The sequence below is a fragment of the Neolewinella lacunae genome, assembly GCF_014349155.1.
GTDB classification, from domain to species: Bacteria; Bacteroidota; Bacteroidia; order Chitinophagales; family Saprospiraceae; genus Neolewinella; species Neolewinella lacunae.
The window spans coordinates 1-54,172 of record NZ_JACSIT010000090.1; the positions used below are offsets into that span (position 1 = coordinate 1).

Annotated in this window: 38 protein-coding genes, 1 tRNA gene and 1 pseudogene; 20 read left to right on the forward strand and 20 right to left on the reverse strand. The window is 58.0% G+C overall.

Annotated features, from left to right (window positions below):
* Positions 1–247, reverse strand: a pseudogene (locus H9S92_RS07725) (transposase); the annotation flags it as partial.
* A 140-nt stretch (positions 248–387) separates the two neighbouring features.
* On the opposite strand from H9S92_RS07725, the gene H9S92_RS07730 reads away from it, so the two are divergent.
* The 9 genes from H9S92_RS07730 (at position 388) to H9S92_RS07770 (ending at position 8,810) form a co-directional block, all read left to right on the forward strand.
* Positions 388–2,139, forward strand: coding sequence for a T9SS type A sorting domain-containing protein (locus H9S92_RS07730; protein ID WP_187466138.1), 1,752 nt, complete (start codon positions 388–390; stop codon positions 2,137–2,139).
* A 12-nt stretch (positions 2,140–2,151) separates the two neighbouring features.
* On the forward strand, positions 2,152–2,784 hold the full coding sequence (locus H9S92_RS07735; RefSeq protein ID WP_187466139.1) for a hypothetical protein: 633 nt from the start codon (positions 2,152–2,154) through the stop codon (positions 2,782–2,784).
* A 230-nt stretch (positions 2,785–3,014) separates the two neighbouring features.
* Entirely contained in the window at positions 3,015–3,692 is a 678-nt protein-coding gene (locus tag H9S92_RS07740; RefSeq protein ID WP_246463731.1) for a class I SAM-dependent methyltransferase, read from the forward strand.
* Positions 3,693–3,930: 238 nt separating this feature from the next.
* Complete coding sequence (locus tag H9S92_RS07745) at positions 3,931–4,266, forward strand: 2Fe-2S iron-sulfur cluster-binding protein (RefSeq protein WP_187466141.1); 336 nt, start codon at positions 3,931–3,933, stop codon at positions 4,264–4,266.
* A 151-nt stretch (positions 4,267–4,417) separates the two neighbouring features.
* On the forward strand, positions 4,418–4,828 hold the full coding sequence (locus tag H9S92_RS07750; protein ID WP_222936021.1) for a group I intron-associated PD-(D/E)XK endonuclease: 411 nt from the start codon (positions 4,418–4,420) through the stop codon (positions 4,826–4,828).
* A gap of 489 nt (positions 4,829–5,317) precedes the next feature.
* On the forward strand, positions 5,318–5,659 hold the full coding sequence (locus H9S92_RS07755; RefSeq protein WP_187466142.1) for a 2Fe-2S iron-sulfur cluster-binding protein: 342 nt from the start codon (positions 5,318–5,320) through the stop codon (positions 5,657–5,659).
* Positions 5,660–5,776: 117 nt separating this feature from the next.
* Positions 5,777–6,022: a Fe-S cluster assembly protein IscX gene (iscX, locus tag H9S92_RS07760; protein WP_187466143.1), complete on the forward strand. Its 246-nt coding sequence runs from the start codon at positions 5,777–5,779 to the stop codon at positions 6,020–6,022.
* 31 nt (positions 6,023–6,053) lie between these two features.
* Positions 6,054–6,593: a KdsC family phosphatase gene (locus H9S92_RS07765; RefSeq protein WP_187466144.1), complete on the forward strand. Its 540-nt coding sequence runs from the start codon at positions 6,054–6,056 to the stop codon at positions 6,591–6,593.
* A 135-nt stretch (positions 6,594–6,728) separates the two neighbouring features.
* A complete protein-coding gene (locus H9S92_RS07770; protein ID WP_187466145.1) occupies positions 6,729–8,810 on the forward strand; it encodes a S9 family peptidase in 2,082 nt (693 codons plus the stop codon).
* 254 nt (positions 8,811–9,064) lie between these two features.
* On the opposite strand, the gene H9S92_RS07775 is transcribed toward H9S92_RS07770, so the two are convergent.
* From H9S92_RS07775 to folD, 3 genes are all read right to left on the reverse strand, one after another.
* Entirely contained in the window at positions 9,065–9,769 is a 705-nt protein-coding gene (locus tag H9S92_RS07775) for a M48 family metalloprotease (protein WP_187466146.1), read from the reverse strand.
* A 143-nt stretch (positions 9,770–9,912) separates the two neighbouring features.
* On the reverse strand, positions 9,913–10,767 hold the full coding sequence (locus H9S92_RS07780) for a hypothetical protein (RefSeq protein WP_187466147.1): 855 nt from the start codon (positions 10,765–10,767) through the stop codon (positions 9,913–9,915).
* A 289-nt stretch (positions 10,768–11,056) separates the two neighbouring features.
* Entirely contained in the window at positions 11,057–11,935 is an 879-nt protein-coding gene (gene folD, locus H9S92_RS07785; protein ID WP_187466148.1) for a bifunctional methylenetetrahydrofolate dehydrogenase/methenyltetrahydrofolate cyclohydrolase FolD, read from the reverse strand.
* Between the two features lie 207 nt (positions 11,936–12,142).
* On the opposite strand from folD, the gene H9S92_RS07790 reads away from it, so the two are divergent.
* The 6 genes from H9S92_RS07790 (at position 12,143) to H9S92_RS07815 (ending at position 25,735) form a co-directional block, all read left to right on the forward strand.
* Positions 12,143–16,882 carry a proprotein convertase P-domain-containing protein gene (locus tag H9S92_RS07790; protein ID WP_187466149.1) on the forward strand — a complete coding sequence of 1,580 codons (4,740 nt, stop codon included), beginning with the start codon at positions 12,143–12,145 and terminating at the stop codon, positions 16,880–16,882.
* Between the two features lie 20 nt (positions 16,883–16,902).
* A complete protein-coding gene (locus H9S92_RS07795; protein WP_187466150.1) occupies positions 16,903–17,997 on the forward strand; it encodes a PorP/SprF family type IX secretion system membrane protein in 1,095 nt (364 codons plus the stop codon).
* 359 nt (positions 17,998–18,356) lie between these two features.
* Positions 18,357–24,053: a choice-of-anchor L domain-containing protein gene (locus H9S92_RS07800; RefSeq protein WP_187466151.1), complete on the forward strand. Its 5,697-nt coding sequence runs from the start codon at positions 18,357–18,359 to the stop codon at positions 24,051–24,053.
* Positions 24,054–24,155: 102 nt separating this feature from the next.
* Positions 24,156–24,767, forward strand: coding sequence for a GyrI-like domain-containing protein (locus H9S92_RS07805; RefSeq protein WP_187466152.1), 612 nt, complete (start codon positions 24,156–24,158; stop codon positions 24,765–24,767).
* Positions 24,764–25,573, forward strand: a complete 810-nt coding sequence (gene pyrF, locus H9S92_RS07810; RefSeq protein ID WP_187466153.1) for an orotidine-5'-phosphate decarboxylase — start codon at positions 24,764–24,766, stop codon at positions 25,571–25,573. The genes H9S92_RS07805 and pyrF overlap by 4 nt, the downstream gene beginning before the upstream one ends.
* Before the next feature lie 86 nt (positions 25,574–25,659).
* Positions 25,660–25,735: transfer RNA gene (locus H9S92_RS07815), tRNA-His, on the forward strand.
* A 98-nt stretch (positions 25,736–25,833) separates the two neighbouring features.
* Here the strand turns inward: H9S92_RS07815 and H9S92_RS07820 are convergent.
* The 4 genes from H9S92_RS07820 to H9S92_RS07835 all read right to left on the reverse strand — a co-directional run bounded on the left by H9S92_RS07820 (position 25,834) and on the right by H9S92_RS07835 (position 29,210).
* Positions 25,834–26,376: a peroxiredoxin-like family protein gene (locus tag H9S92_RS07820; protein ID WP_187466154.1), complete on the reverse strand. Its 543-nt coding sequence runs from the start codon at positions 26,374–26,376 to the stop codon at positions 25,834–25,836.
* Positions 26,377–26,559: 183 nt separating this feature from the next.
* On the reverse strand, positions 26,560–27,351 hold the full coding sequence (locus tag H9S92_RS07825; RefSeq protein WP_187466155.1) for a patatin-like phospholipase family protein: 792 nt from the start codon (positions 27,349–27,351) through the stop codon (positions 26,560–26,562).
* 146 nt (positions 27,352–27,497) lie between these two features.
* Complete coding sequence (locus H9S92_RS07830) at positions 27,498–28,703, reverse strand: saccharopine dehydrogenase family protein (RefSeq protein ID WP_187466156.1); 1,206 nt, start codon at positions 28,701–28,703, stop codon at positions 27,498–27,500.
* A gap of 12 nt (positions 28,704–28,715) precedes the next feature.
* Entirely contained in the window at positions 28,716–29,210 is a 495-nt protein-coding gene (locus H9S92_RS07835) for a hypothetical protein (RefSeq protein WP_187466157.1), read from the reverse strand.
* Positions 29,211–29,285: 75 nt separating this feature from the next.
* On the opposite strand from H9S92_RS07835, the gene H9S92_RS07840 reads away from it, so the two are divergent.
* Complete coding sequence (locus tag H9S92_RS07840) at positions 29,286–29,732, forward strand: DMT family transporter (RefSeq protein ID WP_187466158.1); 447 nt, start codon at positions 29,286–29,288, stop codon at positions 29,730–29,732.
* Between the two features lie 195 nt (positions 29,733–29,927).
* Positions 29,928–30,464: a hypothetical protein gene (locus H9S92_RS07845; protein WP_187466159.1), complete on the forward strand. Its 537-nt coding sequence runs from the start codon at positions 29,928–29,930 to the stop codon at positions 30,462–30,464.
* On the opposite strand, the gene H9S92_RS07850 is transcribed toward H9S92_RS07845, so the two are convergent.
* Positions 30,461–37,450 (reverse strand): T9SS type B sorting domain-containing protein, encoded by a 6,990-nt coding sequence (locus tag H9S92_RS07850; RefSeq protein WP_187466160.1) that lies wholly within the window; start codon positions 37,448–37,450, stop codon positions 30,461–30,463. The two genes, H9S92_RS07845 and H9S92_RS07850, sit on opposite strands and share 4 nt — an antisense overlap.
* Before the next feature lie 613 nt (positions 37,451–38,063).
* Between H9S92_RS07850 and H9S92_RS07855 the strand changes: the two genes are divergently transcribed.
* On the forward strand, positions 38,064–38,972 hold the full coding sequence (locus tag H9S92_RS07855) for a DUF72 domain-containing protein (RefSeq protein ID WP_187466161.1): 909 nt from the start codon (positions 38,064–38,066) through the stop codon (positions 38,970–38,972).
* Positions 38,973–39,074: 102 nt separating this feature from the next.
* Positions 39,075–39,554 carry a YbhB/YbcL family Raf kinase inhibitor-like protein gene (locus H9S92_RS07860; protein WP_187466162.1) on the forward strand — a complete coding sequence of 160 codons (480 nt, stop codon included), beginning with the start codon at positions 39,075–39,077 and terminating at the stop codon, positions 39,552–39,554.
* A 24-nt stretch (positions 39,555–39,578) separates the two neighbouring features.
* Here the strand turns inward: H9S92_RS07860 and H9S92_RS07865 are convergent, their stop codons facing one another.
* The 6 genes from H9S92_RS07865 to H9S92_RS07890 all read right to left on the reverse strand — a co-directional run bounded on the left by H9S92_RS07865 (position 39,579) and on the right by H9S92_RS07890 (position 47,341).
* Positions 39,579–40,463 (reverse strand): sugar phosphate isomerase/epimerase family protein, encoded by an 885-nt coding sequence (locus H9S92_RS07865; RefSeq protein ID WP_187466163.1) that lies wholly within the window; start codon positions 40,461–40,463, stop codon positions 39,579–39,581.
* 43 nt (positions 40,464–40,506) lie between these two features.
* Complete coding sequence (locus H9S92_RS07870) at positions 40,507–41,460, reverse strand: hydroxyacid dehydrogenase (RefSeq protein WP_187466164.1); 954 nt, start codon at positions 41,458–41,460, stop codon at positions 40,507–40,509.
* A gap of 14 nt (positions 41,461–41,474) precedes the next feature.
* Positions 41,475–41,960 (reverse strand): VOC family protein, encoded by a 486-nt coding sequence (locus H9S92_RS07875; RefSeq protein WP_187466165.1) that lies wholly within the window; start codon positions 41,958–41,960, stop codon positions 41,475–41,477.
* A 112-nt stretch (positions 41,961–42,072) separates the two neighbouring features.
* Positions 42,073–43,233 carry a mandelate racemase/muconate lactonizing enzyme family protein gene (locus tag H9S92_RS07880; protein ID WP_187466166.1) on the reverse strand — a complete coding sequence of 387 codons (1,161 nt, stop codon included), beginning with the start codon at positions 43,231–43,233 and terminating at the stop codon, positions 42,073–42,075.
* A 127-nt stretch (positions 43,234–43,360) separates the two neighbouring features.
* The gene (locus H9S92_RS07885) at positions 43,361–44,161 is read right to left on the reverse strand and encodes a hypothetical protein (protein ID WP_187466167.1); all 801 of its coding nucleotides are present in this window, start codon (positions 44,159–44,161) and stop codon (positions 43,361–43,363) included.
* 753 nt (positions 44,162–44,914) lie between these two features.
* Positions 44,915–47,341, reverse strand: a complete 2,427-nt coding sequence (locus H9S92_RS07890) for a zinc-dependent metalloprotease (RefSeq protein WP_187466168.1) — start codon at positions 47,339–47,341, stop codon at positions 44,915–44,917.
* Positions 47,342–48,293: 952 nt separating this feature from the next.
* Between H9S92_RS07890 and prfA the strand changes: the two genes are divergently transcribed.
* Positions 48,294–49,376 (forward strand): peptide chain release factor 1, encoded by a 1,083-nt coding sequence (prfA, locus tag H9S92_RS07895; protein ID WP_187466174.1) that lies wholly within the window; start codon positions 48,294–48,296, stop codon positions 49,374–49,376.
* A 427-nt stretch (positions 49,377–49,803) separates the two neighbouring features.
* Here prfA and H9S92_RS07900 read toward each other — a convergent pair whose 3' ends face one another.
* From H9S92_RS07900 to H9S92_RS07920, 5 genes are all read right to left on the reverse strand, one after another.
* Positions 49,804–50,511: a hypothetical protein gene (locus tag H9S92_RS07900; RefSeq protein ID WP_187466169.1), complete on the reverse strand. Its 708-nt coding sequence runs from the start codon at positions 50,509–50,511 to the stop codon at positions 49,804–49,806.
* Positions 50,512–50,815: 304 nt separating this feature from the next.
* Positions 50,816–51,490, reverse strand: coding sequence for an EF-Tu C-terminal domain-related protein (locus tag H9S92_RS07905; protein WP_187466170.1), 675 nt, complete (start codon positions 51,488–51,490; stop codon positions 50,816–50,818).
* 49 nt (positions 51,491–51,539) lie between these two features.
* On the reverse strand, positions 51,540–52,181 hold the full coding sequence (locus H9S92_RS07910) for a tyrosine-type recombinase/integrase (RefSeq protein ID WP_187466171.1): 642 nt from the start codon (positions 52,179–52,181) through the stop codon (positions 51,540–51,542).
* Between the two features lie 372 nt (positions 52,182–52,553).
* Positions 52,554–52,871, reverse strand: a complete 318-nt coding sequence (locus H9S92_RS07915; RefSeq protein ID WP_187466172.1) for a hypothetical protein — start codon at positions 52,869–52,871, stop codon at positions 52,554–52,556.
* Positions 52,872–53,175: 304 nt separating this feature from the next.
* Entirely contained in the window at positions 53,176–53,937 is a 762-nt protein-coding gene (locus H9S92_RS07920) for a hypothetical protein (protein WP_187466173.1), read from the reverse strand.
* Between the last annotated feature and the right edge of the window lie 235 nt (positions 53,938–54,172).

Consider the following 54,172-nt stretch of genomic DNA (forward strand, 5'->3'; position numbering starts at 1 on the left):
ACTTACCACTTTTAGTGATGTAGCAGGGGTCGAAAGCAATAACCCTGTCTTTACTCAGATGTTGCTTGACTAGGAGCAAGTTGAGTTGAAAAAAATCAAAAGATCTAGCGAAATTGTGCCGAAACGTACTCTCGTCGCGTTCGTCGTAGCGGGCAAGGTGAGTGAAGTTGTAGCGGCCGTGGATACACAGCCACAAGTCGAACAAGTCAAGTAAAAAATCTCGTTGCCAGACGCCAATGTCATCCATTTGCTGTATAATTGTGCGAGCGAGGGCGCGAGTCTTCGTAGGACAAGTCATAGCTTGGTGTGTTTGGTAACTTCCAAGATATGTACTTGTCCGTTTTCATCCAAACTGGCCCATTTTTAGCCTAAAATCACTACGGACCATTGCTAAGAGAAGACGTAACTTTAACTGCGGTGCAAAAATCAAGCCTCATTCAACAACTACTCTATTCCGGTAAACCGCTTCCCAAAGAGCTGGCTTTTGTACCCAACGCCAATAACCCATTCACTGGCCCCGTGCCCTCTGGACCGAAAAATGCTGCTACCTGCCGTTGTAGTATTATTCAGATGGCCCATTCTTACCAACTTACTCGCGACCATATTAGCGACAATGGCAGTAGAAGGTCTATTTACGGGCTTTATGGCTCGAGGGGCACCACCTTTAACCCAAGCGGAGGAAGCGTGAGGGTATGGTCTGGTTGGGGAATGGAAGGCCCCGCCCGCTGGAATGCCCTTACGGGCCAAAGTCAGGACGGCTGCCCACGCGCACCCTTTGGTGCTACCTGGAATGCCGAAGTAGACGACAACATTGTCGCAAACTTCAATCAGGGTTACGAAATTACAATGCCCGCCCCGAACATTGCTTCCATGGTCTTTAATTATTTATGCATTGATCAGGACGACAACCCACTTGAAACGGATTGCGAGTGCGACGAGGACAAAATAGTACGTTTTCAAGCCCAGTACCACTCAATCACCAAGAGTCAAGCCGAGGTCTTCAAAGGAGGTCTCTTTTGTGCAAACGATAAGAACGCCGCAGCTGAAGCCATCGATTTTGCCTTGCTGAGTGTGGGCAACCCTTTGAGTGAAAACTTGAATGATCCGAACAATCCCTACGCTATAGGAGATTACCAAAACATTGCCGTGAGCATCAACGGATCTACTACAGAATGTGGCATTACTTACTCAAGACCATCGGTGGTAGACTTCCTTGAATTGGCCTACTATGCTTACCGGTACATTAAAGCTGGAGACTTGATCAACACTGGAGAACCCGTTGCCGATGATGTTCTTCGGACGGGCTTTGAACAGTACTATTCCAACAATGTCTTTGATAAACTTAGCGAAATTTTCGATTCTCCTTGGCAAACCTATACTGGTCGCTGTGGAGGTGATATAAATGGCCGTTCTGCTGTCTTTCAGTTGTTAGATGACAACAATAATACTTCCCCTACCCAAGGAAATGCTGGTACTGTAAACTTCATTGCTAGATTTAATGTGAACCAACCAGTTGAGGTAATGATCTCGTCTGGAGCCAGTATGCGGGTAGCTGGACAAAGAAGGTGGAAAGCGGATGCCTCCGTTTTATCTTCCTTCAGGCTTGCGAGTGTAGTGCTTGCCACCGCCGAAACAAATGATAATGGAGACCCTGAATTGTGTTGTACACCCGGAATGGCCAGCTATGCCTTATCGGCAATCAGTGGGGATGATCCCAGTTCCGGCATCTCTGAAAACACCTGGCGAGGTCTTACCCAAAGTTTTTTTAATGTTTGGGGATTCAATGATTTTCGTATTCGCCCCGATGATCAAGTTGGCCACTACGTCAGGACAAGCTCAATCTGTGAAAATACTATTTCTGTAGATGACCCAAAAGTACTTCAGAATGATCCCGAGCGTTTTGCTAAGATCACATCGTTCCAATCTCTCCAAGATTTGATGGTAGACGGTTACAGTAGCGAAGTCTCCATATTTGACATTGCGGGCAGGCGAGTCTGGCAGGGCAATGACGGCAATCTTTCAAGCCAAGGTTCTATCCTGAACCTTGGACGCCAACTGCCAGCAGGTATTTACTTGGCAGTAGTACGCACAACAGAGGGTAAAGTCAAAGTGGCCAAATTTGTCCACCAAAATCGCTAAAATCAAGCAGCCATGCCCAATCAATTAATGTTTCTCCGGCACCTCACTTTGGCTTTCCTCTTGCTCATGCTGGCCGGATGCACGGGCTGTGAGCCCATTGATGGAAGCAACCTGAGCGACCCTTGCGAAGGCCGGCAATGCCGGATTGGGTCTACCTGCGAAGGGGGAGAGTGCATTTGCAACGATCCCGCCCTGACCATCGGCCCCAGCTTCTGCATCAACCCACAGTATACGGATTCTTGGGTGACGTATGATGTTACCCCAATTAGCGATACCATGGTGGTGGCGTTGAACGGACAACAATGGCGTGATTTGGATTGGGAAAACTTGCCCGAAAGGGCCATCTCTTTCCGGGGCTGGTCCTATGCCCGGGGTGGTGACCATAGCATCGGGCCGAGCGTAACATTGACACGCTCGCCGTTTAATCCTGACACCTTGGGGATCTATCCAATCACCAGGCAAATGGTTACCTATCACTACATTGAGGGCTGTTGTTCCTGCATTGCCCTATTTAGAGGGCGTTTAGTGAATGAGAATACCATCCAAGGCTACGTTACTACCTCGGGTTGTACCAACCCAGGTGAAAACGGTTTTCCACCCGTGAAATACGAACGCTATCCCATGACTTGGCACCGCTTGAACTAGAGGTCTCCCCGATGGGCTGCGCAGGGTACACCCTGGCGCTTCTTGCGCGAAGATCTTCGTGAGAAGCACCAGGCTGCCCTACAAAAGATGGCCTATCTAAGCATTAGGCCCCCGGCCCCAAAAGGGGGAGCATTTGCGCGGCCGCAGGTGCCAGGTTAGGGACGGGGAGAAAGGCAGGTCAACACCCCGAGTGTGTTACCTTCGCCCCGCCGCCAACCCCACCCCACGTGATGCTCGCCACCCAACGCCGTACTTTTTCGCTCGGGCCCTACACCCTCCAATTGGATACGGTAGCCGACAGCGAAGCCTTGCTCGATGCCCTCATCGCCCGGGGCGCCAGCGACCCCGACTACCAAGACGAGGTGCTCCCCTACTGGGCCGATCTCTGGCACAGCGCCCTGGCCCTTGGCGAATACGTGGCCACGGCCGACCAGGACTGGCCCAACACCCGCGTCATTGAGTTGGGCTGTGGACTGGGCCTGCCCGGCATCGCAGCAGTCCTCCGGGGCGGGAAAGTCACTTTCACTGATTACGTTACGGACGCCCTGGATTTTGCCCGCCACAACCTGGCGCTCAACCAGGCCAATGCCCAGGCAGCATTTCTCCGCCTCGACTGGCGCGACCCACCGCAGGATGTGCAGTACGACCTCGTCTTGGCCGCCGACGTCGCCTACGAAAGCCGCTTTTTTCAACCCCTCTACCACACCATTCACCGTTTGTTGGTCCCAGGTGGAGAATGTTGGCTCACGGAGCCGGGGCGGAAGATTGCCCGGGAGTTCCTGGAAGGCTTCAGCGCCGCTGGTTTTGCAGTGCTTGGTGAAGTCTTTACTACGGTGGCCCTCAATGGTACTGAGCAGCGCGTCCGGTTGGTTCGGCTGCGGAAGCCAGTGGGCGACCTTCCGTCTTAGGGGTCGGGCTGAAGCCGCGACAATACCTTGGACTGCGGTGTTGGGGGTCGGGCTGAAGCCGCGACAGTACCTTGGGCAATCTCTGGGTCGGGCTGAAGCCGCGACAGTACCAGGGGGTCGGGCTGAAGCCGCGACAGTACCGGGGGGTCGGGGCGAGTTGAAGCCCGGCTACCCCTTCATCTTTGTCGGTCCGGGTTTTGCGCTACCTTTGCGCCGCCGCACTAAAAAAGCAAGCCCGATGACTGAAGACGGACTCGTTACCATCACTGTAGTGGATCGCTTCGGCGAAGCCCACGAGCTGGAAGCCCCCACCGACATGAACATGAACCTGATGGAGGTCTGCAAGGCCTACGAACTTCCCGTGAAAGGTACTTGCGGCGGCATGGCCCTGTGCAGTACCTGCCACTGTTACGTGCTTTCGGACACGGAGCTGCCCGCGATGGGTGGCGATGAGGAGGATATGCTCGACCAGGCCTTCTTCGTAGAGAGCAACTCCCGCCTGGGCTGCCAGCTGCGCATTACGCCCGCCCTTGACGGCCTGCGCGTCCAGCTGGCTCCGGAGGCCGAAGAATAAATTTTTCCAAAAGACGCAGAAAACTTTTGCAGTTCCAAAACTGTCTGTATATTTGCAGCCCCTTAACGAAGGGACAACAAAATTAACATCGCGGGGTGGAGCAGTTGGTAGCTCGTCGGGCTCAAGAACTGTTCTATTAAAACCAGTTAGCGTGTTTACTAAACAACGTGGCGACATCGCCGAACAGGCTGTTGTACTTCAATCTCTGCGAAGGGGTTGGGGAGTACTGCGGCCAGTAGGAGATTGGCTCCCTTACGATTTAGTATTGGACGTGAAAGGTAGGTTAGTCAAGGTGCAGGTAAAATTTGCCTGGTTTGATGAAGTTAAAGGCAACTACGTTGTCGATAACCGTCGCACCAAAACAAACCGCCGGGAAATGGTCAGGTCAAATTATTCTCTTGCGGATTTTGACTTTGCCATCGCCTACATCAACGAACTTGATGTATTCTACGTCATGCCTTGTGCAGCGTTTACGGGTTTCGGATCGGAGATACACTTAGTCGAATCCGCAAGCGTCAGCGAAAACCGCGTTCTGCGGAGTTTCGTGAAGCTTGGAACTTAATAGAACAATGGGCTGCCCCAGAGGAAACTCTGGGGTGAATTTCATCAAATTCGGGGAAGCCTTTAGTATGGTAATCCCGAGCCAAGCCCGCTGGAAACAGCAGGAAGGTGTAGAGACTTTATGGTGAACACCGTAGCATTAAGTTGCCGGTGAAGAGAAAGTCCAGACCATCAAATTCGTCACAATCCGGTGACGAGCGTAGCGAAAGCTATAGTGGTAAGCATAACCCGAAGGTCACAGGTTCGAGTCCTGTCCCCGCTACATAGAAAGCCGTTGTCGACAGTGTTCGACGACGGCTTTTCTTTTTGCCCCTGCCCGGGAGCGCAGCAACCATGCTGGCAGCCCGCTTTGCAGGCCTTAGTTGGCGGGGCATTCAACCAATCTCCTTCACCAGGCATTAGAGCAAGTCAGGATATGCCAAGCTCCGGTTTTCAGCGCTTGCGCAACCGGCCCAGGCCCGCTCCTGCTGCTTCAAAAAGATAACCCACCATGGCAACCGTTAAATTCACTTTCGAAGACAAAAGCATTTCCCCCAAGACCGTCGAAAATGTTCCCGCGGACGTCAGTATTCTGGAGGTAACGGAAGAAAACGGCATCCACCTGAACCACAATTGCGGGGAGGTTTGTGCCTGTAGTACCTGCCACATCTACGTACACAGCGGCGGTGAATCCCTGGAAGAGATCAGCGACAAGGAAGAAGATTTTATCGACCGGGCCATCAACCCCCGCATCGAAAGCCGCCTGGGTTGCCAGGCCGTCATCCTGGACGAAGACGCCGTCATTGAGGTAGAGATCCCCGACCAGCGCCAGATCATTGGCCACGAACATTGATGTTTTTCCCCGGCATTCGGCTCCAAGGGAGTTGAGGAGGGCGGCTTTGGGCGGCCCTTCCCGCTCCCACTAATCCCCGCCCACACCCGAATGTTTAACCAAAAATACTAAACACACATGAGTTTTAAAGATTTTGATGACTTTCCTTTCGGCTGGGCCGACCACGAAGACATCGCCATGGCCCTTTACGACCGCTTCGGCGACGAGTTTGGCCAAGACCGCATCTACCGCATTCGCTTCACGGACCTGCTGGAGTGGATTCTGGAAATTCCGAGCTTTACGGGAACCCGCGAAGGCTCTACGGAAGAGCACCTGGAACAAATCCAGGCCCGCTGGGTGTACGAATGGCGGGAAAACCAGTAGCTTTCGCCTGGCCCATTAATCGCTCACGTCGATGAACGAACTGGAAAAATTCGAGACCATCAACACCTTCATCTTTGACGTTGATGGGGTATTGACCAATTCCCAGGTATTGGTCATGGAGGACGGTAAACTGCTGCGGCACATGAGCGTGCGCGACGGCTACGCCATCCGCCGGGCCGTTGACATGGGCTACCGGGTGGCCATCATCACCGGCGGCAAAAGCGAGGGGGTGGTTAGTCGCCTGCGGGATCTGGGCGTGGTCAACATCTACCACAGCATCAGCAACAAACTGGACGCCTACCGCGCCTTTATGGAGCTGTACGACGAAGACATCACTTACGAAAATGTGCTCTACATGGGTGATGACGTACCCGACTACGAAGTGATGCGCCTGGTGGGGCTCCCGGCTTGCCCGCGGGACGCCTGCCCGGAAATCCTCTCCGTGGCCACCTACGTCAGCCACGCCAACGGAGGGGCGGGTGCGGTGCGCGACGTCATTGAACGCACCTTGCGCCTCAACGGGCACTGGATCCCCGACGAAGAAGAAAAGGCCCTGGCCAACGGCGGTTGACCCCGCCGTAACGGACCTCCCCAGCTCTTCCCCTTGGGAGACTGCGCTGGCACCTGCGGCCGCGCCCTGAAGAAGTTTATCTTTGTGCGCTGCCAATGGGTAGCGCCCCTAATTTGCACTCCTTAAGTTTCCAATATGCAGGCCCCGATCGCCAAAAAGCAACCCAAGCTCCTCAGCATCCACGGTCATGACCGAATCGACGATTACTACTGGCTCAACCAGCGGGAAGACCCCGAGGTAATTGCCCATCTGGAAGCTGAAAACGCCTATTTTGCCGCCCAAACCAAGGAGCAGGAGCCCCTCCGCGAGACCCTGTTTCAGGAAATCAAGGGCCGGATCAAGGAAGATGATGCCAGCGTCCCTTACGTTCGGCGCGGCTACCGCTACCAGACGCGTTACGCCATCGGGGAACAGTATCCCAGCTACGTGCGTACCCCGGTAGATGGTTCGAATGAGGAAATGGTGCTGCACATCAACGAGATGGCCGCCCCGTACGATTACTACGAAGTTACGGGGCTGAACGTGAGCGACGACAATCGTTACGTGGCCTACGGCGAGGACACCATCGGCCGCCGGGTGTATACCCTCCACATCAAAGACCTGCTGACGGGGCAGTACCTGCCCGATCAAATCCCCAACACCACTGGCGGATCGGTATGGAGTGCGGATGGTCAATATCTTTTCTACTCCGTCAAAGACGAAGCCCTGCGCCCCTATAAGATCATGCGCCACCGCCTGGGGACGGCCCCGCAAGACGACGTGGTGATCTACGAAGAGTCCGACGACACCTTCCGGGCTTTTGTCTACCGCTCACAGTCCATGAAATACATCATTCTGGGTTCTGCCCAGACCCTGAGCATGGAGTACCACCTGCTGCGGGCGGATGATCCTACCGGCGAACCACGGGTTTTTCAGCCCCGGGAGCGGGAACTCGAGTACAGCATTGAGCACATTGAAGAGCGCTTTTACGTACTGACCAACCTGAATGCGAAGAACTTCCAGCTCATGGTCACGCCCGAAACGCAAACGGGCAAGGCGCACTGGCGCACCGTCATTCCCCACCGCGCGGACGTACTATTGGAGGGCATTGACGTCTTCCGCCACTTCATCGTGCTGAGTGAGCGCAAGGATGGCCTGACGCAGTTGCGGGTGCTGGACCTCCCCACCCCGACGAATCCGGAAGATCTCGCCACTCCCCGGCCGGGAACGAACGAAGACCATTACCTGGAGTTTAAGGACGGGGCCTATATGGCCTACACGACCCAGAACCTGGAATTCGACACGGAGCTGCTCCGTTTCGGCTACCAGAGCATGACGACGCCGCCGAGCACTTACGATTATCACCTGCGCACCCACGAGCGCACCCTGCTGAAGCGGCAACCCGTGCTGGGGGATTTTGACCCGATGTTTTACACCAGCGAAAGGCAATTTGCGGTGGCCAGCGACGGGACCCGTATTCCCCTCAGCATTGTCTACCACCGGGATACGCCGCTGGACGGTACCTCCCCCACCCTCCTCTACGCCTACGGCAGCTACGGACACAGTCTGGATCCTTACTTCAGCATTGCGCGGCTGTCCCTGCTGGACCGGGGCTTTGTGTACGCCATTGCCCACATCCGCGGTGGGGAGGAAATGGGGCGGCACTGGTATGACGACGGTAAGTTGTTGAAGAAGATGAACACCTTTACCGACTTCATCGCGGCTGGCGAGTGGCTCATCACCCGGAAGTACGCAGCTCCGAAGAAACTCTTTGCCATGGGTGGTAGCGCCGGCGGCTTGCTAATGGGTGCGGTGGTTAACCTGCGCCCTGAACTGTGGGCGGGCATCGTCGCGGCCGTCCCGTTCGTGGATGTGGTGACGACCATGCTGGACAATAGCATCCCCCTGACGACGGGCGAATACGACGAATGGGGCAACCCCAACCTCCCGGAATACTACGAATACATTCTCAGCTACAGTCCGTACGATCAGGTGACCGCAAAAGCCTATCCTCCGATGTTGGTGACAACGGGCCTGCACGATAGCCAGGTGCAGTACTGGGAGCCTGCCAAATGGGTGGCCAAACTGCGTGAACTGAAGACCAACGACGCCCAAATCCTGCTCCACACCAATATGGAGGCGGGCCACGGTGGAGCTTCGGGGCGCTTTGATGCCATCCGGGAAATTGCGCGGGATTATGCGTGGTTGATTTACCGGAGTACCCTGGAGGTGGAGTAGGCGGCCAAATTGAGGTAAGGTTGGGAAGTAGTAACGTAAATGACCGCTGATTATCAGACGATTAAGTTTGGTAGTTCTGTAGTTCGGTAGTGAGGACGTAATCCACTACCGAAGTACAAAACTACCGAACTGCCCTCTGACAGCCTTTGAATATCAGTTAGTTGTGGTTATTGCAAGGGCCCAACCTCACGTTATTAACGGCGCTCTTGACAAAATCAGTTGCACGGCAGCAAGCCCAAAGCTTCAACCAGCCCTTACCGCGCGACTACCGTTGCCCCGTACTGGCGGGCGGCGTAGTATTCCAGCAATTGCAGGCGGTCGTAGCCAGCCGGGTGGGTAGCGCTGGCGGGCAGGAGATGCTCGGCACCCGGGCGGGAAAGGATGAAGGCGGCGGCGGCAACGACCTCCGGTGCGGAGTAGCCGGCGCGGACCATCAGATCGAGCGCGTGTTGATCGGCCACCACCTCGGAGCGTTGGCGGTAGGTGAGGATCTGCAGCAGTTCGCGTTCGGCGAGGGTCACGTTGGTGGCATAAACGTTACCCGGACGAAGATCTCCGCCGTGGGCCAGTTCGTGGGCGACGATGAAGGCTAGTGCCACCTCGTGGTTGAGCAGCTCTTGGTAGGCCTTATCGCTTACCCAAATGAGGCGGCTCGAAGAGCACGTCATGGCATTAATCTGTTGGAGGCCACGGCGGTCGCGCATGATCTCCACGGAATAACTTTCGGCAGGGCGGCCGGTACCGGGAGCCAGCTGATCTACCAGGTAGCGCAGGTAGCGGCGGCCGGTGTGGTGGACGAGTTCGAAATTGGTATCGAGGGCACAACTGGCCACCGGCATGGAAACTTCCCCCACTTCAGCGTAGGAGACGGCGGCCTCCGGGCCAGGGGGGGCGAGGGGCCACGAACAGGAAAAGGCCAGCAGCGCCGGGGCAATACGGAATAGGGTGACAGATTTCATCGGGTTATCGGTTTTTGGTTGGATAGCTTAAACACTCCCCCACAAAACCACTTCACCCAACTTAAAAATTGCAAGCTATTTGTTAACCAAAATATAATTACGCCAAGCAGCGTAAGAGCACACAATGTTTTATCAATTTATTGTCAAAAATACCGCGTGCGTACGTAAAATTCGTTATCCCGGACGCCAAAAGCTTTAGCCAGTAGCGGACTGACTACGACAATTACGTTGGGTCCGTAAATCTGTTCGGGGATGCGCCCTACGACGCGGGCGTAGAGTTTCTTGCGGCTGCGCGGGTCATCAATTTCAATCAGGCTGTTGAGCGGTGCGGTGCGGTGGAGGGCCATCCATTTGCTGGTGTCGCCTTTTTTGGTCCAGGCCGCCTTTCCGTTGGTACTGTTGAGTTTTTTGCCGGGGGTGTACTGTTCCCATAGTTCGCGGAGCCCCCGGTTTTGGCGGACGTAGGGATCTTCCAGTTCTCCCTGCCACTCGGGGGGGATGCCGTCGATTTTGCAATAGCCGAGGTTCAGGACGGTGCTGGCAGACAAGGCCTGGGGGTTCAGGCCGGGATTGAGCCGCAGGAGGATGGATTCATCGGCCCAGCCCAGGGTGCGGCGGGCGAGTCCGAACAGCGTTTCGCCGGGCCCCAATTGGTAGCGCACGGGGGCAAACCAGGCCGAGCTGTCGCGGGAAATGTTGGTCCGGATGGCCCGTTTGGGGATGGGTACGCGCACCCGGTCGCCGGGCTTGTAAGCGGTCCGGAGCTGGGGGTTGAGAAGGTAGACATCCTCCAGCCCCAGGCCGTAGAATTTGGCAGTTCCGTAGAGGCTTTGGCCCGTGGAGAGGTAGTGATCGAAGAGGAGTTGGCCGGTACCTGCATCGAAACGCAGATGCAGGGTATCGCGGGGCAATAAAAAGTAGAGGCTATCGCCCGTGCGTTGCGCGAAGCACGCCGCCGTCGTTGCCAGGGACAACAAGGTGAGTAATAAGGATTTCAAGGGGAAGACTATTTGGATCAGTACTTAGGTACCTCCACGCTGGCCAGCGAACCCGAAGTCCATACGCCCGCCGAAGAGGTAAAATGCCCCGGCAAGGTACGGAATTTTGTTGCCGGAAAAAAGAAGGGGCTTGGCAATAGGAGGAGTTGGGGGTGACTGAGAGGAGTTTTTGGTGGTTTTTTGCGGCGACCGGGGTACTTTCGAACATGATCGAATGTTCAGGGGCCAGTCCAACACCGCCTCCAACCTTCCCCGGCACCTGCGGCCGCGCCCTAACCAAACGGCGCCCTTAGGAAAGACGGCCTTTGCTCGCCTTGAGGGTATTCATCAGCAAACTGACGACCGTCATCGGGCCCACCCCACCGGGGACGGGCGTCATCGCACTGACGATCGGCTCCAGGCTGGCGTAATCAACGTCGCCACACAAACGGAAGCCGCGACTGCGCGAAGCGTCTTCGACGCGGTTGATGCCTACGTCAATAACCACCGCGCCGGGTTTTACCAGCTCGGCCGTCACCATTTCGGGGATGCCGATGGCGGCGATGAGGATGTCGGCGCGGCGGGTGTGGGCGGCCATATCCTGGGTGCGGCTGTGGCAGAGCGTAACGGTGGCGTTACCGGGATTGCCCTTGCGGCTCAACAGAATACTCATCGGCGTACCGACGATATTGGAGCGCCCCAGCACCACCACCTCCTTGCCTTCGGTCTCGATGCCGTAGCGCTCGAGCATCGTCATGATGCCATTGGGGGTGGCGGGCAGGTAGGCCGGCAGCCCCAGGGTCATGCGGCCGATGTTGACGGGAGTGAAGCCATCAACGTCTTTTTCCGGACGGATGGCGAGGTTTACGGTGTCCTCATCAATGTGTTTGGGCAGGGGCAACTGGACGATGAAGCCGTCCACGTCGGGGTCATCGTTAAGCCGCCGGACAATCTCCAGGACCTCCTCCTGCGTCGTTTCGCTGCCCCGGCGGATGAGGGTAGACTGGAAGCCGACCTGCTCGCAACTTTGCACTTTATTGCGGACGTACACTTCGGAAGCGGGGTCAGCACCCACCAAAACGGCGGCCAGGTGGGGGATTTTACCCCCCGCCAGGCGGATTTGGTCCACCTCCTGGCGCAATTCTTCCTTAATTGTCTCGGCGAGGGCTTTTCCGTCCAATACTTGCATGGGCAAATTCGTTTTGCGCCAAAGATAGCCGCACAATTCGTTTTTGTCGCAAGGCCGCCTGCGTCATTTCGTTGGCACGGCTACCTTTGCTTTTTTCCAGCGCAACTTTGTTCCGCCCTTTTCGTTCCGTGCGGTGCGGAGCGCTTTATTTTGGCGCTGTCGCAGGTGCAATGGCGGTCGTACCTCCCTCCCCTTAATCTTATCCCGATGCCCCAACTTTACTCGCGTCTTTTTTTGCTTTTGTCGCTGCTCCTGGCCACAGTCGGAGCAATGGATGCCCAAAACATCCGCATTTCCCAGGGTGGCCGGGTAAACGTTTGTGCCGGGACTTTTTTTGACTCCGGTGGCCCCAATGGCAACCACTCCACCAGCGGGCAGTTTCAGGAAATCACGCTTTGTCCGGACGGCAGCGGAGGGACGCACGTGCAACTCGTGTTCAGCCGCTACAGCTCGGTGGGAACGATGACCATTTTTAATGGACCGACCAATGCTTCGCCTGTTTTGGAAGTCATCACCACCGATGAGGTAGGGATGAATGCCATCATCCGGGCTTCGGCGGCCAACGTTTCGGGCTGCCTGACGGTGCGCTTTGAAAGTGCGGGCAACGGCCCGGGCTGGGAGGCGGCCATCAACTGTGTAACTTCCTGCAGCCCGGTCAATGCCGTCCTGGTTTCCACCACCCCGGCGGCAATGCCCGACGCGAGTGGGTACATTGACGTTTGCCCCGGGCAATCGATCACCTTCAGGGCCCGGGGGGATTACCCCGATGCGGGCAACCCCTACCCGCAGTCGGATGCGACATCCACCTTCACCTGGTTTTTTCAGGATGGCACCACTGCTACGGGGCCTACGGTGGCCCACGTGTACGATGAGCCAGGGGGCTACGTCGTTCAACTCTTCATCGATGACGTCAGGGGATGCCGCAGCAGCAACAGCATCAGCCAGCGGGTGCGGGTAGCGCCGCCGCCGATTTTTAACATCCCCACCAACCTGGGGCAAGACCTCTGCGTGGGTGAGGAGATCCCCTTTGTGCTCGGTCGGCCCGCAACGGGCAATGGCCTGGCGATCAACCCCGCTGCCCAGGAGTTTTCGTTTAATACGAGCCAGACGCTCACGGAGCTTACCGCCCTGCCCGACGGCAACGGCACGGAATACAGCAGCCCCCTGTTTTTCACCAACTTCAACCCCGGCCAAACCCTCCAGCAAGGAGCTGATCTCGTCCGCATTTGCGCTACGATGGAGCACAGTTACCTCGGTGACCTCGACATCTGGCTGGAATGCCCCGATGGCAATCGCCTGGATCTTCACCGTTTCGGGGCCAACAACAACGTACGCCGCCAATTGCTGGGCCAGGGCAACGAAAACACGACCACTCCGGACCCGCCGGGGGTATACTGCTGGACAGCCACCGCGCCCCGTACCATGACCCAAACGGTAGACGCACAAAACATCCGCGACGGTGAAACGATGCCAGAAATCGACTACGCTGCCGAGCAGAATTTCAACAACCTCGCGGGCTGCCCCCTCAACGGCAACTGGACATTGAACATTCGCGACAACATCCTGCGCGACAACGGTTACATCTATTCCTGGACCATTGAGTTTGCCTCCGAGGTTTACCCCGACCAGGAAACCTTTCTGGTGCCCATCCAGAGCCTGGCCTTTGCCCCCAACCCGGCTTTCGGCTTTTATTCGGCCGATAGCGTACTCGTTGCCCCGCGTAACCCCGGCCAAACGGGCGTAACCATTATCTCTACCGACGTCTACGGCTGCGTGTACGACACGACCATTGCCGTGGAGTACCTTTCTCCCTTCGATCCAGCGTGTGCGGATTGCGACCGACTGCTGGCCCGCAACCAGGTGGATACGGCCATTTGTATTGGGGGCAGTTTCACTCCGAACGTCGCCGGACCTGCCCCCAACGATACGCTGGTGACCTGGACTTCCTCCGTCCCCTTCCCCTTCGGCAATTCCCTTTATCCGAATGCCAATACGCCCCTTTCCTCGATCATCAATGTCACGTCACAGAACCCGAACCGGATTTTGGACGCGAATGCCGATCTACTTTCGGTGTGCGTGAACCTGGAGAACAACGGACCGCTCAACGAGGTTACTCTTCAGCTGGTGGCCCCCAACGGCCGTACCCTTACGTTGCTGGAAAACTTCGGGGGCAGCGGGCAGGATCTTACTCAGACCTGCTTCAGCCCCACGGCAACGGCCCTGATCAGCAGTGCTGCACCGCCGTACACTGGAACCTTCCGCGCCAGCAATGGGGGCTGGACGGCCTTTAACACCAGCAACGCCAACGGGGTATGGTCGCTGCGGGCCTGGGACCGGGCGGGCAACGACCTGGGCGCCTTCCTGAGTTGGTCGATCACCCTGCGCTACGACCGGGAGATTACCTACCGTTGGACTCCGGCGAATGCTTCCCTGAGCTGTACGGACTGCCCCAATCCCACCATTACGCCCACCGCCGCAGGCACTTATACCCTGACGGTTACAACCGCCGATGGCTGCTCCGAGCAGGCGACGGTAAACGTAACGGCCAACGTGCTGGACCTGATGGTAACGGAAACCCTGACCCAGCCAGCGTGCCCGGGGACGGCAACGGGGGCAATTGACCTGACCATTATGGGTGCGGGGGGCAACACTTTCCTCTGGTCCGACGGTGTAACGACGCAAAACCGGACGGGCCTGAGGGCGGGAACCTACTCCGTGCAAGTCACCGCGCCGAATGGCTGCCGGGATGACTTCAGCTATACGCTGACGGATCCTCCGGCACTGTCACTCAACCTGGAGGCGGTGATGGATGTCCGCTGCAACGGAGGATCCACCGGCGAGATTGAGGTCCGTACGACGGGTGGCACCCCACCCTACTCCTACCTATGGGATGACCCCAATGCGCAGAACGACGAAGACGCGGGAGCCCTGGAGGCGGGGACCTATAACCTGGTGGTAACCGACGCGCGGGGCTGTACCGCCACGTTGGCGGCTACCGTCAACGAGCCTTTGCCCATTACCCTCAGCTTTCGGCCCTACGCCGTCCGTTGTTTGAACGGCGACGATGGCCGGGCAGTGGCCGTTGCTGCCGGTGGCAATGGCGGCTATACCTACGCCTGGCAAACGGGGGCGGTGACCGACAGTGTCTCCAACCTGATGGCGGGCAGTTACGAAGTGACGGTCACCGACCGCCTGGGGTGCCAGACGATGGCCACCGTTGCCATTGCCCAGCCCGCGACGCCCGTTACGGCTACCGTCGGGCAGGATGAACAGGGTTGTTTCGGCACTTCTACCAACCGCGCCACGGTAGTCCCCATGGGGGGCAGCGGCGGCTATACTTACCTCTGGAGCAACGGAGAGACGGCGGCAACCGCCGTGGCCCTGCCCGCCGGCAACCAAACGGTTACGGTGACTGACAACGGTGGCTGTGCCCAGACTTTCTCCGTGGTGCTGACCGATCTACCTGCGGTGACGGCCAACATCATCACCACTCCCCCCAGCTGCAATGACCGTGCGGATGGCCGGCTCGGGGTAATCCCCGGCGGGGGTACGGGACAAACGGAGGCAGATTACACCTACCAGTGGTCCACCGGTGGCACCGGCGTGGTGATTACCAACGTCCCGGGTGGCCGGATCTACGGGGTGACCGTAACGGATGGCCGGGGCTGTACGACCACTGCGGAGCGCTTGCTCCCCGCGCCGCCACCCATCACCTTTTCGGTAGTGGAAGACCCGGTGGATTGTTTCGGCAACGCCACCGGTGGACTTACCCTGACCAACATCAACGGCCCTAACCCGGGGAACTTTGCCATCCAGTGGGGCCCGGCGGCCAACAACAGTACGGCAGCCAGCATCTCCGGGTTGCCGGCGGGCAACAACTACCGTGTGCGGATTACCGATGTGGGCACCTGTACGGTGGATACGGTGCTGCGCATCACGGAGCCAGCGCTTTTAGCACCCAGCATTACCAAGCGCGACGTAGGATGTTTTGGCGAGACCAACGGTTCGATCAGTGTAATGGGCACTGGCGGGGTTGGGGGCTATACCTACCTGTGGAATACGGGGGCAACGCAAAACCAATTGTCTAACCTGGCGGCGGGCACCTACGACCTCACCCTGACGGACGCCAATGCTTGCCAAAGCATTTCCAGCGTAGTGGTCACTGAGCCCGCTCCGGTGGGGATCACTGCCGAAGCCGTGGCTGCGCTCTGCGCCGGTGAGGCTACGGGACGCATTACCCTGACGGGCGCAGGCGGGCGGCCACCGTACGTCTTTGGCCTGGAGAACCGGGGCTTTACCCGCAACAATGTATTTATCGGGTTGCCGGCGGCGGAGTACGTGGCCTTCGTACGCGACAGTGCGGGGTGCAGCATCAGCACTACGGCGATTGTGAACGATGGTCCGGTATTCAGCCTGGATCTGGGTCCGGACCAGGACATCATCTTCGGCGATAGTTTGCGCCTGATGCCTGCCTTGGAAGGTGGCATCGGGATGATTACCTACAATTGGCGCGGGGCCTACCCTGGCACCCTGAGTTGTGAAGACTGCCCCGAGCCTCTGGCCAGCCCGGAATACGAAATCGACTACACCCTGACGGTGATGGACGAAACGGGCTGTGAAGATGAAGACCGGGTGCGGGTGCGCGTACGCAAGATCCGGGAGGTGGCGGTGCCCAGCGGCTTTTCGCCCAACGGGGATACGCGCAATGACCTGTTGCTGGTCCATGGCCGCCCGGGAACGCGGGTACTCAACTTCGCCATTTTTGATCGCTGGGGGAACCTGCTTTTTGAGGATGGGGACTTTGAAGTCAACGACCCCTTGCGCGGCTGGGATGGCACCAAGGGTGGTCAGCCCGTCAACGCTGGTGTTTACCTTTACCGGGTATCGATCCAATACGACGACCTTTCCGAAGAAACCCTGGCGGGCGAGACTTCCCTGATCCGTTAACCTTGTTTACCTCCCCCCGCATGTTTTGCTTCTCTTACCGTTTTTCGCGTATCTTCCTGGTGGCCCTCCTGCTGGGGGGCAGTCTGCTGCTCACCAACGCGGTGCTGGCCCAGGATGCACGCTACGCCAACCTGGCCGCCACGCCACAGCTGACCAACCCGGCCCTGACCGGAGTGATGAACGGCCAAATGCGCTTTACGGCCAACTACCGGGAATTGTACACCGGCCTGCTGGGCTCGGAGGGCTACCGCAGCGTGGGGGCCGGGGTGGAATTGCGACGGCCGGCGGGCAATGGCAACTTCTTCGGGCTAGGCGGGCAGTTGCAGCGCGACGAGGCGGGAGCCAGTGAATTTACCCGCACCCAGGGCCTCCTGGGCCTGAGCTACCAGCAACAAATCGGGGGATCGCGGCGGGGCGGAACCGGACACTTCCTCTCCGGTGGTGCTCAACTGGGCTTTGGACAAAGGGGCTACGACCTCAACAAACTGTGGTTTTCGGAACAATACTTCTTTGACAACAACACCCGTGAGGCTTACCTGGACCGCACCCTGGACACTGGCGAGCCTTTCTCGGGCAACGGTGCGGGGGCTTACTTGGACGTCAATGCCGGTGTGGCCTGGTTTGGCACTTTGGGCGATCGGGCGGGCGCATACTTTGGCATCGCTACGTATCACCTCAACGCACCGAACGTTTCTCCGCTGCCAGGACAGCGGGACGTGCTCGACCAACGCTACGTCGTCCACGGGGGTGGAGAAATCCCGCTGGGGCGCGGCGACATGAGTTTGCTGCCCGCCGCGCGTTTTATGACCCAGGGGCCTGCCTTCGAGGGGTTGTTGGGGGCCAACGTTCGCTACACCGAACGACGGTGGCAGGAAGTGGCCCTGCGCGCCGGGCTGTGGGCGCAACTGAGCAACCAATCCGGGGACCAGCCGGGGCTCAATGCCTACATCATCTCCGTAGGTTTAGAAACCGAACGCCTTCAATTTGGAGTGAACTACGATCTCTCGGCCGGAGCGGTAGGGACCATCACCAACAGCCGGGGGGGCTGGGAACTGAGCATGATTTACGTCCAGAAGGCCAACTACCGGCAACGGGTCAACTGCCCTACTTTCTAGTGGGCAATCCGTTGGGACCTCCCTTGCTCTCCCCCTTCGGGGGTTGGGGGGGCAACAAACTCCCCCCTCCGGGGGGTTGGGGGGGAGCACCTGCGTCCGCGCCCTGAATAAGAAGCTATAACACCTTAACATTTCAGGCAATTCCTAATACGGCTCCGGCTTGGTATCTTTGCCGGGACACTTTGAACATATACGCATTCCGGACGACCGTTGCCCGCCAGGGAAATTGAGCAAATCGGTGATTGGTACCAAGCCATCGGCTGGCCTGCCTACGCCAGCGCCACGCTGAGCAGCAAAAGGATGACTTTTGCGCCTTGGGTACGTCCCCACTGCATTGTCTGCGGACCACGCCCCTGAACATGAAATATTTATTGCTCTTCGCTTCTTTTTGGTCATTGACAGGTGGGCTCGCCGCTCAGTCATTCGTAGTTTCCGTCGGTGAAAAGCCGGTACAGCACGCATTGGAAGTGACGGGGACGCAGGAAATCAAAATCACCCTGGAGGGCGTGGCTGAGGGCGAAACCTACGCGCTGTACATTGCCAATGACCGCGAAGAGCGGCGTTTTTCTTTTGCGGATGTGCCTACGGGAGGGACGCTGCGCGACGGTCATTATATCCTGGGGGTCGGGACGGGTCAGGCGCTGGAAGTTTGTGTGCATGAGCGGCTCCACCAAGCCGGAACCCTTTACCTTTCGGCGCGCAAAAACCGTGGGCGTACGGCGGAAAAACTGATGGCCATGACGGCTATGCCTTCTACGGATGCGGACTTCTTGCTGAATACGGTTTTTCGCAACGAAAGTTGTTTTGAGCTTACGCCCATTCGCCTGTTAAGCGGTGACAATACCATCCAGAACGGACGGCGGGTGACGCAAACCGGCGTTTTCGGCAACGGGACGGCCACGGTAGGCATTGAAGACGGCATTGTGATGACGACGGGCTTCGTCGACGACCTTCCCGGCCCCAACGACGAGTTTTTCCCGGCCGGTGGAAGCTACCCTTCTTCTAACAATACGGATCCCGATGCGGCGGCGCTGGCGGGTGCCTTTGATTACTACGACGTTGCGGTGATTGAATTTGAGTTTGTACCTACCACCACCAGCATCAGTTTTGACTACATTTTCTTTTCTGAGGAGTACTTTGCCTGTCCACCCTTCGCGGGTTTTGGCAACGATGCTTTTGCGTTTTACCTGGAAGGCCCGGGGGTGCCCGGGGGGCGGATGAACATTGCCAGGCTGCCGAACGGCGACAACATTACGGCGGCGACACTGAACTACATTACCACCCCCAGCCTTTACGTGGACAATTACCCGGGGCGCTTTGTGCCTTGTTCCGATACCCCAGTCCCCCCCTCCCGCCTGGCCGGGATTTCTTACGACGGCTTTTCGCAGAAACTAACGGCGACGGCGACGGTGATTCCCTGCGAAACCTACCGCCTGAAGCTGGTGGTGGTGGACGTGGCCGACCCAACGCTCGATTCGGGCGTACTGCTGGAAGCGGGCTCCTTTACGGCTGGCTTGATTGCCGACCCCGAGCCCTCGGTACAGGGCATTCCCGGCCTCGTCACTCCCCTCGAAGGCTGCGACACGGCCTTTCTGACCTTCAACCGCCTGTTTTCTGACGCCGACGACTTGGCCCTGCCCCTGGAAGTCAACTATAACCTGATTACGACGGGAACGGGACTGAACCTGGCCGACTTAGGCCTCGATTTTGAATTGCCCCCACCACCCTTCATCATTCCAGCTGGAGATACCAGCGCAGTGCTGAAAATCCCCATCCTGGCCGACGCTGATGGCGGGGAGGGCGTCGAAGCTTTCATCCTAAAATACGACGGTACCTGCAACTGTGCCGAAAACCGGGATACCTTCTACATTCAGGATGCCGTTGCGATGCTGGTCGACATCGTCACGCCAGACCAAGGGCTTTGCGCCGGGCAGGCCATTCAACTCCAAAGCAGCGTCTCCGGAGGCGACAATAACTTCAGCTACCTATGGCCCGACGGGCAAACGAGCGATAACGTCAGTTACGTGGCTACTGGCCGGGACACTACCATTTGGCTTACCGTATCCGACGGCTGCGGCAGAACCGGACGGGATTCTGTCCGCATCAGCGCTTCGGCCATCTCCGCCACGGTAGGGGGGGATTACTCCCTGTGCAGCACTCCAGTGGTGTCCGTGCCGGTAGATGTGGAAGGCGGCTTAAGCTACGTCATTACCCTGCGGGTAGACTCCAATGGCGTGGTAACGGAAACGGACTATACCATTACCCAGGATACCAGTTTCACTTTTGACCGGGCGGCCAGCATCCGGGTGACTGCCGTGCGCGATGGCAATGGCTGCGGGGGCAGCACGAGCGGGGTAGCGATTGTGCGGGACGCTGACGTGCAGGTTACCCCCACCCTGGGGCAACCCGACTGTGGCGGTTCCAACGGTACGATCGACTTGCAGGTAGCGGGCGGCAATGCCAACTTTTCGTTTAACTGGCTCGACGACGGCAGCATTACCGGAGGCAGCCGCAGCAACCTTCCGCCCGCCAGCTACACGGTGGAAATTGCCCGCCTGAGCGACCCAGCCTGCCCACTGACCTTCAATTATACCCTGACGGGTCCACCACCGCTGGTTCTTGATTCCGTAGCCTACCTGCGCCCTGCCTGTGCGGGCGAGACGATCCTGCTGGCTCCCGTCGTTTCGGGAGGTACCCCACCCTACTCGTTTAATTGGCCCGATTCGGTGCGCACCGATAGCCTACTGGCCATCCGTACCCAGAATGGCAGCCACAGTTACCAGGTCTTTGTGACTGACGCCTGCGGAGAGGAGGTAACGGGTACGGTCAGTTTCACCCTGCCCGCCTTCAGCGTGTCGCTTGCCGGGCGTTACTCACTTTGCAACGCCAGTCCCGCCCTCGTTCCCATTACCTTAACGGGACCGGCGGGCGATTACGCGGTAACACTTCAGATCGACTCGGCGGGCACCATTTTTACGCGCAGGCTGTTGCTTTCGCCCGGGGTTACTGACCTGACTTTTTCTGCCGCTGCCGTGCTTACCGTGCTTTCCCTGACGAACGAACAGGGTTGTGTGGGCGATATCCTCAGTTCCGGGGCGGAAATTGTCGATCCCCAACTCCGTTTCACCCCTACCCTCGTCCACCCCATTTGCCGGGGGGATGCTACGGGAAGCATCCGCCTAACGGATGCAGGCCGGGTTCCGCTGCAGTACACCTGGTCGGACGCGGGTCCCGGTACGCCCACCCGCACGGGCCTGCGGGCTGGCACCTACGGCGTTCGTATTGCTGATGCAGCAGACCCCGGTTGTTTTCGGGACACCACCTTCGTACTGACCGAGCCCGCAGCATTTGTTGTCAACGCCGTGGCGGAGATGGCCAACTGCCCGGGCGAAACGATTACTTTAGCCGCCGCGCACCAGGGAGGGACCCCGCCTTATACTTACAATTGGGCCAACGGATTGGGTACGGATAGCCTCTTCACCGTGACTACCCTGGCGGGCAACAATAACTACCCGCTGGAGATTACTGATGCTTGTGGGCAGGTGCTGCGGGATACCGTGGAAATAGTTTTGCCGGACGTCACCGCGATGGTCAGTGGCAATTTCTCAGTTTGTACGCCCCCGTTCAACGCGGACGTACCCATCCGGCTGGCGGGGAGTACGGTGGGGTACACTTTCACGGTGCGGGAAAATGGCGTAGACCGCACCTTATTCGCCACGGGGGATACCCTGTTGAACTACACCCTGGCTACAATGGTACAGCTTATTTCCGTAGTGGCAGGCACTGCTGGCTGCCCGGGGATGGCTGGCGGCATTGCCAACGTCCGCAACGGCAATTGGGAAGTGGAGGCGACCGTTACCCCGGTGCTTTGTGCGGGAGAAAACAGCGGGAGCATCAGCCTGAACGTCAACAACAACCCAAGCGCTTACACTTACCAGTGGAGCCCCGCTACGCTGAGTGGTCCTAACGTAAGCAACCTGGCGGCGGGCACCTACCGCGTTACGGTAACCGAGCAGACCCCCGAAGCCTGTCAGTGGGATACCCTCATCACCCTTCTTGCGCCTGCCTCGGCCATTACTTTCCAAGGGGACAGCGCCCGCGCCGAAAGCTGTCTCGAACTGGCCTACGCCAGCGCCACCTTTACCGGCGGGACGCCACCGTTGACTTACTCGTGGAGCAATGGCGCAAGCGGAGCGGTTTTGGGCGACGTACCAGCCGGCAGCTATACCCTGACGGTCAGCGACGCCAACGGTTGTGAAGTGGTAAGAAATTTCAGTCTTCCCGACTTACGCCAGGACGTACTGGCCCTCATCCTCTCCTCCGGAACGGAGCTTACCTGTAGCCAACCCTCCCAAAACCTGAGCGCCGCGCAGGGCATTCAGGCGGTTAGCTACCAGTGGACAGGGCCGGGCGGCACCGACCTGGGGACCAGCCGCACCATCAGCGTTGCCGTGCCAGGCGATTACGTACTCAACGTCCTCAACCCCGCCACGGGCTGTACCGCAGCGGATACCCTGACCATTACCGAAGTACCCAATGGGTTGGAACTGGAACTGGATTCCCTTTACGCCATCACTTGCAGCACGCCCGCAGTTGATCTGACGGTGCGCCGCCTGGACCAAAGCGGTGTGGCAAATTTCGAATGGCGCTTCAATGGAACCATCGTTGGCCGGGCCGCTACCTTGCCCAACGTCACTGCCCCCGGTGTGTATACCCTGACCATCATCCGCCAGGCCGACAATTGCAGCACCAGCTTAACGACCGAGGTGATAGTAGACCGCACCAACCCGCAGGTCAGGGTTGACCAAGCCCTCCTCACCGTTAATTGCACCGATCAGCAGGTAAATCCCCGCGTGGAAGCGGAGGGTCCCTACCGTTTCCTGTGGACCTCCAGCGATGGCAGCATCAGTGGCGCGGCCGATGGCAACAGCGTGAGCGTTACCCGTCCCGGGCGCTACGAAGTATTGGTAACGGATACCTTGAATGGTTGTACCACCATGGCCACCGTTCGGGTGAACGAGGACGGCGATCGCCTGCGCCCCAACGCCGGGGCAGACCGCCTGCTCAATTGTGGTGCCAATGGTACAGTGCTGGAGGCTACGGCCAGCCCCAACCTGCCCAACACCCGCTTCCGGTGGTACGACCGTTCAGGAACGCAACTGAGCAACGTCGCCCGCCTGCTGGTCAGTACCGCCGGCGAATACATCCTCGAAGCCATTCACCCCGTCTCAGGTTGTTCGGCTTTTGATACCGTCCGCATCACTACCGAGGCACCTGCGGAGGTGAGCTATACCCTCCTGCAGCCGCCGTGCCCGGAGGTAGGGGGAAGCCTGACGGTGCGATCCGTGACGGGTACCCATCCCCCTTTCAGTTACCGTACGGAAAGCGGGTTGGGCAGGCCAGTTGGAAATGGCCTCCGTGAATTACCCGAAGGCGAGCACGTTTTGATCGTCACGGATGCTTTGGGTTGTGAACTGCGGGACACTTTCCAGATCTTTTCCCCGGGCTTTTTCGAGGGTTTTGCGGAGGATATTACCGTCTTCCTGGGTGAAGAGATTGTGTTAGGTGCCGAGACGAATCGGGGCGCCGGAGCGCGGGTGCAGTGGACGTGGGGAAACATTGCCGATACCAGCAGTTGTCTGCTTTGTCCCAATCCCGTGGTGCACGCCCTTGAATCTTTTGTGGCGACGGCTGTGGCGGTCGATACCCACGGCTGTGTTTTGCAGCTTCGCCAGCAGGTCTTCGTCAGGGAGCGCGACCTGGTCTACCTCCCCGACGCCTTCAGCCCCAGGAACGGAGACGGGGTGAACGACATTTACACCGTCTTCGGCGATGCGGATTTTGTAACGGCGGTGGAATCTTTTGCCATTTTTGATCGCTGGGGAAATCAGGTTTTCGGGAATCAGCATTTCCTGGTGAACGACCCTACAGCGGGTTGGGATGGCACCTACCGGGGTAAGGCCAGTCCGCCCGGCGTCTACGTCTATTCCGTCGCCGTACGCCGCTACGACGGACGGCTGGAAGTGCACAAGGGAGGCTTTATCTTGGTGGAATAAACAACAACGAGGCTTCGACTTGTCCTACCAGGGATGCTTTACCAACTTTCCGTTGGTGCGCTAAAGTTCTGCCGTGCCTGTACCTTTGCAAAAAATTGATCCATGAAGGCTTGTATTCTTAGGACTTGCTGCTTGCTGTGGCTGGGCTACGGCTTGCTGGGTTGCGGGGGCGGAGCGATGGGACCAGCGGAAGTCGTCGTCGCTACGGTTACGGACGCGGGGGACTCGATCTTCCGGTCCATTTCTTTAAACTATCGCACCGAGGAAATGCCCGAGCGGCATTACCTGATCTTGCGAAAAGAACTTTCGTTGCCGAAGATGCAAGACTTTCTGGCCACCGAAAGCCAAGTCCTGCGGGCCAAGGCTGTCGCCGCTGGCATTCAGTCTCTGGGTCCACCCAGTCATCTTTTCTATTCCTGGGAACCCGAGAAAGGCTGGGGTGACGCCGCAGTGGCACTGCCCGTAGCGGCCGACGTAGAACTGCCCCCTTACCTTACCATCAACCTACCAGCCACACCAGCCCTTAGCCTGGAATTTGAAGGTTCTCACGCCGCCCTTCCGGCCCTGCACTATGCGCTCGGCACGGAGCTTTCGCGCCGCAGTCTCCACGCCAGTAAACCCAGCATTGAAGAGCTCCTCGTTGGCCCCGCCGATTCCGTACCCGTCAGCAATTACCGCACCCGCTTGATTTACCCATATTCCCCCCGCCAATGACGCGCCAAGAGCTCTTTTCCGCCATCCAACGCAAGCGAAGTTTCCTTTGCGTTGGCCTCGATACCGACCCCAGCAAAATCCCCGGCCAACTGAATGGGGACGTCCTGGCCTTCAACAAAGCCATCATCGATGCCACGCGCGATTACTGCGTCGCCTACAAGCCCAATACCGCCTTCTACGAAGCACTGGGCCTCGATGGGATGCGCATCCTTAAGGATACGATTGACTACATCGGCAAGGAGCATTTCATCATCGCGGACGCCAAACGCGGAGACATTGGCAATACCAGCGGCTACTACGCCAGCTTTGCTTTTCATACCCTGGGGGCCGACGCCATCACCGTTGCTCCGTACATGGGAGCCGACTCCGTGCAGCCTTTCCTCAACTACCCCGGCAAGTGGGCCATTGTGCTGGCCCTGACGAGCAACCCCGGCAGCGACGATTTCCAACACGGCGCGGTTGGCGACGCCGCCCCCCTCTACGCCCGGGTGATGCAACGCGCCCAAACCTGGGGCTCCCCCGAGCAACTGATGTTCGTATGCGGGGCCACCCACCCCGAAAAATTTGCCGAGTTGCGCCAACTGGCCCCCGAGCACTTTTTCCTGGTACCCGGCATCGGCGCGCAGGGGGGCGACCTCGACGCCGTTTGTCGCCACGGCATGAACGCGGAGTGTGGCTTGCTGGTAAACAGCAGCCGGGGCATCCTCTACGCTGCGCCTGATGCGGGCTTTGCCGAGGCCGCCCGGGCCGCCGCCCACGAGCTGCAGCAACAAATGGAAGCCGCCCTGAAAAATTACCTGCCCTAAAAGTTCTTAGTTATTGGGGAACTATTTACCTTTGCGTCGCTTTAAATAGCACGTCGGCTTTCAGTACGTTGAAAGCCACTCTATACGGTGGTTGTAGCTCAGTTGGTTAGAGCGCTGGATTGTGATTCCAGAGGTCGCCGGTTCAAGCCCGGTCTTCCACCCTACGCCGGGTTTCCCGGTCCAGGCCCCCTCCTTTAACAGGTTGGGGGCCTTTGCTTTTGGTGCTGCCCTGAATGATGTTAGGTTTGCCTTGGCCGCAACTACTCCACGTTGCAGCAGCTGGCCAGCAGGGAAACGTACTCGGGGCGGTCACCCGCCAGCTTGTGGATAAACTTCTCCCGGACCTGCCCGTCTTGCAAAACGAACACCCCCGGCATCTGAAAGCCGTCGCCGAGTTGCTTGGTGCCCACGCCATGGCCATCGAGCACGCCGGCCTGGAAACCGCGGATCCAGGAATGGAGGCCGAAAAGTTGCCGGGCCGTGCCCTTGGTGAGCCCGAAAGCCTGATAAAAACGGCAGCCGGGGTCGGAGACGTGGCTGACGCCGCTCAACTGGTATTTCTCAAAGTACTTTTCGGCCGTGGCGTTGTCGGACATGTGCACCAACACCAGCTTCCCTCCGTAGCCGTGGATTTCGGGCAAGCGATCCGCCAGGTCGCGGAGCGCCTCCCGGCAAAAAGTACAGCCGAAGTGGCGAAGAAAGACCAGCAAAACGGGCTGCTGCTCGCTCAGGCCTTCCACCGAAAGACCATCGGTGGTTTTCATTTGGCGGAGCGCTACGCCGTACATTTCGGCCATCATCATCTTCCTTTTTATGCGGTTAAATTTAGGTGTAGTAACACCACAATTAGGCCTTTGGCTGCAAAAAATGCGTCCATAAAATGCTCCGCCCGATTCCATACTACCGACGGTCATTTGCTGGCCCCGGCCCTGCTTCTTATCCGGACAATGCACCTGCGGCCGCGCCCCCTCAGCATGCAAAGATCGCTATAAGCTGTTCAGTAAGTCCCTTTTCATTTCCAGAGCCTGTAGGATGGCGGGCATCCGTTCCCGCGTATGGGCGTAACCGAGGTCGTGTAATTCCCGTAACTTATTGATGCTGAATATATTGTACGAATTGAGCATTGATGGCTCAATGACGATGTCACACAGTTCCGTGCTCGGCAAAGTATTGGCCATGATGGAGAGATCGAAGCAGCGCCAGACGATGTTGACGACCGAACCGACGTCCGCCGGCGGCAAAAGCCCGTAAGGCATGAGGTTGCTCCCGATGATGAAGTCTGCCTCGTGCAGCAATGGGGTAACGGGCATGTTTTGGATGACCCCGCCATCAACGTAATGGGCCCCGTCGATGATGACGGGTTTGAAGACGAAGGGAATCGAACAACTGGCCGCCAGAATATCGTGGAGCGGCCCGGAGTTGCGCAATTCCTGCATGCCCGTGTTCAGGTTCGTAATGCCGATGTAAAGCGGATAGCGGAGCCCTTCAAAAGAGTTATCGGGCAGGATTTCCGCTACCTTCTCCTTGAGGTAATCGAGCGTCGTCAGCCCGGTAATGGGAATCCCGACGCGGACGAGGCGAAACAAGGAGGCGTCAGCCAGCACGTCCATCATATCGTCTGGGGTAAGCCCCGCCGCGTACTGGGTGGCCACGATGGCTCCTGCACTGACCCCCACCAGGCGGTTGGGTACAATCCCCTCCTCCAACAGGGCACGCAGCAACCCGATGTGGGCCGCGCCGCGGGCACCTCCTCCGGATAATGTCAGGCCGATGGTCATTAGTAAGGGAGTAAAGGAGTAAAGGAATAAGGGAGCTGCCGCCCGGACTGGCGCAACAGGTGAACAGTCTCAACAGTCCAGAGTTTTCCCCTTCCGTGGCGATTGGCAGAGCCCACCTTCCATCCATTAATCCTTTACTCCCTTACTCAGAGCTCCAGGTCGCCGCCAATCTCCTCGTGCCAGGGCAAACCGTGCTCGCCGAGTTTGGCCAGGAACGGATCGGGGTTAAACTGCTCGACGTTGAAGACGCCGGCACCGCCCCAGGCTCCGGTCAGCAGCATCATTGCACCGGTCATGGCGGGTACGCCGGTGGTGTAGCTTACGCCCTGGGCGCGGGTTTCCTTGTAGGCCTGGGCGTGGTGGCAGTTGTTCCAGATGTAGTAGGTCTGTTCCTTGCCATCCTTGATGCCCCGGATGCGACAGCCGATGCTGGTTTGGCCCACGTAATTTTCGCCTAGATCTCCGGGGTCCGGCAGTACCGTTTTCAGGAATTCCAGGGGGATGATCTCGACGCCCTTGTGCATCACGGGCTGGATACCGGCCATGCCGATGTTTTGGATCACGCGCAGGTGGGTGAGGTATTCGTCGCCGAAGGTCATCCAGAAGCGGGCCCGCTTGAGGGTTGGGAAGTGCTTGACGAGACTTTCCAGTTCTTCGTGGTAAAGGACGTAGCTGGCCTTGGGGCCCACGTCGGGATACGTAAGATCTTTGCGGATGCTGAAGGGTGGGATTTCCACCCATTCGCCGTTTTCCCAGTACTTGCCGTTCTGGGTGATTTCCCGGATGTTGATTTCGGGATTGAAGTTGGTGGCGAAGGCCTTGCCGTGGTCGCCGGCGTTGGCATCAACGATGTCCAGGTAATGGATTTCGTCGAAGATGTGCTTGGCGGCGCGGGCGGTGAAGATGCTCGTCACACCGGGGTCAAAGCCGCAGCCGAGGATGGCCGTGAGGCCAGCAGCCTCGAAGCGTTCCTGGTAGGCCCACTGGTGGCTGTACTCAAACTTGGCTTCCTCCTTGGGCTCGTAGTTGGCCGTATCGAGGTAGTGCACGCCGGCGGCGAGGCAGGCGTCCATGATGGTCAGGTCCTGGTAAGGCAGGGCTACGTGAATGACGAGTTCGGGCTGGTACTCCCGCAGCAGGGCGGTGAGGGCTGGCACGTCTTCAGCGTCAATGGCTGCCGTGGTGATTTTGTCGTAGCCGAGGTCCTTCCGGATGTCGGCAGCAATCTCGTCGCACTTCGCTTTGGTGCGGCTCGCGATCATGAATTCGGTGAACACCCCGGGGTATTCGGCGCATTTGTAGGCTACTACGCGGGCGACGCCTCCGGCGCCGATGATGACAACTTTGCTCATGGGGATGGTGGTTTAGGGGAGGTCGGGGTAATCGACCTTAGAGGGCCGTTCAACGGGAGTAAGCATGGGCAGGTGCATGACCTTGGCCTCGTCCGGGCCCACGGTCATGAAACGCATGAAGCCACCGTGGGATTCTGCGACGTGCTTGGCAAAGGAAACGAAATCGCGGTAGTAGAGGTAGGCAAACGGCAGGGCCATTTTCGGGAAGATCTCGTTGAACCGGGCCAGCCGACTGGCAATTTCTTGCTGCCGGGGCTCCACGGCGTTGGGCAATTCCCGGCTGAGTTCCTGGATGCGGGTGCTCAGGTTCTCTTGCAGTAGCTCGTAATACGCCGTCAGGTGGCCAGCGTTGTTGAAGCTGCGGATGTCGGCCAGGCGCTGGGCCTCCTCGAGTTCTACCTCGTCGATGTCATCGTCCGCGCCAGCAACCAAGATGGTGATCAGGGGGATGGCGTCGAAGAAGAGTTGCTGTTCGTCGGGACTCAGGTTCTTGAATTCTTTCAGCATATTTATGGCTAATTTTGCGCAAATATAGGGGAACCAAAATGGTTTCCTTTATCCTGCCATTCATCTTTTCCCAACATGCAACAAGCCTTGCTTTTTCTCTTCGCGGTTGTCGCCGGTGTTATGCTTCCCATCCAGGCGGGCCTCAACAGCGAAATCGGCAAGTCGCTCAAAAGCCCGGTGTACGCCACCCTGGTTTCTTTCGTCGTCGGCACCTTCGGCCTACTGTGCTATTTGTTGCTCGCCCGGACGCAGTGGTCGGAGCTCAAAAACGGCTTCCAGTTGCCCTGGTACTACTGGTCCGGAGGGCTCCTCGGGGCGGTCTACGTCGCAGCCATCATCGTTTTGACGCCTCGCCTGGGCGTTGCCCTCACGTTTGGTCTCACGGTGGCCGCACAGATGGTTTTTGGGGTGATCATGGACCACTACGGCTGGCTCGGCGTACCCGTTTCGCCCATCAATTGGCCGCGCGTGATTGGCGTGGCCCTCATCATCGCTGGTGTAGTGATAGTACGGTTCAACTAGGCCGTAGCACAGTTTTGGGCGCGGCCGCAGGTGCCACGCGCGTCCCCCACGGGGAAGAGCCGGGGAAGTGAAAGGGGCTGTGTGGAATCGCCTGCCCCCCAGCGTCCTTACCCCGGTAAGCACCCAAGAGACCACTGGTTTCGGGGCACTGCTTTTCCCTTCACCGTATTTTTAGTCGCTAAATTCATCCCCCCAATGCGCTTTTTCCTATCCCTCTCCCTGCTCTTCCTTTCCGCTTTGGCCATCGCCCAGGCACCGTCGGTATTTGCCCTGGAGGCCCGTGCCGGCGAAAGCCTCAATTATGAAATGGACCTCAACGCAGGTGCGCCCATCACCGACCTCAGCTGGGCCTGGAATTCCAGCAATGCCTGCTTCGTAGAGCCCCGCAAGCAATACTTCACCGGCAACCACGTCCTGTTCAAAACCGAAATCCCCACCTACTCCACCATGGTCATCCGACTGGTTCCTACCGACCCGAGCCAGAACATGAGCATTTACGCCTATTCCGGTGGCGGCGGAGCCTTACCTCCCGCCCTCGCCAGCTGCGTAAGTTGCGAAGCCGATTTCTATCAGGATCGCCCCTCCCGCACCCGCCCCAACCCCGATCATACCCGCAGCGTCGAGCTCCGTGCCGTCACCCGCCCCTATCCCGTTACCATCGGCGTCGTTGGTGCAGACGGACTGGCCGAGGGCACCTTCACCCTGGAAATTACCGTTACCAAAAACCGTTAACGCAGCAGCACCACGTCTCCGCTTTCCCACATCCGGGTGCCATCAACGAGCTCGATATCCAGCTGCCAGATGAAGACCTGGGGATTCAGAAAACGCCCCCCGTGCTGCCCGTCCCAGCCAAAGTCTTCGCCCGCCCGGTTGGGGTCGGCAGCGAGGTCGTAAACCATCTCGCCCCAACGGTCAAAAATCCGGAAGTTCAGCACCTGGGCCACTTGCGCACCCCAGTATGGCCGTAATCGATCGTTCTGACCGTCGCCGTTGGGACTAAAAGCCGTAGGCACGAAGGTCCGGACCGTCTCGTCCACTTCAATGATGACCTCGTCGGTCGCCGAACATCCTCCCGGCCCGACGAGTACCAGGCGGTACCCCTGGGAGACGAAGGGGCGCACCACGAGCGGCCCGTCGGAAGTCCAGGCGGGCAGCGGACCACTGCTCGTCCACCGCAAAGTATCCCAGCTGGCCAGATTGGTAACGAAATTGAGCGCCAGGCTATCGCCCAGGCGAATCAGGGTGTCTTCCCGCAAATCCAAACTCACCTCCGGCCCGGCGACGATGCTGACGCTGGTGGCTGCGGAACAGCCGTCGGCCCCCACCACTTCCACCCGGTATTGCCCGAGGGGCAGGTCTTCGTATACCAGCCGGTCGGTGAGCAGTCCATTGTCTACGCGGTAGCGGAAGGGCCCCTGCCCGCCAGTTACCCCCAGGATGGTGAGGTCGCCCGTTTTGTCGGCGCTGCAGGCAGGTTGTTCCACCTCCAGTTCAAGGGCATCTACGGCCAGGGCGCTGCGCAGTAATTCCACCGAGTCGGTAGCCTGGCAGCCGTTGGTGGCATTCGTCAGGGTCAGGTAGTAAAAGCCCGGCACTTCGCCCCGCACCTGGTAGGGGTCCGCCGTTGCTGTCGCCGAATTGCCCGGGCTGCGCCAGCGGAGGCTGATGTTGCTGCCGCGGGCACTGCCACTGCCGTCAATGGTAGCCACCGAGCGGAAGCAGTTGAGCACCGGAGGCTCCGCCAAAGCTACGACGGGTGGCACCCGGTTAGCGGCCACGGCGACCAAATTCGTATCCCGGCAGCCATTCCGGCTTTCCAGAGCGATAAGGCGGTAGGTGCCTGGTTCACCGACCATTTGCCGGGCCAACTGCCCGATTTGGTTGCCCGTCGCATCCTGCCAGCGGTAAGTAAGCAGCGCTCCGGGAGCAGCGGGGGTGGGTGTGAGAGTCACCGTATCCCGGTTGCAGGTCAGCAGTTCCGGTGGCAGGATGTCGATCTGCGGTTTAGCAAAGTCGCTCCGCACCGTCGCCGTGGTGGTGTCCCTGCACCCGTTGATGCGGTCCGTTACAATCAGGCGGTAGGTGCCGGCACGTCCCACCGTCTGCCGGGGCGTAGCCGGGCGATCACCGGCGGGCCCTAACCAGGAGTAAGTTACGGCGGGCTGCGAGCGCGTACCGTCCAGCAACAGCGTCGGGCGGTTGCAATTGACGAGGTCGCCCTGCGGCAAAGTAATGATCGCAACGGGGGGAAGGGTATCATTGGTCACCCGAACGATGTCTGCCGCCGAACAGTCGTTGGCCGGGTCCGTCACATTGAGCTGGTAACGCCCCATAGTGTTAATGAGCGGACTGAGCGTCTGCCCACCGGCAATGATGCGCCCATCGCGGGTGGTCCACTGGAACGTCGCTTGTCCGCTCAGGGATTCCCAGTCGCCGGACAGCCGCAGCTCCCGCCGCGTGCAGGTGAGCGTCGTATCCGCACCCGCAAATGCCCGCGGGGCCTCTACGTCGCGGAAAATGACGACGGAATCGACCGTCTGGCAGAAATTCCGTGGGTCGGTAACGGAGAACCGGTAGGTGTCGGGCTGAAAGACAGTGGCTACCCGTCGGGTAGCATTGTTGATGAAGAAACCGACGTCGGAAGTCCAACGCAGTACCGGCGGTAAACCGCTCGCAGTGGTGGCCGTGCCCCGGAGGACCAATGAGTCCAGCGCGCAGTAGAAGGTGTCCGAGATTCCGGCATCGACGGTAGGCACTTGCAAGTCCTCGGCTACGGAAACGCTGAATGCATTGTCGCACCCCGTCAGGGTATTTTCCACCGTGAAAAGGAAATCTCCCGCCCCCGTCACGAGGATGTCGCCAGGTGCTACCTCCTGTACGATTTCATTGCCCCCACTCACGATCCGCTCCCACCGCCAGGCGCGGTCCGCCTGCCCCACCGGCCGCCCTTGCAGCGTGACCGATCCGTTGGCACAGTTCACTATTGTGTCTGGCAAAGGGACAACCGACGGCAATTCGTCGTCGTTATCGACCCGCACCATCGCAGCGGCGGAGCAGCCATTGACCGTATCCAGTACCGTCAGGGTATAATCTCCGTCGCAGCGTACCGAAGGATTGAGGGTGGACGCGCCTTCCAGGCAAAGGGGGCTCGGTCCTCCCGACCAGGCGTAAACGAAATTTCGACCGAGGCTGGACTGGATGCCGTCGAGCACCCGGCGCTTATTGTTACAGTCCAGGATTCGCGCAGGGCCAGCGTTGGCGATGGGGCGCAGGGTATCGTAGCCCACCGCTACCGTATCCACAATACTGCAATCGCTGAAGGTATTGGTGGTGCGCAACTGGTAAATGCCGCCCTGGCTCACGCGCAGGCTATCCGCCGTAGCGCCCACGATGGCGGTGCCGTCCGCGTTGAGCCACTGGTAGGCGTAGGGAAAGGCGGGTTGCGGCGACCTATCCACCAGCAAGGTGCTGGTGATAGCGCAGGTCAGCAGGCCGTCCGGGCCCGCGTTACCGACCGGCAAAACCCGGGTATCCGTCACCGTGCCAGTAGCCTCGCCCCGCAGTCCCGCAGCGCTGAAGACAATGATGGTGTAATCCCCCACCCGCGTCACGGGCAGGCTGCTGTCGTTCTGCCCCTGGATCACCGATCCGTTCCGCGTCCAGCGGTAGGTACAGCCCACGCAGGGCTCCCGGAAGGTAGCGATCAGGCGCAGCGTATCCGATTTACACGTCAGGCTGGTATCGGGGAGGGCCGGAAAAGGCGGACAGGGTGCCCGCGTAGCCATCACGCTACCGCTCACCTGGCAACCGTTGTCCTGATTGGTGACCCGGACGGTATACAAACCAGGTTGGGCAATGCGGACGGTATCGCGGTCGGCCTGGGCAAGCACCGCAGGCCCCGTCCAGGCATAACCATAATTGCCCACCACATCCGGCTGCACCGCCAGGGCAAAGTCAAGGGTATCGCACGGAAGCTCCGCAGGAGAAAAACCCAGCCCCGGCACAAAAAGATCGCGGAAAATCGTCACGTTGTCTACACTCGAACATCCCGTCGCCCGCTGCGTCACCCGCAGCAGGTAGGTTCCCGGTTCGGATACCGTCACCCGCTGGGCAAAAGCCAGGGTATCGTCGCCCACCGTAGTCCACAAGTACTCGAACTCAGCCCCTTGAACACTCTGACTGCCATTGAGTTCCACCGTTCGGTCGGTGCAATTGATTGTATCACGCGGTCCCGCTTCGGCCAGGGGCTGTACGACGTTGCGCCGGACGTCCACGAAGACGGTATCGCCGGCGCCGGAGATGAGGTTGCGAATGGCAAATCCGTAGCGGCCCGGCGTAAAGACGTCCAGTTGCCGGGGCCCCGCACCGGGCTGGGTGGTGGCTCCGGCGGGGATGAACCATTCTACGGCGACGTTGGCGGAAGGAGCTGGCACGGAAGGTCCGCCATCGAGCGTCACCAGGGCGTTACGGCAGGTCAGGCTATCGGGCGGCACCAGCACGGCCAGGGCCGGACAGTCCGCTACCACCACCGTCCTGGCGGTATCGAGGCAACTTTCGTTGAAATTGCCGAGCACCAGGGTGTAGACGCCGGGAACGGTAACGCGGGGGCGCTGGCCCACCAAATCCACGGGAATGCCGTCGCGAAACCAGCGCACCACCGGCGCATCCGTACCCAGGCTGCGGTCCAGGCGCGTCTCGCCCGTCGTACAGTCGAGAAAGGCCGTATCCGGTAAGACGGCCACCACGGCCGTACCCACCAGTTCGGTGGTAATGGAATCGCGGGCGCTGCAGCCCGTTTCCAGATTGAGGACTTCGTAGACGTAAGTTCCCGGGCACGCTACCCAAATGCGGCTCGTGTCAGTTGCTGCAGGCAGGCAGTTGCCACTCCAGCGCTGAAGGTTGGGGAAAGCAAGGTTGGTTTGGCCTGCATCGAGCAGCACCGAATCCGTAAAGCAGTTGAAATCAAGCGGGAGGGCCAGGCGAATGAAGGGCGTATCGAGCGCGACCCGCACCAGCGTTGAGTCGCTCGCGCGGCAGCCATTGGAGGTGTCGAGGACCGTAAGGCGGAACAGTCCGCCGGGGGGTGCAACGGTCAGGGTAAGGCCTTGGCTCAGGGTGTCCGCCGGGCGGGTGGGATCAAGCCAGGCGTAGGTAAATTCAGGGCCTTGGCTGGTGCCGGGTTCGCCCAACGTCGCCGTGGGGCTGTAGCAATTGAGGGTCAGGGTTGCCTGGCCCGTAACGGCAAGGGGGCGTAGGGTATCGGCCGGCACCACGATGGTATCGCGGGCACTACACTGGCTGCGCTGGTCGGTCACGATCAGTTGGTAACGCCCCGCGCGTTGCGCCAGAAAGGTGCTCGCCCGGCCAATGGTATCGGGGCTGCTCTCGTAGATCCAGGCGTAGCGCAGGCCGTTGGCGGAGCTGGCGGCGGAGCCATCGAGCAGGCGCTCGGGGAAGAAGCAGGAAAGGGGCGCGGTCGCAGGTGCCAGGTTAAGGGACGCCGGAGCAAGGTCCCGGTCGACGAAAAACGTGGTATCCCGCCGGCAGCCATTGTCGCGGTTGATGACGGTGAGGGTGACGTTCCCCGGGCAGGCGAGGTCGAGCACGGGACCATTGACCGGGGTGCTCAGGCAGTCGCCCGTCCACCGGTAATCCAGAGCTGCGTGGCGGGTCTGGAAGGTATCGGCCAGCAGACGGATGCTCGGCGAAGCACAATTGATGAGTTGGTTGCCGCTGAGGCGCACGCTGGGCTGCAGGGTATCCTGGCGGATGAGGTAGCTGGTGTCTAGCTGGCAGCCCGTGGCGGGGTCGGTGATGCGCAGCGAGTAGGTGCCAGGAGCGTCCACGGTGATGGCCGGACCGTCAAGGGGCCCCAGGACGTTGCCCGTGGGGGGAGCAGTCCAGGCGTAGGTGTAAGCTGGTCCGGTGGGCGTGGGCGTGGCACCGATGCCCAGGCTGGGGTTTACGCAGGAAAGGATCGCGCATTGCTCGTTGGTCCCCGTACACTGCACCTGCGTCAGCGCCAGATCGGCCCCCACCCGGAAGCGCAGGTCGGGCAAAACGATCGTATCGCGCAGGGTGCAAAACTGCCCCCGGGTGCCCACCGTCAACTCAAAAATGTAGGTGCCCGCCGTATCGGTGGGCAAGACCAGGTCGGTCCGCAACAGGTCGCCAGCGGCGTTGAGCCAGCGGATGGACTGCGTAAAAGCGAGGTTACTGCCCGTAGCGTCCAGCACGGCGGAAGGGGTATTGCAGGTCAGGGCCGCAGGATAAGGGGCAAAAACGATGTCCGGATTCAGGACGAGCAGGTCGAGATTGACCGTAGAATCGCAGCCGTTCACGGCGGGCAGTACGCGGGTGAAGGTGCCGGTACTGGTAAAAGCTTCGGAGCCGATGAAGAAGGCTTCGCCCGCACAAATCGCCGTCGTGGTGTCCGTGCGGATGGGCGGCGCGATGCTGAGGTTAAGCGTCACGATGCTGTCGCAGCCCAGAAAAGACGTGAGGGTATCGACGTAAGTACCCGGCAGCGCGTACACATTGGGGCCCTGGGGGTAGTTGGCCTCCGCGCAGATGGTGGTATCGAGGGTGGTGCGAAGCACATCGACCACCCGAAGGTCAAGCACCACCACGCTGTCGCAGTCCGCGCGGCCAGCCAGGGTCACGGGAAAAACGCCGGTGGTATTGAAGTCGGTTGTCCCTACGCGCACCGAACCGCCGATGCAGACGGTCCGCTCCAGAAAGGTGGTATCGGGAATGGGATAGAGCGTAACGCGTTGGCAGTTGGGAGTGAGGTCGCCACAAAAAGTGGGATCCACGGCGGCGAAATCCTGGCGAAGTGCCCCGGGACTCAGCGAGCCATCCAGGCGCAGTTGGTCGAGTTCGCCCAGGCGGTAGCTCAGCCCGCAAATCTCGTACTCGCCAGCGGGCAGGCCAGCGAGGTTGGGGTTGTCTTGCACGAAGAGCGCCGAGTCATTGCGGGAAATCAGGTAGGTATAGCCGTATTCTTCGGCCGGGGGACGGGGCTGGCGGTAGCGTGGCGTGGGCGTGATGGGTAGGTTGGTGGAGAATTCACAGGCTTCGCTGGGGGCAACGGGCAGGAGCTCACCCGCGTCGGCAAAACAGCAGGGGCCCTGGGCGTTGCGGTCATCGCAGAAGGTGAGGAGCAGGTAAGTCGCCCTACCCTGCTGGCCGGTCCGCTGATTGTCGAACGTGATCGTCCAGTTGCCGTTGACGGGGCCGGTGTTCAAATCGGCGAAGCAGCCGCTGGCGGGGAAGTAGTCTCCCGTGTACAAACCAAAGGCGGCCCAGTTGAAGGCGGCGTTGTTGTTCCACTGCGCAGGGGCACCGGGGTCGGGGGCGGCGGTGCTGTCGCAGGCCAGAAAGTCGATGAACCAACGGGCCAGGTTGGTCGGGGGGCGGGTTTGGCCGTTGATGGGGCCCGTGAGGACGATGCTTTGGCCAGCCGGACTGGTCAGGCGAATGCTCAGGTCGTAAACGTAGGAGTGCTGGAAGTAGAGCCGGACGCCACAGAGCCCCTGGTTGGGGTTGGCCAGGTCGTTATTAAGATAATCGGCAATGGTGATGTTGAGCGGTGTTTCGCCGAAGTTGCCGATCTGGATCGTATCGGTGTATCCACAACGCTGTCCCCAGGCGGCGGGTAAGGCCACTGCGAGCAAGCTACAACAGAACAGCAGGCGAAGCACGAAAGGAAAACGCAACGGCAATGTTCAATATTTGGGATTACGGGGGTAAAGATAAGCGACGGAAGGCATTAGCCGGGCCAGGGTCAGGTATTGTCCATCCCCCGGGTCGGACCAAAGGTGGAGGATGCGAACCTGGCCGCCATGCCCCCGCCTGCTTTGGTCGCCGGGCTGACGTTCGTCTTGCCCGAACCGCCACTGAGCCGGTTCCGAAGAGCAAAAAAAACGAGGTCAAGCGCAAAAAAACCGGGACGAGCGCAGCGAAAAACCAGTTGAATTCACCCAAAAGCGGACTAATTTACGGAACGGTAAGAAAATAGCATCCGGGGGCCAGCCAAGTTCCGGGGGCACGGTTATCTTTGCGCCTAGTCGTGCTACTCTCTTACGATACCAAAGAGAGTCTTTCCGGTTAAATACCGGAACCTCCGAATAAGCTGGCCTCCGGGGCCGGTGCCGGAGGGTCTACTACCGAAAATAAACCCATCGCCCCCCGGGCGGTTATTTAATCGCCCCGGGTTGCGTTTTTGCACGGTTTGCGCCAGCGCTGGTTGTTTCCACTGGCGGTTGTGGTAGCCAAGGCATTTTCCCGGGAACAGCTCATTCCTTTTCCTTCCCCGGACAGCCTGACCTTATGAAATTCGGTAAATTGACGGACCTCAGTGCGGTCGACTTTTCCTTTCCAGTGGAACCCCTGGCCAACGCGGCGCGGCTCGATCGTTACCGCCTGGGCCCGGACGATGGCCCCTCCCGCATTTATGTGGGCCCCACGGGCTGGAGCATGAAGGAATGGGTGGGCACCTGGTATCCACCCAAGACGAAGTCGGCCGATTACCTCCGGCACTACGGGCAGCAATTCAACACCATCGAGTTCAATACCACCCACTACCGCATCCCCGACGCGGAGCTGGTGGACCGCTGGTGCCAGAGTGTTCCCGCCGATTTTCGTTTTTGCCCGAAGTTGCCGCAGACGGTAAGCCACGTCGGCGACTTTGGCCGGGGCAGCGGAGATTTTCAGCGTTTCGTGGGGGTGCTCGATGGCTTCGGGGAAAAGCTGGGCTGTGTATTCGGGCAGTTGCCGCCCTATTTCGGGGCCGAGCGGCTGCCGCAGTTGGAGGCCTTTCTAGACCGCTGGCCGAGGGTGCTGCCCCTGGCCATCGAAGTGCGGCACGAAAGCTGGTTTGCAGACCCTTTCGCCACCGAAGCCCTGATGGATGCCCTGGCCGCCAGGGGCGTTGCGGCGGTGATTACCGACGTGGCGGGCCGGCGGGATGTCCTCCACAACTACATCACCGCCCCCCGCACGATGGTCCGCTTCGTTGGCAACGGCTTGGTTCCCTCGGACTACGAACGCCTGGCCGACTGGGCCGCAAAGCTCCGGCAGTGGAACCTGCCCGAAGTTTACTTTTTTCCGCACCAGCCCGACAATGTCCTCGCGCCGGAGGCCACGGCCCATTTTGTCGGATTGCTGAAAAGCCAGGACATTGGCAGTACCCGGGGGCCAGCTGATTTGCGGGATATGGGACAGATCAGCCTGTTTTGATGCGCGCTATTTCTCCGCTTCCGTTCGGCGATGCAACTGCGCATAGGCAATGAACAAAGTTCCGTCCAGCGACTTTTACCCACAAAAATACCCCACAACAGCATGGCAGGATTTACCCTTTACAGCGATCACTTCAGCGGCCAGGTGCCCAAAGTTTGTGTATTTAACGATTTTGGTGCGGGCGGCGACAACCAGAGCCCCGATCTCCGCTGGGAAAATGCCCCGGCGGGCACCAAGAGTTTCGTACTGGTCCTTCACGACCCCGATGCACCTACGCCGGCTGGGTGGACGCACTGGTGTGCTTTCGATATTCCAGCCGACACTACTTCTCTGGCGCTCGGGGCCAGCCCAGGCGCGCTTCCCGGTGGCACGAAGGAAACCCGCAACAGCTACGGTGCTTTCGGCTACGGTGGTCCCTGCCCTCCTCCGGGTGATCCCGCCCACTGCTACCACTTCACCCTGTATGCGCTCAGTACGTCGTCCTTAGGATTGGAGGCCGATACGCCCATGCCAATGGTGGTGTTTGTTGCCCGTGAGCACATCCTGGGTAAGGCGGGCATTACCGCGATGTACGCCCGTTGATGTCTGGGCATCGGAACGGATCCGCTAGATCAGCGGCTTGAGCACGTCGTAGGACTGCTGGGTCAGCTGGGTGTAGAAGGCTTCGGTGAAGGCGGAGCTGCCGTGGTCTTCCAGGAATTTCTTTTGCTCGGGGCTCAGTCCTACGGGGTTTTCGTCGATGCTGCCGGGATAGGGATTGGCGGGGGTGCGATCGAGCGGCGGACAAAACTCCACGGAAACGGCACCGTCGTAACCCACCTCGCGGAGCACGCCGATGATGGCTGCCCAATCCAGGCTGCCCATGCCCGGTGCCATGCGGTTGTTGTCCGCCACGTGGAAACCGTGGAGGCGGTCGGCGCAGCGGCGGATGGCGGCGGCCCAGTCGGCTTCCTCCAGGTTCATGTGAAAGATATCGAGGCAAACGCCGCAGTTCGGCCCCGTGGCTTCGGCGAGGGCGTAGGCCTGGTCGGCGCGGTTGATGAAGTAGGTCTCGAAGCGGTTGATGGGCTCAATGCCCAGTAGCACGCCCGCCCGCTCGGCGTGGGCGTAGACTTCCTGCATGCCCGCCACGGCCAGCTCCCACTCCACTTCCGGACGACCGTCGGGGACGATCTTGCCCACCGTTCCGGGGACGACGCTGACCATGTGTCCGTCGAGTTCCTTGACCATATCGATCAGCCGTTTGATGTAGGCAACGGTATGGGCCCGCTCCCCGGCGCTGCCCGATACGAGGTTAAGGCCGTCTTCCATCAGGGTGACGCTGCCCCAGCACTTTAGCTTGTGATCTTTGAGTTGTTGCCGCACTTCCCGCGTATCGTACAGCTGGGGGGCACCCATAATTTCGATGGAATCGTAGCCGATGGTGGAGATGCGGCCGAGGGTGGTGGTGAGCGGCTCGGCGCGCATCCAGTTGTGGATGGAAAGATGCATGGTGAAAATAATAGATCAGTGGGAAGAGAAAGGGACCGGAAAATCAGCGGTTCAGTTGGCGCAGGTTGTGGATGAAGCGCCGGTCGATGGGTTTGCCGTGGAGCACATCGAGGGTATTGCGGGCGGTCAGGACGCACATTTCGTCGTAAGTCCGGGCCGTCAGCGAAGCCAGGTGGGGGGTGATCAAGACGTTTGGCAGGGCCAACAGGGGCGAAGCGGGATCCGGTGGTTGGGTGGTGAGTACGTCGGCAGCGTAGCCTCCGAGGTGGCCCGACTGGAGCCCGGCGAGCAAAGCGGCTTCGTCGATGATTTCCCCGCGGGCCGTGTTGATCAGGAGTGCGCCGGGCTTGACCCTGGCGAGCATTTCGGCGTTGAGGAGTTGGCGGGTCGTGACGTTGAGGGGCAGGTGGATGGTGAGCAGGTCCGACTCGGCCAGCAGGTCGGGTAAGTCCCGGGCCATTGCTCCGTCGTCCTTGGCCTGCACCTGCGGATGCGCCAAATGCAGCACCCGCATCCCGAAGGCGGTGGCCAGTTTGGCGACGCGCTGCCCGATGTTGCCGTAGCCCATGATGCCGAGGGTTTTGCCGCGCAGTTCGTCGCCGGCGTAGCTGTTGCGGTAGGCCCAGTTGCCGGCCTTCGTGGCGGTAATGGCCGCAAACATTTGCCGCTGGAGGCTCAGCATCAGGCCCAGGGTGTGTTCGGCCACGGTTTCGGCGTTCACACCGGGGGCGTTGACCACGGGAATGCCCCGTTGGGTGGCGGTGGCCACGTCGATATTGTCTAAGCCCACGCCACAGCGGGCAATCACCTTCAGGCTGGGGCAGAGGTCGAGCAAGGCCGCATTGACCTCCCCCTTGCCCCGGGTTACGATGGCTTCAATGTCGTAGCGCCGGGCCTCGTCGGGGCCGCTAAAGGGCGTCTCGGCCAACACCACGCGGGCGCTCTGGCGGAGCAGCAGTTCGGCAGATTCAGAAACGGTTTCAAGTAGTAAAAGCATGGTTGGTAAGGGGTTTATTCGCCAGTGTACAAGGTAGCGTTCTCGGCCTTGTAGCCGCGAAAATCGTTGCGGCCGGAAACGTAAAGGCCCGCCTGGAAGAGATCATCGGCAAAAATGGCCGGGTCGATGGCGTCCCGCTCTGAGGGGTGGGAAGTGATCTCAACGAGGTTGCCGGAGGGGTCGCGGACGAACATTTGCATCGCCCCGTCGGGCAGTTGCCGGACCTTCCCCCAGGGCGCGGTATCGATAATGCCCAGCGCTTTCATCCGGTGAAAAACGGCGTTGAAGTCATCGACCGTGATGCACAGGTGGCCCCGAAACGACTGTGCATCTTCCCACTCGGAGAGGTGGAGCTGCTGTCCGTTGCGGAACTTGAAAAAAGCCGTAGGGTAATCGAAAACGAAGGCCGCCACCGGCTCCAGCCCCAGCTCTTCTTCGTAGAAACGGGCGGCCGGCTCGAGGGCATCGACGATCAGGGTAACGTGGTTAATGTTGGCCATACGTGGGCATATTTTGCAGATCGGGGGCGTCCGGCTCCGCGCGCAGAAAAGAACGCCTGAAGTTGGGCAAAAAGGTAGGCTGAATTTTCCGGCCATTCAAGCCGCAGCCCCTTTACTTGCGGTATTCGGCCACAAAGTCCCAGTTGGGGCTCAGGCCTAGTCCGGGACCAGTGGGCGCAGCGATGCGGCCGTCCTGGGTCGTGATCGTCTCATTGACCAACTCGTACATCATCGGGTTGCCGCCGGCGGAGAACTCGATGATGGCCGCCGCCGGGCTGGCGAAGGCCACCGAAGCGCCCGCCATAAAGCTAAAGGCGGAGCCCCAGCAATGGGGGGCCAGCTCCAGCTGGTAGGTGGCGGCCAGGGCGGCTACCCGCCAGGCTTCGGTGATGCCGCCGATGATGGCCGCGTCGGGCTGCACCACGTCTACGGCCCGCAAATCCACCAGCTCGCGGATGTTGAAGCGGGTAAATTCACTCTCGCCGGCCGCAATGGGCGTCGCAGTGGTCGCGCGGACCTCGGCCGTGCCCCGCTTGTTGTCGGGGGAAATCGGTTCCTCAAACCAGTAGAGCTGGCAGTCCTCCACGCCGCGGCAAAACTGTTTGGCTTCGGCCACGCTGTAGGTGCCGTGGGCGTCGGCCATGATTTTGACCTCCGGCCCCAGCGCGGCACGGGCCGCTTTGACGCGGGCCACGCTGTTGGCCACGGTGCCGTCCATGATGCCCACCCGCATTTTCACGGACCGGAAGCCCTTGGCCGTATAACCCAGCAATTGCTCACCGATGCCTTCCACGTTCTGCCAGCCGCCACTGGCGTAGACTTCCATCGTCGGCCGCAGGGCACCGCCCAGCAGCTGGACCACCGGGACGTTGAGCGACTTGCCCAGCAAATCCCACAGTGCCATATCCACGCCGCTCATGGCCGCCACGTGGATGCCCCGGTTGCCGAGAATGGGAAAAACGCGGCCCCGGTCGAGGGCGTAGTGATCCCGCGTGCCATTGTACATCCGCTCCCAGATTTCGCCAATGTTGCGCGCGTCCAGGCCGATGAGTTGGGGGGCCAGTTCGCGTTCCACGCAGGTGACGATGGAGGCGCACACGCCCGAAGACCCCACGGCGGCTTTCGCCTCCCCGAAGCCCTGCCGCCCGTCGTCTAGCGTGACCACCACCAGGGTCATGTCAAAATCGGTCAGCAGCCCGTAGTCGGAGCGGTGCTGCTTGGCGGGCGGAATGGGGCAAGAAAGCCAGTAGGCTTCCAGCTTCGCAATTTTCATGATCGGCATTTAAGGATGCTCAAGTTGTTGGGCGCGGCCGCAGGCGATAGTCCCGGAGACGTTCGGGATGCAGTGGCGGGGGACAAAATAGAATGTTCTGCGCAAATCTTCCGCACGCTGGTTCTGCTCAGCGGATGGCTTTGTCCAGCTTGTTCAGGTACTGGGTGCTGGTTTCCTTCAGGTAAATGCCCAGGGAAATGGCCGTTTTATCTAAGACGTTGATGGAAAAGAAATCGTAATCCATGTTGTGTTCGCGGCCGCTGCTGAGCTGCTCTCGCTGCCGGATGATGAGCTCGTACTCCGCCTGCGAGATGTTGTTGACGCCGCCCGCATTGACGTAGTCCCGAATGCGGCGTTCGGTAGCGACGAGGCCCTGGGTCAGGATGTTCAGGCTATCGGCAGCGTCGGCCAGGATTTTGCGCTGCAGGTTGATGCCGTCGATGGCCGCCGCCGTTTCCGAGGCCACGGTCCGCTCCGTCTTTTCGGCGGAGTAGTAGTGCTCATCGACGTCGCGGTTAAACTGCCGCACCGTCAGCAAATGCAATTCGGCCAGGTCGCGCATGGGCACGATGATGGCCCGGAATTTCTGTTCCTGAAGAGCATGGTACTGCCGCTCGCCCGCCAGGGTGCCGCGGGCGTGGGGGTCCTCCACCGCAAAAAACACGCGGCTGAGTTGGCTCGTGACCCGGTGATCCACCACCCGCAGTTCGCTCAGCAGGCGGGAAAAAACCATGGCCCGCTCGTTGAAAGTCGTGATGTTTTGCAGAATTTCGTCCAGCGGCTCCGGCCCGGTTTGCGTAAAACGGTCGTCGTCGAGGATGGAAAAGCGGGCCTGGGCGGAGGGGACGTCCGGCTCGGGGTCGGGCTGCGGCGGCGGTTCCGGCGCGGGCTGCCCCTCGTTGAAGATGTCGTCGTAAGGATTTGGCATAGAGGCAAGATAGGGACTTTCCCGAATAATGGGTGGTGGGATCCTTCGGGGCCTTGGTTTGTTATTGGTCGCTTTTGCTGGTTTTTGGGGTGGGAGTTTTCTAGTCTTAGGAGGGGCTTTTCGCGCGTGGATGAGACCTCTCCCTCGGCTTATTTCTGGGGCCCCTACCCCAGAAAACGCGTCCACAGGAGAGGGGTGACGCAAAAGTTTGTTTATCAATGTTTTAGGTTAGATTTTTGAAAGGAGGTAGCTTTTTGCTACCGCTTTCCCGTGATTCATCACTTTCATTAGAATGAGAGACTTTTGAGAGGAAACTCTACCGGCTGATAACCATTCCTTTAGCGTAAAAAGAACGGTGCTTGGGTCTCCCCTCCCACATGGGACCGGCGTAGCCAGCCGCGTAGCGCACGGGTTGGGGGAGGGGTAAATTGGGAGAAGTGCCACTCTAGTCTTTTTTTGTTTGAGGAGGGATTTTCAGTAGCAGATGAGACCTCTCCCTCGGTCCCTCTCCATAGGAGAGGGATGACCCACTCTAGTCTTTTTTAGTTTTTTAAGTAGTGTTTTTTAGTCGATGAGGGTCAGCCAAGGGGAGCATTTATCGCTAAAACCAACGGAAATTCTATGAAGCAATGCCTCTGTAAAAGTCAAATCTCTTGGAATGATCCGCCAACCTCTTAGCTCCCCTCCCACATGGGGAGGGGTTGGGGGAGGGGTAAAATGGGAAGTGATAACCCTCTCTGGTAGTCTCCCCCCCTACTCCACCTCCAAAGTCTCCTGCACCAGCGCGACGATGTCCCGCAAGTGGTTGCGGACCATCCCGGAGCCGTAGCGGGCCGTGGCGGCGTTGGCCGCAGCCTGGATGTTGAGCAACTCCGCCCGGACGGCGGCGCTGACGTCGGTGCGCTTGGCCGCGTCCTCCTTGAGCAACTGGGCCAGGCGCATGACGTGCGAACGCTGGAGGTTGCGCCGGAAAGCATCAATGTCTTTGCCCGGGGTCAACTCCGACCAAATCCCGCGGCGGACATCCCCCAGCATTTCCGTCAGGGGGTAGGCCACGGTACGGCCGTACAGCGCTTCCTGCTCGATGAGGCGCGTCAGGCGGTCCATGCGCAACAGGTTGTTGAGTTGCCGCTCCTGCAGGCTCCGGATTTCGGTGACGACGCCGGAGGGACCGATGTTGCGGGTCACTTCGTCCTGCAACAGCCACTCCGGCGTGGTGAAGAAGTGCTGGTTGAGGAAGGCAACGGATTTTTTCTGCTCCGCGCGGTCGGTTGGCGTGTAGGTGTAGCCTGCTTCGTCGGTCGTTTTGAGTTTTTCGTAGACGCCGCCGACGTTGGTTGTGACGTGGCCAGCGAAGCGGGACCACACGCCAAGGAGTTCTCTGTAAAGTTCTTCCAGGTCGCTGTAGTCTTCGCCGGCCGTGGCCGTCCACTTGGCCAGGTTGGGGGCCACGATTTTGAGGTTGGCCAGGGCGTAGGTGCTGGCCTTGATGGGGTCATCGCCGACGCTTTCGGTTTGGGAGCTCGGGTCGAAACTATTCGTACCGCCGAAGAGGTAAACGGGGTCGCCGTTTTTCTCCCGGACCCAGGCGTTGAGGGTGGCTTTTTCGGCGGCGGGGCTGCTGGCGTCGGGGATCACGCGGTAGCCCCAGTTGATGGCGTAGATGTCGTAGGGGCCCAGCATCCGCACCCAGCGCACGCCCGTATCGCCCGGCTGGGCGACGTAGTTGTAGCGGGTATAATCCATGATCGTAGTGGCCAGGCCCCACTTTTGGGTAAAGCTTGCCGAGCGGAGGGAATCCACCGGGTAAGCGTAGCTGGCCTTCATGTTGTGGGGCAAGCCCAGGGCGTGGCCGATTTCGTGGGAAATCACGCGGCGCATCATCTCGCCGATCTCTTCGTCGGGGGTGTTGAGGGTGCGGGCGGAGGGGTTGGCCGCACCGGTTTCCAGCAGGTAGCGGTTGCGGTAGCTGCGCAGGTGGTTGTGGTACCAGATGATGTCGCTTTCGATGATTTCTCCGGAGCGGGGGTCGCTCACGCTGGGCCCGACGGCGTTACGGGTTTCGCTGGCGACGTAGCGGACGGTGGAGAAGCGGGCGTCTTCGGGGCTCCAGTCGGGGTCTTCCTCGGGCGTCGGGGCGTCTTTGGCGATGATGGCGTTCTTAAAGCCAGCGGCCTTGAAGGCCTCCTGCCAGTCTTCGATGCCCTGGCGGAAGTAGGGGCGGAATTTCTCCGGCGTAGCGGGGTCGAGGTAGTAAACGATGGGTTTTACAGGCTCCACCAGTTCCCCCCGCGCGTAGGCGGCGGGGTCTTTGGGTTCCAGGCGCCAGCGGCGGAGGTAAGTTTTTTGGTCGGCCTTCAGCGCCTCGCTGCCGTAGTCGATCTGTCGGATGGTGAACCAGCCCACGCGGGGGTCGTGCAGGCGGGGTTGCATCGGCGTTTCGGGCAGGAGGTAAAGGGATTGGGCCATCTGCAAACTGATGGTGCCGGTGCGGGAATTGGACGGCGGCTCGGTCGCCACGAAGGTCATATCGTGGCGCACCTCCACGTTCTCGGGATAGCTGGCCATGCGGCTGATGAAGGAGCGGGCTTTATCGAGGTTGCGCACTTTATAAGTGGTCCGTACCTGGTTCGAAAGACCGCTGATGGCGGGCACGTCGGTAGTGAACAGCTCCGAAACTTCGATCACCGCGGCGGTGGAATCGGGGTTGAAGGCCTCGATTTTGAAGGCCATGATCAGCGGGGCGTAGTTGTTGTCCTGCACCGAAAGGAAGATGGGCAGCTCCGCGTCGGCAACGTTGCTGTAGGAGATGGATTTGAGGTGAATGGCGTTGTTCATCCGCGACCAATGCACCAGCTGCTCGTTCGTTTTGGAGCCGGCGTTGACGTAGCCGCCGCCCAGGTTGGCCGGAATTTTGGCGATGCGGCTCACCAGCAGCATATCGCGGTCCAGGCGGCTGAACGGTACCTCGAAGTAGTATTTTTCGCCCACCAGGTGGGTTTTGAAAAGGCCCTCGGTGGTGACGGCGTCTTTGGTGATCACCTTGTCGTAGTCCTTAAAAGGCGATTTCTTTTTCTCCTCCTTCGCCTCCGTTTTGGCTGTGTCGGGGGCGGGCGTTTCCTGCGCGCGCAAGGGAAAAACGAGGGCCAGGAGCAGGAGGCTGAGCAAGTATTTGGTCATGTGAGTACGGGGTTAGGCGGGCAAGATAAGTGCTGAGGTCTAAAATGGCCTGTAAGGTAGATGAAACTGGGCGCGGCCGCAGGTGCAGAGGGAAGTCGTTGGAGTGCAATGGATGGCTTGACTGAGCGCCAGGCGTGGAGACTAATTTTTCTAAGCTCGACTTTTAGGCCTTTCTTTCCTGCTGAGGATAGTCATTCCTTGAGGTATCAAGTGTTGGCTTCAAAAGTTTCAACCTCGGTCCTTTTAAGAGAGGCTGATAATTTATACTGCCTGGCTTGCTGGGGGTTCTGGTAAGCAACGACTTTTAAAAGTAGGCTGTTCCGTTTGAATATGATTGTACGTTACTCTTTTTGCCCTCTCCCTCGGTTCCTCTCCAACGGAGAGGGATGACCCAAGCACCATTCTTTTTAAGTTACACTAAGCATTTTTGAGGCTCTAAGCTCGTCTCGACATTCTTGAAAGAGAAGCTAAAATTGGTAGTGACAAAAAGTAAGCAAAGGGAACAGCCTACTTTTAAAAGATGCCCATCCGGACGCCCGCAGGTTACCCGCCACAAAGTACCCCCGTTCGCTTGAGTTGGCAAGTGGGCGGGCAACGCTACGGGGTCCTGGCTACTCCATCAACCCATAAACACTTTACTATCAATGATTTAGGTAGGACCCCGTAGCGTCTTGTCATTCTCTGGAGCTTAGCGGAAGAGGATGACAAGACCTGCGGGCGTCCGGTCTGTGCATCACCCTAGACTTCCCCTTGAAAATCTCATTCCCCTTAAATCGAATATACCTGGATACAGGGGAGTTTAGCTGGCCTTCGCCCTACCCTGCTCCTTCCCCCCTGAACCTTGCACCTGCGTCAGCGCCCAAAAAAGAAAGGAGCGGGGCCGCTAAAAAACATTCATCCGGCAGGCCCTGTTTGCTCCCGCTAGAGGCCTTATCTTTGCGCCCGCCCCAAAATTTCCCATCCCTTGCTGCAGCAGCTCGAAGCCATCTACCACCGTTTCAAGAACCTGGAGGAACAACTCTCGGACCCGGAAATTATTACCAACCCCGACCGCTTCACCAAGGTCAACAAAGACTACGGTAAACTCCGCCCCCTGGCCGATACCTACCTGGAGTACAAAGACCTGCTCGATAACCTGCAATCCAGCGAAGCGATGCGCAAGGACCCCGACCCCGAAATGCGGGAAATGGCCCAGCAGGAATACGAGGACCTGCGCGATAAAAAGGCCGAAATGGACGAGCGGATCAAGTTCATGCTCATCCCCAAAGACCCGGAAGACGAACGCGACATCATCATGGAAATCCGCGCCGGAACGGGCGGTGACGAGGCCGCCATTTTTGCCGGCGACCTCTTCGACATGTACAAGCGCTACTGCGAAGGCCAGGGCTGGAAAATCGAGATCATCGACGAAAACGAAGGCACCGCCGGCGGCTATTCCAAGCTGGTTTTTGAAGTCCACGGCGACGACGTCTACTCCCACCTCAAGTTCGAGTCGGGCGCCCACCGCGTACAACGCGTGCCCAAAACCGAGAGCCAGGGCCGCGTCCATACCTCCGCCGCCACCGTCGCCGTCCTGGCCAAAATGGAAGAGGAAGACATCAACATCAACCGCGCCGATCTGAAGATCGACACCTTCCGCGCCTCCGGAGCGGGTGGGCAGCACGTCAACAAGACCGAATCGGCCATCCGCATCACCCACCTTCCCACGGGCATCATCAGCGAGAGCCAGGACGGGCGCAGCCAGCACAAGAACAAGGAAATTGCCATGGCCCAGCTCTACCGCCGCATCAAAGAAGCCGCCGATTCCGCCGCCGCCAGCGAGATGGCCTCCACCCGGAAGTCACTGGTAGGCTCCGGAGACCGCTCCGAGAAAATCCGCACCTACAACTACCCCCAGAACCGGGTGACCGACCACCGCATCAACCTTACCTTGCATTCGCTGGATAAGATCGTTGCCGGAGGACTAGACCCGATTATCGAAGGCCTGCAGGTGGCGGAGAATGCCAGTAAGTTGAAGGAGGGGGAAGTGGGGTAAGGTGATAATTTATAATGCCTGGCGTGCTGAGGGTTCTGTTGGGCAACGCTTTTTAAAAGAGGCCAATCCGGACGCCCGCAGGTCCCCCGCCGTAATGTTTCGAGGTGCACCTAAATTGGCTCGTGGGCGCGGGACGCTACGGGGACCTAGCAACTCAACAAACTAATAATTCATTCACTATCAATTATTTATACAGGACCCCGTAGCGTCATTTCATTCTCTTGCGCTACGCTACAGAGAATGAAATGACCTGCGGGCGTCCGGTCTGTTCATCCCCCAAGACTCGCCCTTGAAAATCTTATCCCTTTTGAACCGGAGGCAAACCATTGATGCGGTCAAAAAGGGCTAAAGTCAAATTAAGTACATCAAGATAAACCCCAACAAAGCATTCCATCGTCCGAGTATTCATTTTCACCTGTTTTCAATTTCATTCCTCAAAATAGGGCTCCGACTTGACGAATGCATCACCCGTCCACTTAAAAGCAATGACTTCGCCAAGTAAATATTTATTATCCCTAAGCGGTCCCGAAAGAAGGTAATTTACCAACCTAAAGATGATGCCATTTTCAGCTTCATGAAATAAGCTGCAGTAAATATCCGCATTTGCCTCAAAATCCCTTGCCACTGAATCAGGTGTACCCGCGGTAAAAAAGTCCTTAAACCCAACACTTAAAGAAGCAGCTGCCACCTTGTCAATAGTCAAATTTTTCGTTTTGGGCTTGTAGTCAAAGACCAGTAGGTCGTTCTGATTGACGGTGGAATTGGCACCAGTGAAGTGGGAATAGACTACTTTAAAATTCCCATCAGATTTTTTAAAAAGACTAATTTCATCCACCGCGTAGGCGCGCTGCCCGCTTTCGTATCCGAAGTCTATTCTCGCCTGCCCCTTTATCGAATCCAGCGTCAAGCTATAATATTCAATATGATCCGCATCACTCGTATCCGGATAATGCCTTTGGTGGAGCAGGATGCTGTCCTTTAGCTGGGCATCAACACCTTCAATTTTAATCTGCTGAACGACATCACAGATGACGCAGGGAGGCTGGGCTGGAGCGCAGGATTGACACAGCAGGAAAAAGCATATTATGGGGAATATTTTCATGGGTGATTGAGCCTGTCTTTTGCCGTTCTCCATTTGGCAATGGTGGAATGCCTAGGGTGTGGGGTGGAGGGTAGACGTTGTTAGGGAGTGATTGAATTTATACCTTCCCATCTTCCCATCCAAATTTTTCGGATCAAAACTATGGCCAATTACGCTTTGGTGGCTTACTTATCCGGCTGAAAGCTGATGGGGCTTGGGGGAGATTTGGGTAGCTGTTTGTGACGAAGCTTGTTCCTTACGATTGAGGGGGCTGGTGGCTAGCGGTCTCGTATATGCGGCGTGACCAGCTTTTGCTGGACATGACCGTCATATACAATGTTATCATCTGGCTTCTTTTTTATTCAACAATTATTTTTCCAGTCATATATATTGAACTCCAAGTAGCAAATTGTATTTCCATATTTTGAAGTTTATACGATTCATCAAGTTCATAGTCTATCCGCAATCTATCTGAACCCAATGTCAAATTTTCTCGCCATTGTTCCATAATAAATTGAATTACCGTCGCAAAAGTATTTTCCTTTTTCTTCAATTTGATAGTCAGTAATTGTTTCGGATTTTTGGATTCCATTATTTCCAATCCTTTAAACATTTTTTCATTATCTAAAAAATGGTTAAAATCTACTTTAAACCCCAAAATGTTATCTCCGAAATATGGTTTCATATTTTTGGCAGTAGTATTTTGAAATTTATCCAAATCCCACAATTCGAATTTTTGATTGATTATTTTACTTACTTTTCCTATTGCAACAACTCTACTTCCTTCTCGAATTTTGACTTCTTTCCCAATTTCAAATTTGCCAAAGTGGATTTCTCTACTTGCTGTTAATAATTCAAGTTCGACTTCTTCTCCTGGTTTTGCTTCGTTTTTATCTACGATTTCATAGGTAGCGTCCCAATCTGAGTTGTTGTAATAAAATTGACCTCGATAACCATTGAAAAAAGGTGTTTTTCGACCTCCTTCATTTTCTGTTAGAACTTTCACCTTAATGATTAAATCGGGGTTTTTCATTTTTTTCTGCTTGATGATAACTACCTTATACCCGCAACTATCCTGTATCTCACTTGCGCTTTTCGCCACCCAGCAAGTCATCCAAGGGACTGACGATGCTGCGCAGGTGCTGATCGGATACGTGGGTGTAGAGCAGGGTGGTCTTGATGTCTTTGTAGCCGAGCAGCTCCAGGATGTAGCGCACGTCGGTACCGCGTTCGAGTAAGTGGGTGGCAAAGCAGTGACGTAAGGTGTGCGGGGTCACCTTGCGGTGGATGCCCGCACGCCGGGCGCAAGCACGCACCACCGCCTGCACGCTGCGGGGAGAATAAGGGTTTTCCCCGTCCTGACCGTTGAACAGCCATCCTTTGGGTTGGTAAGCCTCAAAGTACTGTTGCAGCATGGCTTTGAGCTGCTGGCTCAACATCACTACCCGGTCTTTGCGGCCTTTGCCCTCCCGTACCAGCAGTTGGTGGCGCTCCCAATGCACGTCCGTCAGCCGTAGGGCCAGTAGCTCGGCCAGACGTAATCCAGAACCGTAAAGGGTGTAGAGGATGGTCAAGTGCTTAAGGTTTTCGCTGGCGCGTAGGAGCCGGTCTATTTCTTGAATCGATAAAACCGAAGGCAAAGTAAGGCTTTTTCTCGGACGCTGCACCTGCTCCAAAGAAAAATCTGGCCGGAAAATTGCTTTATCGTAGTAAAATTCTGGCATTGGCGGCCGGGTGCCGTTGGCTATCCGAGGCTCCAGCCCAGGCAAGGCTGGACAGGTAAGCGTTGACGTGCATTTCCGTGGCTTTTCTATCCGCCACCCCCTAAACCGAATGGCTAGGTTGCGTCATAGCCCTTGTTAACCCCCGGCCAAATCTATGCCATCCCCTCCGCCCATCCAAATCTTCAGGCTCAAAACTATGGCCAATCATGCTTTGGGGCTTACTTATCCGGCTGAAAGCTGCTGGGTTTTGGCGGAGATTCGGGTAGCAACTTGTGCACAGGCTTGTTTCTTACGATTGAGAGGGGGGGTGGTAGCTAACGGTTAAGTATAAGCGGTCGTTTTAATGCCGCTTATACAGTGCTAGCAGCTTTATTATTTTAATCTATTCTCTTTAACTCTTTGTCTTATAAGTGTTAAAAGCTTATCCACTAATTCTTTGTCGGGATCAGCGCTTGAGAAATGAAGCGAACGTGCATGCGCAAAAAGTGTGGTTCGTAATTCAGATAGGGTAATTTCACTTGTATTTTCATTTCGTATTGAGTCAATGATTTTATTAGCAGTTGCAAAGCAGCTGTCTGTCGATCCAGCACTTTCATATCCATTAAAAGATAGGGCAAAATACATTCCTCCATCTTCTATACGTTTTGGAATTTCTTCCAATTTTAGATTTTCATTAGTTATTTCACTCATTGTATTTCTATTGGAATTTTGTGTTAAGGTTTGCCAAAAATAATTACCGTTTTTATTATCTTAATTGCTTCTAACGTTCAGGCTATGCGCACAACCGACCGAATGGGAGGGTTGTCGTATAGCCGTTGTTAGACACTGACCAAATCTACGCCTTTCCCTTCAGACCGCCAAATTTTGTGCGGATCAATCCCCTCGCTACACTGGGCGACCCCTCCGGGTCTGGGCCGAGATTTTTCGGTGGGCGGAGGGGGTGGTTTTGGGAGGAATTGGCTCAACTAATTTTATTACCTTGGCTCCCCTTAATTTATTTTAATTTTAATCGTCCGAGATAGCCATATTCCCCGACATTTTCCTTTTCCTCTAATTCCATTGGGTTTAAACTCCATGCTTTGGCTACTTCAAGCACGTGTTCTGCATCGGGGTAAAGCATCTTTTCCCAATACTCTTCTTGCTCGGCATCTTTACTATTGGTATCAATCAAATCCCATTTCATTTCAACGCTGGTTGGCTCTCCTTCAATAAAGCTGTTGCCATCTCCTATGTAGTATAATCTTTCCGTGTTGCCATCTACAGATTTCATCCAGAAGGCCGATCCGCTCCCTCGAAAGTTGCCAAACATCTGCGCTTCACCAAATTTTTGGCTCAATCCATTTAAAAATCTTTGTGCTCTTTCACGTCCCTCCATATAACCAGGTTCTGGCAAACCCCAACCTAAAATTAAAATCCAACCTTCAATTGGTGGCAGAACAAAAATTTCCCCGTTTCTTGCTTGCAATTTCCCTTCCACCCAATTTGCCTTCCGCTGTTTCTCCAATCGTAAAGCTTTCAAAAGACTGTTCGTGTCTTCCGTTTTAACTGCCGCCCAGATACACTTATGCCCGAATTTTATGGGTTTGGTTGGGTCTCGCTTTTCCAGTTCTTGTTCCAAAATAGATTTCGGCCTTGGACTACTCTGGCCAAATAATTTTGACATCCATTCAGAAATGGATAACAATATTATGCGGAAAACTAGTTTGTACATTTGTCTTTTTTGTTGCCAAGGGTTATCAATTATCTGATGCTGCATTTGGAAGTTGCGACAATCAGTTAAGTCGCAAACTTACGGCTTTTCTGTGCTCGAAGTTGCAAACTCCTGCTGGCCGCTAAGCTATGTAGGCTAGTGCTGCACTTGCTCACTTTTTCACCGCAATTATTATCCCCGTCGCCCAATTCTGTTTTGTCAATGTCAAGTCTCTTCTGCTTTCCAGGTATTTTACAAAATTGATTGCTTTTTCTTCATGTCCTTCGGGCCAGTTGGATTG

Coding starts and splice junctions, on each gene's coding strand:
- H9S92_RS07735 (WP_187466139.1), top strand. CDS start 2,152: ATGCCCAATCAATTAATGTTTCTCCGGCACCTCACTTTGGCTTTCCTC.
- H9S92_RS07740 (WP_246463731.1), top strand. CDS start 3,015: ATGCTCGCCACCCAACGCCGTACTTTTTCGCTCGGGCCCTACACCCTC.
- H9S92_RS07745 (WP_187466141.1), top strand. CDS start 3,931: ATGACTGAAGACGGACTCGTTACCATCACTGTAGTGGATCGCTTCGGC.
- H9S92_RS07755 (WP_187466142.1), top strand. CDS start 5,318: ATGGCAACCGTTAAATTCACTTTCGAAGACAAAAGCATTTCCCCCAAG.
- iscX (WP_187466143.1), top strand. CDS start 5,777: ATGAGTTTTAAAGATTTTGATGACTTTCCTTTCGGCTGGGCCGACCAC.
- H9S92_RS07765 (WP_187466144.1), top strand. CDS start 6,054: ATGAACGAACTGGAAAAATTCGAGACCATCAACACCTTCATCTTTGAC.
- H9S92_RS07770 (WP_187466145.1), top strand. CDS start 6,729: ATGCAGGCCCCGATCGCCAAAAAGCAACCCAAGCTCCTCAGCATCCAC.
- H9S92_RS07775 (WP_187466146.1), bottom strand. CDS start 9,769: ATGAAATCTGTCACCCTATTCCGTATTGCCCCGGCGCTGCTGGCCTTT.
- folD (WP_187466148.1), bottom strand. CDS start 11,935: ATGCAAGTATTGGACGGAAAAGCCCTCGCCGAGACAATTAAGGAAGAA.
- H9S92_RS07790 (WP_187466149.1), top strand. CDS start 12,143: ATGCCCCAACTTTACTCGCGTCTTTTTTTGCTTTTGTCGCTGCTCCTG.
- H9S92_RS07795 (WP_187466150.1), top strand. CDS start 16,903: ATGTTTTGCTTCTCTTACCGTTTTTCGCGTATCTTCCTGGTGGCCCTC.
- H9S92_RS07800 (WP_187466151.1), top strand. CDS start 18,357: ATGAAATATTTATTGCTCTTCGCTTCTTTTTGGTCATTGACAGGTGGG.
- H9S92_RS07805 (WP_187466152.1), top strand. CDS start 24,156: ATGAAGGCTTGTATTCTTAGGACTTGCTGCTTGCTGTGGCTGGGCTAC.
- pyrF (WP_187466153.1), top strand. CDS start 24,764: ATGACGCGCCAAGAGCTCTTTTCCGCCATCCAACGCAAGCGAAGTTTC.
- H9S92_RS07820 (WP_187466154.1), bottom strand. CDS start 26,376: ATGATGATGGCCGAAATGTACGGCGTAGCGCTCCGCCAAATGAAAACC.
- H9S92_RS07825 (WP_187466155.1), bottom strand. CDS start 27,351: ATGACCATCGGCCTGACATTATCCGGAGGAGGTGCCCGCGGCGCGGCC.
- H9S92_RS07830 (WP_187466156.1), bottom strand. CDS start 28,703: ATGAGCAAAGTTGTCATCATCGGCGCCGGAGGCGTCGCCCGCGTAGTA.
- H9S92_RS07835 (WP_187466157.1), bottom strand. CDS start 29,210: ATGCTGAAAGAATTCAAGAACCTGAGTCCCGACGAACAGCAACTCTTC.
- H9S92_RS07840 (WP_187466158.1), top strand. CDS start 29,286: ATGCAACAAGCCTTGCTTTTTCTCTTCGCGGTTGTCGCCGGTGTTATG.
- H9S92_RS07845 (WP_187466159.1), top strand. CDS start 29,928: ATGCGCTTTTTCCTATCCCTCTCCCTGCTCTTCCTTTCCGCTTTGGCC.
- H9S92_RS07855 (WP_187466161.1), top strand. CDS start 38,064: ATGAAATTCGGTAAATTGACGGACCTCAGTGCGGTCGACTTTTCCTTT.
- H9S92_RS07860 (WP_187466162.1), top strand. CDS start 39,075: ATGGCAGGATTTACCCTTTACAGCGATCACTTCAGCGGCCAGGTGCCC.
- H9S92_RS07865 (WP_187466163.1), bottom strand. CDS start 40,463: ATGCATCTTTCCATCCACAACTGGATGCGCGCCGAGCCGCTCACCACC.
- H9S92_RS07870 (WP_187466164.1), bottom strand. CDS start 41,460: ATGCTTTTACTACTTGAAACCGTTTCTGAATCTGCCGAACTGCTGCTC.
- H9S92_RS07875 (WP_187466165.1), bottom strand. CDS start 41,960: ATGGCCAACATTAACCACGTTACCCTGATCGTCGATGCCCTCGAGCCG.
- H9S92_RS07880 (WP_187466166.1), bottom strand. CDS start 43,233: ATGAAAATTGCGAAGCTGGAAGCCTACTGGCTTTCTTGCCCCATTCCG.
- H9S92_RS07885 (WP_187466167.1), bottom strand. CDS start 44,161: ATGCCAAATCCTTACGACGACATCTTCAACGAGGGGCAGCCCGCGCCG.
- H9S92_RS07890 (WP_187466168.1), bottom strand. CDS start 47,341: ATGACCAAATACTTGCTCAGCCTCCTGCTCCTGGCCCTCGTTTTTCCC.
- H9S92_RS07900 (WP_187466169.1), bottom strand. CDS start 50,511: ATGGAGAACGGCAAAAGACAGGCTCAATCACCCATGAAAATATTCCCC.
- H9S92_RS07905 (WP_187466170.1), bottom strand. CDS start 51,490: ATGAAAAACCCCGATTTAATCATTAAGGTGAAAGTTCTAACAGAAAAT.
- H9S92_RS07910 (WP_187466171.1), bottom strand. CDS start 52,181: ATGCCAGAATTTTACTACGATAAAGCAATTTTCCGGCCAGATTTTTCT.
- H9S92_RS07915 (WP_187466172.1), bottom strand. CDS start 52,871: ATGAGTGAAATAACTAATGAAAATCTAAAATTGGAAGAAATTCCAAAA.
- H9S92_RS07920 (WP_187466173.1), bottom strand. CDS start 53,937: ATGCAGCATCAGATAATTGATAACCCTTGGCAACAAAAAAGACAAATG.